Raw genomic sequence first — 57,671 nt, 5'->3', positions numbered from 1 at the left:
ATGAAAAACTTGGGGGACATGGGGGATGCTGCGCCCATCTGCTGCGGGAATGCAAGGGGCTGCATGAGATGTATCCCCAGTCCATCTTCTTCAGCTTTTTCCCGTGGCTTCTCACATCTATGCTTGAGGCCAAGAAGAAGTGCATGGCCAAGGGAAAGGGGGAAGCAGGAAAATACTATATGAGGCGGTTCCTGACAATCTTCAGCAACGCTGTCAAGATAGGGCAGGTTCAGCATCCTCCCATACAGCAGGAGGCGGAGACAAAAAGGGGACGCAAGGCCAGAGGAAAGGCGAATGCCTTCATAAAGCGCATGGAGCGGCTATATGAGGCAGTCTGCCTGTTCTTCTGTGACTTTAGTGTGCCGTTTGACAACAACCTGGCAGAGCGTGATTTGCGTCATGCAAAGGTCAAGCAGAAAGTAAGCGGCTGTTTCCGCACAGATGAAGGTGCCAAACTTTTCGCCAAGTTCAATTCCTATTTGAGCACGGCAAAGAAGAGAGGCTGTACTTCTCTGCGGGCATTGGAATTGCTGTTTCAGGGAACTCCTATGCTGGCCTTAGGAGGGGCGACTGAATAGTTACGAAAAGAATTATAATGTAGAGCATAGCCTTGGCAGGCCGTCGCGCAGCGACTTAGTTCTACTGGAAGTTATGATATGTGTGCTTGACACAAATACTCCTATATGGTAGTATAAAACTACGATATAGGAGTATTTAATTATGAAGACAAATGGTGGATTTCTTGTTACAAAAATAAAACAGCTGGGTGATCGTATATTTGAAAGGATACTGGCAGAAAAAAACATTGATGCATTTAACGGAGCTCAGGGAAGGATTCTTTATGTCTTATGGCAGGAAGATGGTGTTCCTATTAAAATTATTTCCGAGAAAAGCGGACTTGCAATTACTTCACTTACGACCATGCTTGAGCGGATGGAAAAAAACGGACTGATAAGCCGCAAAACGGATGAAGCTGATAAGAGAAAAACTCTTCTGTTCCTCACAGATAAAGCCAAAGAACTTAAAGAAGCTTATGACTCCGTATCCAATGAAATGGGGAATATTTATTATCGTGATTTTACGGATAAAGAGATTCTTCAGTTTGAAGAGTATCTTAACCGCATCAGGGTAAACCTTGAGGAATGGAGTGACAAATGAGTATCTGTATTAAAGATCAGATTCAGAACATGAATCTTGTTATAGGGTGCACTGTTGGATGTCCGTACTGCTATGCCAGAAACAATACGAGGCGTTATCACATCATAGATGATTTTGAAAAGCCACAGTTTTTTCAAGGAAAGCTTCGTATGATGGAAAAGAAAAAGCCGCAGAATTTTCTGCTGACCGGCATGAGCGATCTCTCGGGCTGGCATGAGGAATGGAGAGAGGAAGTCTTTAAAAAGATAGCAGAGAATCCTCAGCACCAGTTTCTTTTTCTTACCAAACGACCGGATCTTCTGTCTTTTGAAACAGATCTTGATAATGCATGGTTTGGCGTTACAGTTACGAGAAAGTCTGAGTTATGGCGTATTGATGCACTGCGGAGCAATGTGAAGGCAAAAAAATATCATGTTACCTTTGAGCCTTTGTTCGATGATCCGGGTAAGGTTGATCTTGCAGGCATTGACTGGATTGTGGTGGGAACCATGACAGGTGCAAAGAGCAGGACTGTTAAAACAGATCCCGGGTGGGCTTATTCATTGACAGAACAGGCTCATGAACTGAACATTCCTGTATTCTGGAAAGAAGATCTTGTTCCGATTATGGGAGAAGTAATGATACAGGAAATGCCGGATGCTTTTAACAAAGTGCTGGAGGAACAGAGGATATGGAACAACCAGAAATCAAAGTAAATCATATAGAAACAAAAAGTGTAATGACAAAATCGAATACTCCTATTGGAGGATATTCGGTGAATCCCTATGTGGGGTGTCCCCATGCCTGTAAATACTGCTACGCATCTTTTATGAAACGCTTTACAGGGCATACGGAGGAATGGGGAACTTTCATGGATGTGAAAGACTGGCCTGAAATAAAGAATCCAAAGAAGTATGCCGGCCAGAAGGTGATCATTGGAACAGTTACGGATGGTTATAATCCGCTAGAGAAAACATATAAAAATACAAGAAGACTTCTGGAAGAACTAAAAGACAGTGGTGCGGACATACTTATCTGCACAAAGTCAGACCTTGTACTAAGAGATCTGGATCTGCTAAAAGAGATCAATGAAAATAGCAGACTTACAGTATCATGGTCAATCAATACTCTCGATGAAGAGTTTAAAGATGATATGGATGCGGCAGTAAGCATAGAAAGAAGGCTTGCTGCAATGAAAGAGGTATATGCGGCAGGCATTCGTACAATTTGCTTCATTTCACCCGTGTTCCCGGGGATTACGGATATAGAAGCAATCATAGACAGGACAAAAGATCAGTGTGACCTTGTATGGCTTGAGAATCTGAATCTTCGCGGAGGTTTTAAGGCAGATATCATGAAATACATTTCCGATAAACATCCGGATCTGGTGCCGCTGTATGACGAAATTTATAACAAAAAGAACCGCAGCTATTTTGAAGCGCTGGAAAAGAAAGCAGAAGAGCTGGCTAAAAAGTATGATTGCAGGTTTGTTGATAATGAAACTCCGTATGAGAGAGTAGAGAAAGGACATCCAACAATCGTAGATTACTTTTACCACGAAGAAGTAAGAGGAACTGCCAATAGTGGAAAGAGAAATGTAATACATAATCCTTGATGGAAGAATAAACCGGAAGTTAATCGCACAACTTCAAGTTTGTGCATATAGAAACACTTTTGTAAAAAGGGAGAATAATAAAACCATTTTGCCATTTACTAGGCAGAATGGTTTTTATTATCAATCCCAAGCATCGCTTCCTATTTTTCCTCGTCCTCGTCCTGGTTGTCATGACAGTAATGCAAATTCTATGGCAGCAAATATAGATGAAACACAAATGAAACTCCCTATCGGAAAACTCCCTATCGGTGGTGGTCATAAAATTACTATAGCAGAAAATGTAGATTCTATGGCAGCAAACGCAAATTTTATGGCAGCAAAAGGTAAATAATAGCGATATAGGCTAAGACATAGCCAGAGGGCATATCATCAGATGTGCTCTCTTTTTGTTTTAGAAGGAAGAAGTGATTAATATTGACATAAAAAAAGAACAAGTAGCCGCCACTCGCCCACCAATAAGGGGCGGACGCACCTGCATACCTGTTCTTTATATATGCAGGAAATTCATGCAGCGCATCGTCAGCGCTTTGGCGTCACCGTCTTTATGGGTGACGAGGTATTTGAGCGTGCAGGCGTAGAAGAACGAAGTGATGGGGACGAAGCGATGGCCTTTGTGGAAGTTGCCCCAGGTCAGGAGTTTCTGGTAGATGCTGCGGATGTCCGCTTCGGTTACCTGGTGTTTCTTCATGATGCGGCGCAGCTTGTAGTCCTGCTGGCAGTAGGTGTAGATTTCGGTGATGAGCTTTGGATTCTGCAGGTCGTCGCGGTAGGCCTGGATCAGGCGATAGGATTCAGCGGAGCGCCGCAGTGAGTGGCGCATTTCGACTGCGAACAGCAGGCTGATGATGATAAGCAGGATAAGAATAACTGTGGACATAGATAGCACCTCGGTTTGTTGATAGTTTATAAAAAGAATAGGCGAAAAACTCAAGGAGTGCTGCTTAGCTCTTGACAGATCTGCTGATATTCAGCGGTATAGATGCTGTCCTTTTCCCAGATGAAGGTGAAGTCATGTTCCATGGAAAAGTTCTTGAGCGGGATTTCCCGCAGGCGGCCACTGGCTAATTCTGCCTGCACGGCGCGGCGGTAGAGAAAGGAAATGCCGCAGTCATGGGTGAGCAGGCCAATGATGGTGTGCATGTTTTCGACTTCCATGTTGTGGATGAAGTCTGTGGTCTTGAGGCCATGCAGGGCCAGATTGCGCTCGAGGATTTCCCGTGTGCCGGAGCCCTTCTCCCGCAGCAGCAGGCGCTCCCCGAGCAGATCGTGGAAGGTGGAGGGCTCGCCGGAGGGGAAAACGTGGCTGCTGGCACAGACGCCGATATAGGGCTCGGTGCTGTAAGGGCGGCAGAAGTAGTCCTGGGGCGGGAAGTAGCCCTCGACCAGGGCCATCTGGATGCGGCCGGCAGTCAGCTGGGCCAGAAGCTCCTGGGTGTTGCCGAAGCGCAGCCGGATGTTGATGCCAGGATGCGCCAGCTGATAGGCGGCCAGCGGCGATATGATGGCATACTCGCCAACGGTCATCGTGACGCCGAGGGACAGCGTGCGGATGCCGGACTGGCTGCTGAGGAGCTCCGCGGAGAGAGCGACCTCGTCGTTCTCCATGGTCTTGCAGCGCTCGTAGAGTATCCTGCCGGCGGCAGTGAGCTCAAGCTTCTTGTTGGCATAGCGGAAGGCCTTGATCTGATAATAGTCTTCCAAAAAGCGGATGTGCTGTGAGACGGCGGGCTGAGTGATATTTAGGAGCTTGGCGGCCTGTGTGTAGTTCATGGTCTGGCAGACGCAGAGGAATGTCTTGATGCGGAAATCGAGCAATGGCCTCCTCCTTTCTGTGGGGATGTGCAGGTATCGATAAGATTATGTTATAGGTACATCATAACATATAATTTTACATTTTTGAGAAATCTTTTTATAATACAGGACATCAGCTGAAATCAAAGGCCTGTTTTGAGGTGTATCATGACATTCTTGCAAAATAATTCACTCGGTATCATAATCTGTTTTCTCATTGCACTGCCAGCCTGGCTGCTGGGACAGCATTTCCCCGTGGTGGGCGGTGCTGTCCTTGCCATCCTGGCCGGCATGCTTATTGCTGCGGTCTGGAAGGACCATGGCCGCGCCCAAGGGGGCATCAGCTGGACGTCCAAGGTGGTGCTGCAGTCGGCTGTCGTGCTGCTGGGCTTTGGGATGAACCTTGGTGTCATCATCCAGACGGGGCTGTTTTCGCTGCCGATTATCGTAAGCACCATCACGGCTTCGTTGGTGGTGGCCTGGGTGCTCATGCGCCTGCTGCGGATTTCGCGCAACACGGCCGCGCTGATCGGTGTCGGCTCCTCCATTTGCGGCGGCTCGGCAATCGCTGCGGCGGCGCCTGTCGTCAAGGCGGACAGCAATGAGGTAGCGCAGTCGGTCGCCGTCATCTTTTTGTTCAATGCGCTGGCCGCGCTGCTGTTTCCAATCCTTGGCCATCTGTTGGGCTTTGACACGACGGCTGGCGAAGCCTTTGGCATCTTTGCGGGGACGGCCATCAACGATACTTCGTCTGTAACGGCTGCGGCGGCCACTTGGGACAGCATGTGGGGCCTGGGCACCCAGACTCTCGACGAGGCCGTGACCGTCAAGCTGACGCGGGCCCTGGCCATCATTCCCGTGACCATGCTGCTGGCATTCGTCGTTGCACGCAAAGAGGCGGCAAAGGCGCAGGGCGGCTCGCTGGCCACGTTCAGCTTCTGGCGGGTGCTTCCCAAGTTTATCCTGTATTTTTTGCTGGCGGCAGTATTTACGACAGCCTGCCTGCAGCTTGGGGTAAGCGGCGAAGTCTTTGCACCGCTCAAGGAGCTAGCGAAATTCCTCATCGTCATGGCGATGGCGGCCATCGGCCTCAACAGCGATATCGTCAAGCTCGTCCAATCGGGGGGCAGGCCCATCCTGCTCGGTGCCTGCTGCTGGGCAGCCATCACACTCGTGAGCCTCATCATGCAGCATTTTCTGGGCATCTGGTAAATCGCAAAACAAAGAATTTTTGACTGGTCAAATGACCAGTCAATTTTTTTGTCATGGAAGTGACAATGCAGCCGTATAAGACAGGATTTTTGCCAGCAGTCACGAATACTATACGGTAACAATGGGAAACCGGCATAGCAAAGAGAGGCTTATCATGAATTGGCTCGAAGATTGCAAAGAGGCGCTGACCGCAATGGCAGAGCTATATGTGTTCGTACAGATTATCGATTTCAAAGCGGATAAGATTTATTCCATAAAGGCGAATCGCGAGGTGGATGCCGTCCTGCAGGCGGACATGCCGCTGCAGGATAGGCTGGCGCGTTTGATGGCTAAGGCGACCGTGCGCGGGCAGCATCAGCCGGTGGAAAGTTTCATCGATTTGCAGACATTGCCGCAGCGCATGTGCGGCAACAAGCGGCTGTCACTGTCTTGCTATTGCGCGGAACACGGCTGGGGACGCGGGGATTTTATCCGCATGGGCGATGCAGATCCCCTCACGCGGGTGATTTTCGCGCTGGAGGACATCAACAGCCAAAAGGAGCATGAAGGGATGATGCAGCAGACCGTGGATCTTTTGGCGGAAAGCTACAGTGCCATCTACTATGCCAACCTTTTGGATCAGTCGGTGCAGCCTGTCCGCATGAACGAGGTCGCGCAGTGGGTGGTGAGCCGTCAGAAGGAGAAGCTGTCGCCGCGTTCCTTGATGAAGACGTATATCGATTCTTTTATCCATCCCGACGATGCCGCCGATATGATGCGGCTTATCAATCTTGACTATCTGCAGGAACGGCTCAAAACCGAACCGTGCATCTTCCACGTATATCGCACGCATACGCAGGGAGTAGATACGTATTACCGCATGAAAATCATGAAGCTGGCGGAGCGGCAGATACTTGTCTGTGCCTTTGAGAATATCGACCAGGAGGTCCGCGAGAAGATCAAAGCCGCCCAGGAGCAGGAACGGTACAATATGCTGATCAACGGCCTGTCGCGTGAGTACAGCTCGGTATGGTATATCGATGCGGCGCTCGATACCGTGTCGCTGGTGCGCAGCAATGCCAACTCCCAGACCACGAAGGCGGTCCTCGCAAGCGTCAAGGATGTCAGCTATGAAAAGGTCATCCGCGCATATATCGATACGTTTGTCGTGCCTGAAGACCGCGAGCGGTTGTACCAGCAGACCAGCATCGCGGAGCTTTTGCGGCAGATTCCTGACGATGATGTCTACCGCATCGATTATGCGCGACAGAACCTTGATGGGCAGCAGTGCCACTTCCAGGCCTGCTATGCGCGCGATATAAATGCCACGGGAAGCCAGTGCTTCATCGCCGGGTTCCGCGATGTGCAGTCGATGTTCATGGCCGAGCAGCGCAAGCAGAAGGAACTGGCCGAGGCGCGCCGCGTCGCTGAGGCCGCCAATGCTTCGAAGACGAACTTCCTGTTCAATATGAGCCATGATATCCGCACGCCGATGAATGCCATCATGGGCTTTCGCGACCTGCTCGAGAAATATCAGGACGATCCTGCGCGCCGCAAGCGCTATCTGGATAAAATCAAGGAGGCCAGCAAGGTACTGCTATCCATCATCAACAATGTGCTGGAGATGGCGCGCATCGAAAAGGGCAAGCTGGCCTTGGAGGAGGCGGCCTATAATGTCCATGAATTCGCGGCGAGCCTCTATGTGGTCCTTGAGGATATGATGCAGGCCCGGAAGATCACGGTCACGTATGAGCTTAAAGTCGAACATCCTTGTTTGTATGGCGATACGACGAAGTTGCGGGAGATATATCTAAATATCCTCTCCAATGCCTGCAAATATACGGAGCCGGGCGGCAGTGTTATGGTGGTCTGTGAAGAACTGCCGGCGGCAAAGCCCGGCTGGGGCCTATTCCGCTCGACGATTACCGATACGGGCATCGGTATGGCGGCGGATTTCCTGCCGCATGTGTTTGACGAGTTTTCGCGTGAGAACAACACGACGAGCACCAAGATCGAGGGCACAGGCCTTGGCATGTCCATCGTAAAGCGGCTCGTGGCCTTGATGGATGGCACCATCGAAATGCAGAGCGAGAAGGGCGTGGGCACGACCTGCATCGTCAGCATCCCGCATCGCTTTGCTGCGGCCGCCGAAATATCCGGCGAGCAGATACCGGCCGCGGCGGTCAGCTCACTTAAAGGCGTGCGCATCCTGCTGGCCGAGGATAATGAAATCAATGCGGAAATCACGATGACCATTCTGCAGGAAGCGGGAATCCTCATCGATCATGCTGCGGATGGCAGGATTTGCGTGGATATGCTGCGGGCGGCGCCGGACGCTTATTATGACTTGATACTCATGGATGTCCAGATGCCAAACCTCAACGGCTATGAGGCGGCGCGGCAAATCCGCGCGCTGCCCGATGGGGCCAAGGCCGGCATTCCCATCCTGGCCATGACGGCCAATGCCTTTGAAGAGGATCGGCAGGAGGCACTCAAAGCCGGCATGAATGGCCATCTGGCCAAGCCCATCGAGACGAAGTTCCTGCTGCAGACGCTGGCGGATCTCTTTCACGCGGAGTCTTCAATCGGCGGGGTCTGAGCTACTGTCCGATTTGACAGACGGCAAGGCTTGTGATAGCCTAAAAAAGATGGACGGTATTCCGCATAGGAAACTGTACTGCAAGCCTTGGATTTGCGCCTGGGAACGGCGCAGTGCATCACCGAAAGAGGTGATGAGTATGAAGATTGGTTTTATCGGAGCCGGCAAGGTCGGCTTTTCGTTAGGGAAGTATTTCCACGAGCAGGGATTTGCGCTCGCAGGCTATTACAGCCGGACGTTTCAGTCTGCCGCGGAGGCAGCAGCATTTACGGCATCAGACGCTTACGGGAATCGAAGCGAGCTGGTCAAAGCTAGTGATGTGCTGTTCCTGACTGTTCCCGATGGGGCCATAGCCGCAGCCTATGCGGCAGTGTGCCAGCAGCCAATCCAAGGAAAGATCATTTGTCATTGCAGCGGGGCGCTGACAGCTGCGTCAGCCTTTCCCGATATCGAGCAGCGCGGAGCCGCAGGTTTCGCCGTTCATCCGCTGGTTGCGGTCAGCAGTCGCAAGACTTCTTACCGTGAGCTGGCGGATGTTTTTTTTACGCTTGAGGGAACGGCGGCCAGATTTGCAGAGATGCAGGCATGGCTTACGCGTGCCGGCCTGCATGTGCAGCCAATCGCGGCGGAAGCCAAGGCTAAGTACCACTGTGCGGCCGCGATTGCGAGCAATCAGGTGGCAGCGCTCTTTGCGCAAAGCCAGCAGCTGCTCGAAGACTGCGGCTTTACGCCTGAGAATGCGCGGGCGGCACTTGGCCCGCTGTTTCTCGGCAATGCGCGCCATGTGGCTGAAGCTGGCCCGGTGGCGGCACTTACCGGCCCCGTGGAGCGCGCTGACCTGGGCACGGTGAAAAAGCATTTAAAAACGCTGCCGGATGATGATGACAGATTGCTGTACCTGCTGCTGTCGGCGCGCTTGCTGCGCATCGCCAGGCAGAAGCATCCTGCGCGTGATTACCAGTCCATCCAGACGTTTATCGATGCGGAGACCGCAAGGCTCCGACAGAAAGGATGATTCCAATGAAGAACACCGTAGCAACTTTTGCCAAGATGAAGGCGCAGGGCGAGAAAATCTCGATGCTGACCTGTTACGATTATTCGACGGCCAAGCTCGAGGAGGCAGCGGGCATCAATGCGGTGCTGGTCGGCGATTCGCTCGGCAATGTCATGCTCGGGCTTCCCGATACGCTCTCGGTCACGATGGAGGATATGATCACCTTTGGCCGTGCCGTTTCCCGCGGCTGCCATGATACGATGGTCGTCATCGATATGCCGTTCATGTCGTATCAGGTATCAATCGAGCAGGCCGTGATGAATGCGGGCCGCCTGATGAAGGAAGGCCGTGGCAATGCCGTAAAGCTTGAGGGCGGCGCCACAGTCTGCCCGCAGATCAAGGCTATCACGTCGGCGGGCATCCCGGTCATGGCCCATCTGGGCATGACGCCGCAGTCGGTCAATGCGTTTGGCGGCAACCGCGTGCAGGGCAAGAGCGAGGAGGCTGCCCGGCAGATGATCGAAGATGCATTGGCCGTACAGGCAGCTGGTGCCTTTGCCGTGGTGCTCGAATGCGTGCCGGCAAAGCTGGCGGCATTGATTACCGCAAAACTTGATATTCCGACGATCGGCATTGGCGCTGGCGAGGGCTGCGACGGGCAGATTCTCGTCTATCAGGATATGCTGGGCCTGTTCAGCGACTACACGCCGAAGTTTGTCAAGCATTTTGCCGAGCTCGGCGAGAAGATGCAGGCCGCGTTCAAGGCCTATGATGAAGAGGTCAAGGCGGGGACATTCCCCGATGCGTCCCACTCGTTCAAGATTGACGATGATGTCATGGAGCGCTTGTATTGACAGCAAGGCGCATGGTGTGAAGGTACCGCCCGCCAGGGGTTGCCCCTGGCGGGCTTTTGTTGTCCTATTGACTATTCGGCGGGGGCAGTGTTTAATATAGCAGGGGGGATTTATTTGGAAAAGAATCTTACGACCGGCAGTGTCCTGCGAAATATTTTCCTTTTTGCACTGCCGTTTTTCTTTTCATACTTCCTGCAGACGCTCTATGGCATGGCGGATCTGTTCATCATCGGCCAGTTCGAGGGAGCGGCCAGCATCACGGCCGTGGCCATCGGCAGTCAGGTCATGCATATGCTGACGGTCATGATCGTGGGGCTGGCGATGGGCACGACGGTCTGCATTGCGCAGGCTGTCGGTGCGCGCGACGGGGCGCGCCGTGCGGCAGTCATCGGCAATACGGCCGTCTTGTTCTTGTGCGTGTCGGTGCTGCTGGCGGCAGGCTGCCTGCTGCTGACCGGTCAGATCGCGGCGTGGATGAAGACGCCTGCGGCGGCCGTAGCCGATACGGAAGCATACCTGGGGGTGTGCTTCCTGGGCATACCGCTGATCACGGCCTACAATATCATCAGCGCGGTTTTTCGCGGGCTTGGGGATTCGCGCCGCCCGCTGTATTTCGTGGCCATAGCCTGCGGTGCCAATATCGTGCTCGACTATCTGTTCATGGGGCCGCTGCATCTGGGGCCTGTGGGCGCGGCCCTGGGCACGACGCTTTCCCAGGCCGTCAGCGTGGTGGTGGCCCTTATCTATATGCGCCGCACCCGGGCCGTGGAAATTGACCGGTCCGCCTGGCGGCCTGAATGGCAGGTCCTTGGCAGCATCCTGCGCATCGGCGTGCCCGTAGCCTTGCAGGATGGCTTTATCCAGATTTCGTTCCTCGTTATCACGGTCATCGCCAATATGCGCGGGCTCACCGATGCGGCGGCAGTCGGCATCGTCGAGAAGTTCATCAGCTTCGTGTTCCTCGTGCCCTCGGCGATGCTGGCGACGGTATCGGCTCTGGGCGCACAGAATATTGGGGCGGGGAAGAGCGCGCGGGCGCGGCAGACCCTCTGGTATGCCCTCGTCATCTGTGCGGTCTTTGGTGTGGCAGTATCTGCGGTCACACAGTTCACGGCCGCGGCGGTCGTCGGCTGGTTCACGCTGGATGCAGCGGTCATCACCGCTGGTGCGGCTTACCTGCAGGGCTATATCTTCGATTGCATTTTTGCCGGCCTGCATTTTGCGTTCAGCGGGTACTTCTGCGCTTGCGGCCGCTCGGAATTTTCGTTCCTGCATAATGTCATCGCCATTGTCACAGCGCGGATACCGTTGGCGTATCTTGCCTCGGTCTGGTATCCGGACACCCTGCTGCCGATGGGCCTGGCAACCTGCCTGGGCTCGGTGGTATCGGTGGTCATCTGCGTGGCCGTCTACCGCTGGCTGCAGGCCCGGAGCTTGCGCCTGCATACGGGGCTCTCATAGAAGGAAGGTATATATGGTAAAAGAAATCATACACGATGAATTTTTCTTGCAGCAGAAATCGGCCAAGGCCGTCAAAGAGGATATCGCGGTGGCGCAGGATTTGCTCGACACCCTGGCGGCTCATCGCGAGCACTGCGTGGGGCTGGCGGCCAATATGATCGGCGTAGCCAAATGCATCATCGCCGTGAATACGGGGGCAGGGAATCTTGCGCTGCTCAATCCCGAAATCGTCAAGCATTCGGCCAAAACCTATAAGACGAAGGAAGGCTGCCTGTCCCTTACGGGCGAGCGCGAGACGGAGCGCTATGAGACCATCGAGGTCAAATACCGCGATATGGCCTTTGCCAAACAGCGGCAGAAGTTCTCGGGCTTTACGGCGCAGATCATCCAGCATGAAATCGATCACTGTCAGGGCATCCTGATTTAAGCAGCACTAGAAAAAAGAGAGAAGGATATATTATGAAGGCAATGGTACTAAGCAGCGGCGGCGTGGATTCGACGACGGCATTGGGGCTGGCCATCAAGAAGCATGGCCGCGAAAATGTTATCGCCCTGTCGCTGTCCTATGGGCAGAAACACGAAAAGGAAATCGAGGCGGCCAAGAAGGTGGCCGCGCATTATGGCATTGAGCAGCTGTTTTTGGACCTCAGCAAGATTTTCCAGTACAGCAACTGCTCGCTCTTGAAGCAGTCGGACGAGGAAATCCCCGAGGAAAGCTATGCCGAGCAAATCAAGGAGACGAATGGCAAGACGCCGGTCAGCACCTATGTGCCGTTCCGCAATGGCCTGTTCCTGTCGACGGCAGCCAGCATCGCGCTGAGCAAAGGCTGCGGCATCATCTACTACGGCGCCCATGCTGACGATGCTGCCGGCTTTGCCTATCCCGATTGCTCGCCGGTATTCAACGAGGCGATGAACAAGGCCATCTGGGAAGGCTCGGGCCATCAGCTGAAAATCGAAGCACCGTTCGTGAACATCAACAAGGCCGAAGTCGTGAAGATCGGTCTGGAGCTTGGCGTTCCCTATGAGCTGACCTGGTCATGCTACGAAGGCGGCGACAAGCCCTGCGGCAAATGCGGCACCTGCATCGACCGCGCGGCCGCCTTCCGCAAAAACGGCGTTGCCGATCCGGCTATCGGCTAAAGAGATTTATGTTTAGCTAGGGAAATAATCCTGTGTCCACTTCATTGGAAAAAATCTGATGGGGTGGACTTTTTTTTATAAGTTGGCATGGTTTTTGTACTCTATTAGCTTGAAAACCAAAAAGGAGTTGATAGAAGTGTATGAAGTTTTGACGATGGGAGAACCGATGGGGTTATTGGCTGCTGAAGAGGAAAAACAGCTCAAGGATGTGTCGCGTTTTACGCGATATATCTGCGGAGCTGAGGTGAATTTTTGCATTGGCCTGGCTCGTCTTGGCCATATCCCCGCCTACGTATCGCGTATTGGCAAGGATCCTTTTGGCCAGCACATTCGCGAGTATCTGGGGGATAGTGGCATTGCCGAAGATTATCTTTGGACCGATGACACGTATCTGACGGGAATGCAGTTGAAGGCGAAGAATGCCAAAGGTGATCCCGAGGTTATCAACTATCGGCATGATACCGCATTTGCGCATTTTAAGCCGGAAGATTTAGCGAAAATCAATTGGGACGGGGTACGTCATGTGCATCTGACAGGAATTCCTGCAGCGCTATCGATGAATTGCCTTACGGCAACGGAGATGTTGATGGGGATGGCCCATGCAAGGAATGTGCGGATTTCGTTCGATCCGAATTTGCGGCCGGCATTATGGCCGGATAAAGCTGAGATGGTGACCATCATCAACTCGTTGGCACAAAATGCCGATATAGTCCTGCCAGGGATAAACGAAGGCGATATCCTTACGGGGTCGCGTCAGCCAGAAAAGATTGCCGATTTCTATCTTGAACGAGGCGTCAAGACTGTCGTAGTGAAACTAGGGGCAGAAGGCGCTTATGTGAAGACAGCCCATGAGAAAGGTTTTGTCGTACCTGGTTATCCTGTCAAGAAGGTCGTTGATACGGTCGGAGCAGGCGATGGCTTTGCCGTTGGCGTTGTGAGCGCACTGCTGGAGGATGAGCCGCTTTTTGATGCGGTGCAGCGTGGGGCCGCAATTGGAGCACTGGCGGTTATGTCAGCTGGAGATAACGAAGGCCTTCCTGATCGGGAAACTTTGACAGAGTATATGCGAAAACTACATTGAGAAAAGAGGCTGGATCATGGATAGATATGATAAAATTGAAACGATGCAGAAAATTAGCAATCAGGGAATAATAGCAGTTGTGCGCGGACAAACGCTCGAAGAAGGGCTTAAGATAGCTGATGCCTGTATTGCTGGAGGTGTAAAGGTGATTGAAATGACGTTTACGACTCCCTTGGCGCACGAGGCAATAGCTAAGCTTCAAAAAAAATATCAAAAAGATGAAGAGGTCATCATTGGTGCGGGAACCGTTCTTGAGGCAACCACGGCACGGCTGGCTATATTAGCAGGTGCAAGATTCATTGTGTCACCTGCGTTTGATGAAGAAACGATCCGTTTGTGCAATCTTTACCGGGTGGTATCTTGTCCGGGCGTAATGACACCTGGAGAGGCTGCGAAGGCATTAGCGGCAGGCGCTGATATTATAAAGATTTTTCCTGGCGATATCGTCGGGCCCAAAATCATCAAGGATATTCATGGCCCCTTGCCACAGGCAATGCTTATGCCTTCGGGTGGTGTAGCCGTCGATAATGTTGCCGATTGGTTGAGAGCTGGCTGTGTAGCTGTATCTGCTGGTGGAAGTCTTACTAAAACTGCTAAAAGCGGCGATTATGCTGGTGTTACAGCCATGGCCCAGAAATTTATCGAGGCTGTTCGTAGGGCGAAAAATGAGTTGCACAAACAATTTCATATTCGAACAGCATGAAATACAAACATGAAATATAAATGTCAGAGCTAAAGAAATAATATAAAAAGCGAGACAATACGCTGTAAAATCACGGGGAAATAAAAGAATTCAAAGTTGGCATGCTATATGCATTTAGTAATGGATGTAAGACGAAAAAAGTCGAGATGTCAATGGCAGAGGAGGGGTTGGATATTGCAGGAAATTATCGATACACATAATCATCTTTGGCAATACGAAGACAACGATTTTTTTTCCTGGATTCAGGAAGGCATGGATGTTTTACGGCAGGATTTCTCAATCAATCAGTTAGAACAAACCCTACAGGCAAATGGTGTGGCTGGGTCATTACTGGTGCATGCTGTAGCAAGGCTTGATGAGTCAAAGGTTTTGCTGGCTTTGGCCGAGAAACATAACATGGTTCGCGGTGTGGTAGGCTGGTGTGATATCGTTGCAGGTGCGGAAACGGTAAAGGCACAGATACAGGAACTCCGCGCTTGTGGCAACAAGCTCAAGGGAATCCGCTATCTTTCGCAAGGTCTTCCCCCAGAGCACTTGCTGAGCGATTCGTTTGTGGAAGGCGTGCGTGAGGTCGGACGGGCAGGGCTGGTTTATGAACTGCTTGTTACAACAGAGCAGCTTGACGCAGCGGCAGAGCTTGTAAAGCAAGCGGAAGAGACAAATTTCATCTTGGAGCATATTGCAAAACCTCCCATCAAAGCACGGGAAATACATCCTTGGGCCGAGAAAATAAACGGCTTAGCAGCTTCACCACGTGTGGCTTGCAAGATTTCCGGAATGGTTACCGAGGCCGATTGGCAGCAATGGAAACCTGCAGATTTTGTGCCATATCTGGATACCGTTTATGAAGCGTTTGGGCAGGAACGACTGATCTTTGGCTCGGATTGGCCGATGCTACTAGTGGCAACTGATTATGGTGGGGTCAAGGGAATTATCACAGCTTGGGTAGCAACACATAAAGAAATTGATTCAGATAAGATATTTGCTGGCAATGCCCGCCGGATTTATCATCTGGATTGACTGAATGAAATAGGAGGAATGTGTATTATGATTACGATGAACAAAATCAAGCGTGTAGATCTGAAGGTGCCTTCATTGATTTTGGGGTGCTCAGGTATGGCGAATATGTATCATCGGATGACGAATGCCGAGGCAATTGGGATTGCGGAAGGTGCCATTGAGCTTGGCTATCGCGGCTTCGATGTTGCTCCGCATTACGGGGCAAGTTTGGCGGAAATCCGTCTGGGACTGGCATTGCGTAACTTAGAGCGCGATGACTTCGTCCTTTCGACGAAGGTAGGACGGCTGCTATACCCACGGCAAGAAGAGGGCTTACAGAATGGCAATGAATTTTATGATGAGAATCCGATGAATCGTGTCTTCGATTATTCTTATGATGGTATCATGCGTTCGTATGAAGATTCGATTCGACGCTTGGGGACACGTCGCATTGATATTCTCTATGTTCACGATATTGGTACCTACGCACATGGCAAGACTCCGGAGGAGCGTCAGCATTTCAAGACGCTTTGTGATTCGGGATTCAAAGCACTCGAAGAGCTGCGGAAAAACGGGCAGATCAAGGCATTTGGCATTGGCGCAAATGAAGTGGATATTATGGTTGAAGCCATGGATTATGCGGATATGGATATCATGCTGGTCGCTCAGCGCTATAATCTTTTGGAGACACATCATGAAGAATTCTTCCAGAAATGTGAGCAGCGTAATGTATCGGTAGCAGTAGCGGCACCGTATGCATCGGGGGTCCTGGTGAAGAAAAGCATTACCGAGGGTCATTACGAATATGGCAGTGTGCCGAAGGAAATCTTCGATCGTGTCATGGAAATCCGCAAGGTTTGTGATGCTTATGATGTTCCCATTGGCGCGGCTGCTTTGCAATATCCGCTGCGCAATAAAAATGTAGTAGCGGTTGTCTGCGGAGCTACTTCGCAAAAACAAGCAGCGAGCAATTGGGAATGGGCGCAGACAGATATTCCTGAAGGGCTATGGAAAGCGCTTTCCGATATTGGTATCAACTGACAATGAGCTTTCATGCTTTGCTAGGATGACGAAAAGGAGAGATATGATATGTCAAAAAAATGGAATCAGCTTCCCAATGGTTATTTGACGAGTACTCCGTTCTTGCAGTTTGTCCTCATGACGATGCTTTTCCCTCTGTGGAGTGTCGCAAATGCTTTGAATGATGTTTTGATTACACAGTTTAAGTCTATTTTTGAATTGAGCAATTTTGCCAGTGCCTTTGTCCAAAGTGCATTCTTTGGTGGCTATTTTGTCATGGCTATTCCCGCCGCGCTCGTCATGAAGAAGAAATCCTATGTATCGGCTATCCTTTGTGGTTTGGCCTTCTACATTGTCGGTTGTCTGTTGTTCTTCCCGGCATCGCATATGGCAACCTATACGATGTTCCTCGTAGCGATCTTTGCTATTGCCCTTGGCTTGAGTTTTCTGGAAACTTCGGCTAACACTTATGCGACGATGATTGGACCGGAGAAGACATCGACTTTTCGTATCAATCTAAGTCAGACTTTTACACCGATTGGCAATATTTGCGGTATTCTTCTCGGTAAGTTCTTGATTTTCCAGGAAGGTGAAAGCCTTTCCAGCAAGATGGCTGCTATGTCGCCAGATCAGATTGCTGCCTTCCGTCTCGAAATGCTGCAGCATACGTTAGTTCCCTATAAATATATTGTCCTGATTCTTGTCGCATTGTTCCTCGCCTTTGTATTTATCAAATTCCCGTCCTGTAAACCGCAGGTCAAGGAAACGGCAGAAGTAGTCAAGAATAAAGTCAACCTGCTCTCGATGAAAACGGCAAAATTCATGATGGGGGTACAGCGTTTCCGTCGCAGCTTGCTCGCAATGTTCCTCTATAATGGTATGCAGGCAGCTGTTTGGTCGTTTACGATTCGTCTGGCACTTTCCTTAGATGGTTCAATGAATGAGCGCGTGGCAGCGAATTACATGATTGCCAGCTTTATCGTGTTCTTCCTGGGCCGTGTCGTGGCAAGTACGCTGCTGACGAAGATGTCGGCCAATAAACTTCTGTTCATCTATTCGGTATTGGGCTGCCTCTGTCTGGCTTATGTCGCTGGTGTCAACGACTTCTCGGTCATGTATCCAGTAATTCTGGTCAGTGCTTTCATGGGTCCGGTTTATCCGACAATTTACGATACGGGACTTAAGACTGTACCGGCAGAGTATCGTGAATCAGCAGCTGCTGCGATGGTCATGTCAATTGTCGGTGGTGCTATGATGCCGCCAATCCTTGGGCTGGTAGCCGATGCTACAGGTATCCTTCATGTGGGTTATGTCATTCCATTCCTTTGCTTTGTCGTGATTTCCTGGTTCTTCTACACAGAACTGCATATTGAAAATGAGAAACATGAAACGGAGCTGAAGGAAGTACATCAGCTGTAAGCAGAGAAGGAATAGGTGATTGGCTATGTTGCTTGGTATTCCCGCAATTTTGCCTCCAGATCTTTTGAAAGTTCTGTGCGAGATGGGGCATGGTGACCGCATTGTTATTGCAGATGGCAATTTTCCTGCGGCATCTGTCGGAAAAGATCATATCGTTATCCATTGTGACGGTCATGGCATTCCGGAAGTCTTGGAGGCAATCCTGAAACTCATGCCGTTGGATCAGTATGAAGAAAAACCTGTGAGTCTGATGGAGGTCGTTCCAGGCGATCCGGTAAAGACCCCAATATGGGATACGTATAAGGAAATCCTGGCGAAATACGATTCGCGTGGTGCTGAGGGGATTCGCACCGTAGAACGATTCGCCTACTATAAGGAAGCCGCGAAGGCATATGCGATCATCACTACAGGCGAACGCGCACAGTATGCTAATGTCATGTTGCAAAAGGGCTGTGTGTTGGAAGGTAAAAGATAGCAGGTGTTTATAATTCTGTGATTTTCTGGCAAAAGGCAGCACACTGATGAGGTGTCTGCCTTTTTGCTGTGTTTATGATGTGTTAGAATAAGAAATGGATCAATTTTTCCGATAGTATAAAGCAAAGGAGTTCTGGTACCATGTCTCTGATTTTGTTCGTTGCACCAACCTTAGCCATCGATAAGAAGGCAAAAAGTATTATCAAACAGCGGAATTTGGATATAGATGTCATTTATTCACAGGATGCCAAGGTAATCATGGATGTAGCGCCTTTTACAGAGACACAGATTATCATCGCCCGTGGTGGTATGGCCAAAACATTGGAGGCACAGGGCAAACATACTATTGTGCATATTGGGGCAGCGTTCCATGATGTCATGCAAGCCATTGAGGAACTGGTGCAAAAAGGCTGCCGTCGGATTGCGGTAGTTATGCGCAGCAATATCATTCACGATGTACGGAGGCATTTCCGGTTAGGTGATATTTATGTGGAAGTTATTCCCTGTGACAGCCGCGAGGAAATCAATGCAACGATTGAACGGCTGGCTGCTGAACAAAGTGTAGACGGAATTGCAGGCTGCAATATTGCAGCGGCCTATGCATCAGAATGTGGCTTTCGTCATACACTGATTGATTCAAGCCGTGAGGCAATAAGCAGTGCGATTGATGAGGCGCAGCTTATCCTGAAGAACAAAGAACAGCAGACGCTGCGCTTGCAACAAGTCGATGCAGTCATCCAGAATATAACCGAAGGTGTTGTTGTCCTGAGTGAGGAGGGCGAACCGGTTTTTTCCAATCGGTTGAGCCATAAAGTCTTTGGCGAGAATTTTGCGGCATGGAAAGATGAAGTACTGCCAAGACTCCAGGGAACGAATGGCGAACAGATTCTCGAAGTCGGCAAGACGAAAATACTCTGTCATAGGATTCCTTTGATGGTCAATCAAAGGACGCAGCGTCAAATCGTGATTTTCCAGGAAGTAGAACACATCGAAAAAAATGCGCGCACGGTACGGTCATCGCTATATCAAAAAGGCCTTTATGCGAAAATGCATTTTTCCGATATCATGACGTATGCGGATACGATGCAGCGGACTATTCAGCTGGCAGAGCGTTTTGCGCGTACCGATGCGAATGTCTTGATCCTGGGGGAGACAGGTACCGGTAAAGAGGGAATGGCGCAAAGTATCCATAATGCGAGCCGCCGGGCAGATAAGCCGTTTGTCTCTGTGAACTGTGCCTCGATTCCGCCGAATCTGATGGAAAGCGAGTTCTTTGGCTATGTGGATGGTGCTTTTACAGGCGCTCGTAAATCGGGGAAAAAGGGATTGTTTGAATTGGCTCACCAGGGTACGATCTTTCTGGATGAGATTGGTGAATTGCCGCTTGATATCCAGGGCAGATTATTGCGTGTCCTGCAGGAGCATGAAATACGCCGTATCGGTGATGATCGGATATTGCCGCTCGATATTCGCATTATCTGTGCAACAAATCGCGATTTGGTGAAGATGGTGCAGGAAGGGACGTTCCGCGAGGACTTGTATTATCGCATCAATGTATTGCGTTTGCCACTGCCACCGTTAAGAGAGCGTCATGGCGACGCAATACCGTTGCTTGACTACTATTATCGTGCCTTTACCGATGGCCGTTCCTGGGAGAAAGCAGTAACGCCAAAAGCCAGAGAGTTACTGAAACGCTATGATTGGCCAGGCAATATCCGTGAGTTACGGAATGTGGCTGAGGTTTTGTCCTGCTATGACGATATGCTCGTAGATGAATCACAGATGCAAGCTTTTTTGTCTGGCGCGTTAAGGCAGGAGGATACGGATAAGCCGGATCAAGAATCGATTGTCTTGCCATTGAAAACGACTTTACCCGAGGCGGAGCGTGAGATCATCCGGCAGTTGTTGTTACATTACTCACCAGAGGAGGTATGCGCACAGCTAGGAATCAGCCGTGTGACTTTGTGGCGGAAAGCCAAGCCAAAGGAATAAGACAAAAACTTAATCGTATGCATTTCAAAAATGAAACAAATATGTTCAGAACAAGCGTAAAAGGAAGAAACTCTTCTGTTTTACGCTTGTTTTTTCTTGGCACGAAAAATGCATATCTTTAGGGTAGTGATATTTAGAAAGGATGATCAGTGATGAAAGCAATTCGTATCAATGAGCCTGGTAACGTTGAATTATTTGATATGCCGATGCCTGTGCGCAAGCCAGGTGAAGCCCTGCTGAAAATCTTGTATGGTGGCATCTGCGGCAGCGATCTTGGCACCTATCGAGGGACCTTTGCCTATGCTGGCTACCCGCGTATTCCCGGTCATGAGTTTTCCGCACAGATTGTAGAAATCGATGCGAATGACCGTGGCTTGGAAAAAGGCATGATCGTTACCTGCAATCCCTATTTCAATTGTGGAACATGTTATTCTTGTGAGCGGGGGTTAGTGAATTGCTGTGAACATAATGAAACCATGGGAGCACAGCGTGATGGGGCTTTTCGGGAATACATCACGATGCCTGTAGAACGCATTTATGACGGCCAAGGATTATCTCCGCGGCAACTAGCACTGATTGAGCCTTTTTGCATCAGCTATCATGGTGTAAGCCGGGCAAATATCCAGCCGGGAGAAAAGGTCCTGATTGTCGGTGCAGGTACGATTGGCGTGCTGGCAGCGGCAGCAGCACGGGCCGCTGGAGCAGAGGTATATATTTCCGATATTGCTGATAAGAAACTTGACTATGCAGTAGAGAAGTTTGGACTGGCGGGAAAAATCCTCAATGATTCGCCGGAGCATTTTCATGAGGCTGTAGCGAAAATCACTAATGGTAATGGTTTTGATGTAACGATTGAGGCTGTGGGCTTGCCGGCAACATTTTTGCTCTGTATTGATGCAGCGGCTTTTGGCGCTCGTGTTGTCCAGATTGGTGTGGGCAAGAAGAATGCCGACTTTGATTTCACGTTGTTGCAGAAGAAAGAACTCAATGTGTATGGCTCACGCAATGCGTTGCAGAAGGATTTTCTCGCATTGATTGATTTGGTCAAAGCAGGTAAGGCCAATATAGAACGCGTTGTGACGAATGAATATGAATTTGCTGATGCCCCTAAAGCCTTCCAGGAGTTTTCGGAGCAGGCAGCATCGATGCTCAAAGTCGTTATTCATTTTGCTGACCCTGAATAAGAAGGAGGGGCTTTGGATGAAAAAGATACAGGAAGTCTATCAAAGACAGGCGTATCCTGTTCGTGTTCTGCAGATTGGTGAAGGAAATTTTTTGCGGGCATTTGTCGACTATGGCATTGATTTGGCTAACGAGAAACGTGGGTTTAATGGCAGTGTTGCCGTTGTCATGCCGCGGGCAAAGACCAATACACGGTTTGCTGCCCAGGACAATATTTACTCGGTTTGTGTCCGAGGAAAAAAAGCAGGTAAGACCTATAAGGAAAATCGCGTGATTTCTTGTCTGGATCGTGTAGTCAGTGCTTATTCGGATTATAAGGAATTCCTGCAGCTGGCGGAGCTGCCTTCCTTAGAGTTTGTTATCTCGAACACGACAGAAGCTGGCATTGTATATAATGATGATGATGCGTATGAAGATAAGCCGCCCCAAAGTTATCCGGCAAAATTGACAAAATTCTTATTTACGAGGTTTGAGCATTTTTCGGGGGCAAAAGAAAAAGGCTTGGTCATGCTGCCGGTAGAACTTATTGACCACAATGGGCAGATGCTAAAGAAGTGTGTAAAAGCGTATGCGAAGAAATGGATGCTTGGGGACGCTTTTGCAGCATGGCTTGATGAATCCTGCCTATTTGTCGATACGCTGGTTGACCGTATCGTTACTGGCTATCCGCGAAACGATGCTGCCAAGTATGAACAGGAGCTTGGTTATGAGGATGCCTTACTGGATCAATGTGAGCCGTTTGCCTTTTGGGCCATTGGTGAACCTTCATTGGAAAAACGGTTCGCAATTGCGACAGAGGATTTTCCTATCGTATTTACCAAGGACGTGGATGCCTATAAACGCCGTAAGGTACGTATCTTAAATGGCGCACACACTTCGATGGCGCTGGGGGCCTATCTGGCAGGCCTTGATTATGTAGGCGAATGTATGAAAGATGCCGATATACGCCGGCAGCTTGAGCAGCTGGTTTATCAGGAAATCGTACCAGCCTTTCACAAAGAAGATGATTCGTTGCGTGATTTTGCTGCATCTGTGTTTGAGCGGTTTGAAAATCCATTTGTGAATCATTCCTTGCTCGCGATTTCCTTGAATTCCATTGCCAAATGGCGGGCTCGTGTACTGCCAAGCCTGATGGATTATGAGCAAAACACCAAGGTGCTGCCCAAATGGTTGACCTTTTCCCTGGCGGCCCTGCTGGCCTTTTATCATACGGTGGAGAAAGGCGATGGTTGTCTGATTGGTTATCGGAACGGCAAGCCGTATGAGATACACGATGATGCCGAAAAACTTGATCGTGTGGCCAGTTGGGCAGCACTGCCCGATGAAGTATATGTCAGGAAATTTTTGCAGGCAGATGATTTTTGGGGCATAGACCTGCGGACAATTCCTGGTTTTTATGATGCGGTATTGCATCATTATGAGTTATTGCAGCTGATGGGCATAAAGTCGTATATCAAGAAATTGGGAGAGTATATGGCATGAAAAAGTATTTGCAGATTCATCCGCAGGATAATGTCGCTGTGGCCATCGAATCATTTCAACCGGGCGAAGCGATTGCAGCAGGTGCTAAAACCATCACGGTCAAAGAAAGTATCCCCGCTGGGCATAAAGTAGCGATTGCGCCAATAAGCAGGGGAAGTGATGTGGTAAAATACGGTTTTCCGATTGGCGCTGCGAAAGTAAATATTGAACCAGGTGAGTGGGTTCATACCGAACGGCTGCAAAGTAAGTTGGCCGGACTTGTCGATTATCGTTATGAACCCAAAAAAAACAGTGCATGGCAGCCGGATGGTTTTGCGCCTAAGGAGAAAAGTTTTTGGGGTTATGAGCGTCCGGACGGCCAAGTAGGGATACGTAATGAAGTCTGGATCATACCGACAGTTGGATGTGTCAATGCCATTGCCAGGGAAATAGAATCGCGGGCTCAAGCAATGCTGACGGGCGAAGAGCATATTGATGGCATCTTTGCCTTTAATCATCCGTATGGCTGCTCGCAAATCGATGAGGATTTGGAGAAAACGCAGCAGTTTTTGGCAAGTCTCGTCCATCATCCCAATGCTGGTGCGGTATTGGTGCTATCCTTAGGCTGTGAGAACAACACGCTTGCCAGTATGCAAAAAGCTATTGGCAGTTTTGCTGCGGGCAGGGTAAAGTTTTTGGTATGTCAGGATTGTGAAGATGAAATCGAGGCAGGAGTAGCGGCAATTCGTGAGTTGATTGACTATGCCGATAAATGCCAGCGTACTTTGCAGCCGGCAAGCAAGCTGGTCATTGGCCTAAAATGTGGCGGGTCGGATGGCTTTTCAGGCATTACGGCCAATGCCTTGGCAGGGCAGGTGTCCAACATCGTTGCTGCAGCTGGCGGAACAGCAATCTTGACCGAGGTGCCCGAAATGTTTGGGGCAGAAACCTTGCTGATGAATCGGGCCGTTAATGAAGAAATCTTTCAGAAGATTGTGCAACTTATCAATGGCTTCAAGGAATACTATATGCGCTATGGAAAACAAATCAATGAAAATCCATCGCCGGGCAATAAAGCTGGTGGCATAACCACGCTGGAAGAAAAATCCTTGGGTTGTGTGCAAAAAGGAGGCGTGGCGCTCGTTACGGATGTATTGGCTTATGGACAGAGAGTAAAAAACAAGACGCAAGGATTGCTGCTGCTTGAGAGTCCTGGCAACGATCTGGTGGCAGCAAATGCTTTGGCCGCAGCGGGTGCGCAGTTGATCTTGTTCACGACAGGGCGTGGTACTCCGTTTGCAGCGCCTGTGCCAACGGTGAAGATTGCCAGCAACTCGAAGTTGGCAACACGGAAAAAGAACTGGCTTGATTTCAATGCAGGGATGCTGCTGGAAGGTGCATCATTAGAAGAACTGGGAGAACGATTTTGGAATTATATGCTGGCAGTTGCTTCTGGACAGGAAAAAACAGTATCGGAGCATCTGGATAAGCATGAATTGGCAATCTTCAAAGACGGAGTTTGTTTATAGAAGAATTTTGACATGTCAAGTGAGTCTCTGGTTGATGGGCGAGCAATCTCTGCTTTTTTATGGGAGCGAAATTTTTTTTGCAAAAATCTATAACACTTTGGCTGCCTCAGGGATATAAAGAACAAATAGCAAAACAAACCAAACCGCACAGCGGGATATGCAAGGAGGAATTTATCATGAAAACGCGTATTATGACTTTGCTGGCTGTTCTGATGATGGGGCTTTCGAGTATCTGCATGGCACATGTTTCGGGAGGAAGCATCGATGGCATGATCAATACTTCAGTAGGGCCGAAGGTTGCGATCTATACCTGTGAAGGGTATTCGGTCGGCACCATCGTGGAGTACCCGGGCGATTATCCACTCGAAGACCATGATGTTATCGAGGCACTCAATGGCGGCTATCTGACGCAGGTCGGTTATGTAAGCGTCAAGGATCTGCGCACGGGTTCGAGCGGCAATGTATTCCGCATCGATGCAGTAGGCCTGAGCGAATATACGGCGAAGGCATGGCTGGCAAATGGCGGGTCCTTCTAAGCGCGAGATGGGCAGCAGCTGCAAAAGACTTGACAAGTCAAATGTCAATGGTTAAACTAAGCTTACAAGTCGATAATGCCGTGCAGGACTGACGGATTAGTGGAATCGACCACATGTACTGCAAGGTTTAACAAGCCGACCGTCTGGGCAGAGAGTTTTTGTCCAGACGGTTTTTTGTTTGGATGAAAGCTCTTTTTCTCGTTGCTGCGCAGGCAGCAGAAAGGATGGTTTTCATGCGGAATCGTTGGCTCATTGCGTTGGCTGCGGTGGGAATCCATATTTCCATCGGCAGCGTCTATGCCTGGAGTGTCCTGACGCGCCCCATCATGGCGGAACTGGGATTCACGCTGGCGGAGACGACGTGGACCTTTTCTCTGGCAATCCTGTTCCTTGGCATGTCGGCAGGTTTCTTGGGCCGGTTTGTGGAAAAACATGGGCCGAAGAAGAGCGGGCTGCTGGCCATGCTGTTTTTTGGCACGGGCATGTTCGGTACAGCGCTGGCGCTGCACTTGCACAGCTTGCTGCTCTTGTATCTTTTCTATGGTGTCATCGGCGGCATCGGCCTTGGTGTCGGCTATATCACGCCGGTATCGACGCTTGTCAAGTATTTCCCGCAGCACCGCGGCTTTGCGACGGGGCTTGCCATCATGGGCTTCGGCTTTGCCGCGCTGATTGCCGGCCCTGTCATGCAGGCGCTGACGGCAAAAGCCGGCCTTGTGGATACTTTCCTGCTGCTGGGCGCAGCCTACATGCTGCTGATGGGGGCGTCAGCGCTTTATCTGAAGCCGCCCGTGCAGCCAGCTGGCACGGCAAAGGTCACGCAGATCCAGCATGGCGCCACGGCTGCTGAGGCTGTGAGGACCTGGCCGTTTGGCATGCTCTGGTGGGTGTTCTTTGTCAATATCACTTGCGGCATCGGTCTGCTGGCAGTGGCTTCGCCGATGGCCCAGCAGGCCGCGGGCATGGATGCGGCCCAGGCGGCGTCGATGGTCGGCCTCATCGGGCTCGTAAATGGCGGCGGGCGCATTGTCTGGTCGACGCTTTCGGATTATTTGGGGCGCGGGCTTACCTATATGGCCTTTTTCGCGCTGGAGGCCGGTGCTTTTTACTTGTTGGCGGGCACAAGCGATGCGCTGGCGTTCCAGCTGCTCGTGTTTTTGATCATCAGCTGCTATGGTGGCGGCTTTTCGTGCATGCCGGCTTATCTTGCCGATATCTTCGGCACGCGGGAGCTAAGCGCGATCCACGGCCGCGTGCTGACGGCCTGGGGCATGGCTGGCGTGGCCGGTCCGACCATCGTCTCGTGGTTCTGGGAGCATACGCATAGTTATTCGGCGACGCTGCTGTTCTTTGCCGGCTGCTTCGTGCTGAACTTCCTGCTGGCCGCGGTGCTGAAACTGCATGGCAGTCGTGCAGCTGCCGCCGTCAAGACGGCAAATACCTAAGAAAATATCGTTGGGCCTCCCTTGGCAGGACTTTTCCTTGTCGGACGCGAATACAAGCGTAGACAAAGAAGATTTTGCAGAGCAAGGGAGGTTTTTTTATGGGAATCCTGGAATCTATGGGCAGGCGCCGCTCGTATTATCAAATCAATAAGGAGCTGCCGGTCACGGCCGAGAAGATCCGCGAGGTGGTGGAGCAGGCAACAGAGCTGACGCCTGATGCGTTCAATATGAGGTCGGCGCGTGTCGTGGTGGCGCTCGGCAGGAAGCAGGATGTGCTTTGGGACGTGATTTACGATGCCTTTGACGGCAAGGTAGCACGTGAGAAGATTGACGGCTTCAAGGCTGGCGCGGGTACGGTGCTCTATTTCTACGATGAGGATGTTGTAAGGAACTTGCAGGGGCAGTTTCCCATGTATGCGGAAAACTTCCCGCTATGGGCGCAGCAGGCTAACGGCATGCTGCAGTTTGCTGTCTGGACAGCCTTGCGTGACCTGGAGGTCGGGGCTAGTATCCAGCACTACAATCCGGTCATTGACGAGGCCGTGCATACCCTGTTTGCCCTGCCGGCTTCCTGGAAACTCATCGCCCAGATGCCGTTTGGCGGCATCGCTGCCGGGCCGGAGCCTAAGGAGAAGGAAGACATCGCGCAGCGGGTCAAAGTGCAGACGTGACTTATCGGGAGTAGTGGTGAAGGGCAGATGGGGGAGGATGTTTGATGTTACCATCGCGTACCGGCTCGGTCCCTTTGGTTTCCTGCATCTTTCCCATCTGCCGGATGGCAAAGATTACCCGGATGCGCAGAACTTAGGCCTGCTCGATCAGCTGATGGCTTTGAAGTGGGTGCATGAGAACATCGGCAGTTTTGGCGGCGATCCTCGTAATGTGACGATCTTTGGCGAATCCGCTGGTGCTGGCAGCTGTACCATGCTGCCGCTCCTCCGTATGTCGGAAAATCAGACGCTGGCTGGCGGCAAATCATATACGTACTATTTCACGCCGGAATCCTCGCTGCCGATCGTGAAAAGCGGGCATTCGATAGAGCTCGCCTCGGTGTTCAATCATCCCGAGATGACCGCCGACACTGGCAGGACATTGGATCAGACCTTTGCCAAGACCATGCGCAAAATGTGGGTCCAGTTCGCCAAGACGGGCAATCCGTCCCTTAGTGCAGATCTTTCGCCCGATGGCAGGGCAAAGGTTTGGCCGCTCTACGACCTGAAGCAGAAGCAAGTGATGGTCTTTGACGAGAACAATATCCATCCGGAACGCGAAGCCTCGCGGAAGATCGTGGATTGGGACAGAACCTATTTCCTTACCAAATACTATGTATTTTGACCGGTAAGACTCGGAAAGGAGAACTATCATGAGGCAAATGATGCGCATGCGTATCATGAAGCTTTTGGCAGGCATCGTGGTATTAAGCTTTATGCTCGGAGCTGGCGGGCTGGCCAGTGGCAGCGAAAAGACGAAGGCTGACCTCGTGGTTTATGGCAAGATATTCACTTCGGATAACAACAAGGTGGCAGAGGCTTTTGCCGTGAAGGATGGCAAATACATCTATGTAGGCGATAAGAAAGGCGCTGCCGCACTGGTCGAAGCAGGAAGGACCGATGTGGTGGACTATACGGACAAGGGGCTTGTGATGCCTGGCTGCGGCAACGGGCATGCCCATTATCCGATAGCTTATGCCATGATCGAAATCGGAGCGCAGGTTGGCGATAGTGATGATGCAAACAAGTTCTTGACAGAAATCCTTCCCGCGGCTGTCAAGAAGGCCAAGGCTGCAAACTTAAAGGCTGTTTTCGGTTTAGGGTGGAACCTCGATACTTTCAAGGGCAATATGCCTACCCGTCAACAGATCGATGCGGTCTGCAAGGATCTGCCGGTATTCTTTATCGATGAGGAAGGCCATAAGAGCCTGGTGAATACGCTTTCCCTGGTCCATGCAGGCATTATGAAGGAAGATGGCACTGTACTGAAAAAGGAAAATGACATAAGAGGCGGCGAGATTGTGATGGGAGCTGACGGCACGCCTACAGGCTATCTGAAGGAGCAGGCAGCCACTTATGTAAGGTCATTCCTGGACGGCGACAACCTCTTTACGGCTGACAGAGCCAGGACAACCTTGCGCAAGGTTCAGGATACCTTGTTGTCAGAAGGATATACGATGTATCTCGATGGGTATTCTTCGTATTTCCGCAACAATAACCTGTATAAGGCCGCCAGTGAGATGGACAAGGCCGGAACTATGCATTTTGTGCTGGGCACCGCCTATGAAATCGAAAGCTGGATGGATGTGGATGCAGAACTGGCCAAGGCGGTTGAAGCCCAAAAATATGCGTCCAAGCATGTAAAGACAAACTGGCTGAAATTTTACATGGACGGTACCGTGGAAAGCGGAACCGGCTTTATCGATCCGCCATATACGGATGGGCATCAAGGGCTGGTCAACTGGACGGAAGATGAATTTACCCGCATTACGCGCAAGGCGAATGAAAATGGTTTGACCATGCACGTGCATGCACTGGGCAATCAGGCAGTCCATCGTACCATAAACGCCTTCGTCAATGGGGGAAAGGATGAAATGCGCAATACGCTGGTGCATCTGCGCAACGTCAATCTGCCGGATTACGAGCGGATGGCAAGACATAACATACAGGTCACCGCTGGTTTGCTTTGGCACCACACGGCGGATGCGTCACTGCCTGATTTATTGCGCAGCCTTCCCGCAGGCATGGGGGACAAGGGGTATCCGATGAAATCTTATTTCGATTATGGGATAAACATGTCCTCACACTCGGATTTTCCGGCTCTCGCTGCTAGTCCCGATGATCCGTTTGGCATTATGGAGATTACAGTGACTGGTGCCTATTACCCTGAGAAGTCAAAACCCTGGTGGCCGGAAGAGCTGCTGACCCGTGAGCAGGCACTGACGGCTTTGACTATCAACTGCGCCAAGCAGATGTTTCTTGAGAAGGAAAGAGGCAGTATCACCAAGGGCAAATATGCAGATTTTCTCCTCGTCGACAAGGATGTGCTGACTTGCCCGGTGACAGATATCCATAAGGCCAGACCCGAGGCAACCTATTTCGAGGGCAAAAAAGTTTTTGCGAATCCAGCTGCGGCACCGGTCGATTATGCCGATAAGAACAACTGGATGAAGCAGCCAAAAATCACAAAGGACGTAGACACTATATATATCTATCCTACGGAATATGCTGACGATTCGGCAGGCGCGCCGGTCTTTGCTGACATCAATGAAAAAGCCATGCGGGAGCCTGCGCAGGAAACGTATCTGCTGCAGGGAACGGCTTATGCAGACGCTACCAATGTGTTTGTCCCGTATTACCGGCAGGTCAATATGGCGGCCGCCAGCGAAATGACGCCCGAAGCGTTGCGCGCGGCCTTCAACAACGTTCCCAAACAGGATGTCTTTGCCGCCCTTGACTACTACTTTGCCAATCTGAATGGCGGCAGGCCCTTTATTCTCGCAGGACACTCGCAGGGCTCGGCGATGCAGAGCCTTGTGCTGGCAGAATACATGAAGGCGCATCCAGAGTATCAGCAGCGCATGATCGCCGCGTATGTCATTGGTTTTTCGATTACTAAGGAGTATCTTCAGGCAAATCCGCACCTGCATTTTGCGGAAAGAGCCGATGATACCGGCGTTATCGTCTCGTGGAATACCGAGGGACCGGCCAATGCCGGCAAGAAAAACCTCGTGGTCCTGCCAGGCGCAATCAGCATCAATCCATTGAACTGGAAGCGGGATGAAACCTATGCGCCGGCAGCGGAAAACCTCGGCGGTTACATCTATAACGAAGCAACCGGAAAAATCGAGCAGGTTCCAAAAGCTGCCGATGCCCGGCTGGATTTGAAGCGGGGCGTTGTAATAACGAAGACCAATGCCATGAAGCCCATATATGAAATGTTCGGCATTACGGTTTTCGGCCCTGCCAGTTACCACAATGGCGACTATGCCCTTTATTACTACAACATCAAGGATAACGTCGCCAGGCGGATAGCGGCATATAAAAGCCATGCGGAACAGAGAAGGGGCTGAGCAGCTGCTCCGTCAAGCGGACGCCGTAGCCCTTAGTGACTTTCCTGGCGTAATATGGTATGATAAAAACATATAATCGTATAGATAAATGAGATAGTAGGGCGGGAAACCGCTACGGTAAGGACATCCATAATCCGGCAATTGCGGGTTATGGATGTCTTTTTGTTTTAGGGAGGAATTTTTTATGACCGATGAATTGTTTGCCAGGACACCGATACCGAAGGCGTATATGACGCTGGCCCTGCCCGTCGTCATGAGCATGGTGGTGCAGCTCGTCTACAGCATGGCCGATACGTTCTTTATCGCCTTGACGGGGGACACGGCCTTGATTGCGGGCATATCGGTCTGTACGCCGCTCTTTACGCTGCTGCTGGCCTTTGGCGACCTGTTTGGCCTTGGCGGCAGCTCGGTGATTGCGCGGCTCTTTGGCGCTGGGCGCAAGGCGGATGGCAAACGGCTAAGTATTTTCTGCTTTTATGGGTCAATCGGCTTTGGCATCGTGGCAGCAAGCGTACTGCTATCCCTGCGCGAACCGATGCTGGCGCTCCTGGGGGCGAAGGGAGAGGTCATACCGTATGCGGCGGCATATTATTCGTGGTTTATCGCTGGCGCACCGTTTGTGATTTTCTCACTGGTGCCGACGAATCTCTTACGTACGGCCGGCTGCCCGAAAATCTCGATGAATGCTTCCATCCTCGGTGCCGCTGTCAATATCGCGCTGGACCCTGTGCTGATTTTCGGGCTTGAGCTTGGCGCAGCTGGTGCGGCGCTGGCAACGGTACTGGGCTATATCTGTGCGGATATCTATGCCGTGTGCTATATCCGCCGTCATTGCGCAGAGCTTTCGCTTGATTTGCCAGCACTGCGCATCAGCTGGCACGAGGTGGCTGGTATATTTTCGATTGGCCTGGCAGCAGCTGTGACGAATTTTACGCAGACTTTTGGCATTGCCCTGACGAACCGCAGCCTGCTGCCCTATGGCAGTGAAGCGATTGCCGTCATGGGCATCGTCATGAAAATCATCATGATTGTGGCTCTGGTGATCGTGGGGCTGGCTTTCGGCGGGCAGCCGCTTATCGGTTATACCTATGGCGCTAAGGACAAAGCGCGCATGAAAAAGGTCATTGCCTTTGCTTTGCAGGCCGTAATCGGGACAAGCGTAGTGCTGGCTTTGGGACTCGCGTTTTTTGCCCGGCCGGTCGTGCATGTTTTCCTCGCGCAGCCGGCGCTTATCGAGCAGGGGGTTACGATGCTTTACTGGCAGCTGCCGGCCATTATCTTCATGGGCATCGGCCTGGTGCTCATCTGCACGTTCCAGGCCACAGGCAAGGGGCTGCCCGCGCTTATGCTGTCCCTTTGCCGGCAGGGTATCGTCTATGCTCTGGCACTAGCTGTCCTGCCCTTGTGGTTTGGCTATACGGGCGTCATTGCCGCTCAGCTGGCGGCCGATATCGTGACGGTTGTCATTGCGGCCGGTTTATACCGTATTTGTCTGGCAAAGTGACAGGCAGGAATCCGTAGTTTTTTAGGGAATTATAGTAGGCGAAGGGGGGAAAAACCTATGAATAAGTCAGGCATGATACTGCTGGTGCTATTGGCAGTGGCGGTCATCGGGGGAATCGGCACATATAATTCGGTCAAGAGTGCGCGTATCGCCATCGATGCCCAGTACGGGCAGGTGGAAAACCAGATACAGCGGCGCGCCGATTTGATTCCCAATCTCGTGGCAACAGTCAAAGGCTATATGCAGTATGAGGAAAAAGTATTGACCGAAGTGACGGCTGCCAGAGCGCAGGTGGCGGCAGCCACCTCGGGCGAGGAGATGGCAGCTGCCGATGCGCAGCTTACCGGGGCTTTGGGACGGCTGCTGGCAGTTGTGGAAAACTATCCGGCACTCAAAGCCGATGCGCATTTTACGGAGCTCATGCGTGAGATTTCCGGCTCAGAAAACCGCATTGCCGTGGCCCGCCGCGATTATAATGCGGCCCTCCGCGATTACAACGTTACCATCGGGACTTTTCCTGGCAATATCATGGCCGGGATGTTAGGCTATCAGCCCGTCGCGCCTTTCGCGGCTGATGAGGCGGCCCATGCAGTGCCGCAGGCAGCCTTTTGAAGCGGGGGCACGCCTGCCTTGGCGTTTGGTTGCTTATGCTGCTGCTGCTCGTGCCAAACCTTGCGGCAGCGGATATCCCTGCGCCGCCGGCAAAGGATATCTATCTGACAGATCAAGCGCAGATGGTGCAGGCTGAGGACAGGCAGAAAATCCTTTCAATCGGCGAAGATCTCAATCAGCGTTTTGGCGCGCAGCTTGTGGTCGTGACAGTGGATACGCTGTCTGGTGAGGATATCGAAGCGTATGCCAACCGCTTGTTCCGCGCCTGGGGCATTGGCGATGCGCAGAAGAACAATGGCGTGCTGCTGCTCATTGCCAAGGATGACCGCAAGTTCCGCATCGAAGTCGGCTATGGCCTGGAGGGAGCGATTACCGATGGTTTTGCCGGCGAAGTGCTCGATGGGATGACGCCGAAGTTCAAAGACGGCGAGTACTCGGCAGGGATAAGCCAGGCCTATCAGCGGCTGGCCCGGAAAATATACAAGGAGTACGAGGCAGTACCACCGGAAAGTTTGCAGTTGGCAGATGAGGAGGAAGAGTGGGATCTTATCGATTACGTCATTGCCACGGTCTTTGTGCTGGTGATAGCCGTCTTTGTGATTTTCTTTGGCCCCATCACCAGTTTCCTGGCTTCGCTGGCTCTCATGGTGCTGTTTTTCATCGGCAATGTGCTGCTCTATATCATATCGCTGGGACATTGGGGCAGCCTTTCCTTTGGCGGCGGTGGCCCAAGCTCTTCACGTGACAGCAGTGATTCTGACTACGACAGCTCCAGCAGTTCGGATTCCGATGATTCCGGCGGCTTTGGCGGTGGCAGCTCCGGGGGCGGCGGCGCCTCGGGGGGCTGGTGAATAAGGAAAAAGAGGAAGATGGATCGAGCTGCTTCATGCTTCCTTTTTTTTGACTGCTCGTGCTGCCGCGCTAGAGCCATGGGGGAGAGGTCCAGAGTCATTTTCTCACCAGCTGAGCCGGGGACAAAAAGGGGAAAAGCGTCAGCCCTTGCTGTCAGATGCGTTGCGCAAAAGTAAAATTGACGATACCAAACGAAGATGATAGAATTTATAAGTAGCAATATTAGTGATAATTGTTAGATATTTCGCAATCAAAGGGAAGAAGGTACATGGATCGAATCAATCAGCATACGGCTCCGGTTTATGAGGCACTGCTCGAACTGCGCAAGCGGCGGGTGGTTCCTTTTGATGTGCCCGGGCATAAGCGTGGGCGCGGCAATCCGGAGCTGCTCGATTTTTTGGGTGAGAAATGCGTAGGGGTCGATGTCAACTCGATGAAGATGCTCGACAATTTAAGCCACCCGATATCTGTCATCCGCGAGGCCGAGGAGCTTACCGCGGATGCTTTTGGTGCGCAGCATGCGTTCTTTATGGTCAACGGCACGACCTCGGCCGTGCAGGCGATGGTGCTGGCGACAGTGCGCGCTGGCGACGAGATACTGCTGCCGCGCAACGTGCACAAGAGCGTCATCAATGCGCTGGTGCTCTGCGGCGGCATCCCGGTCTATGTGCCTGTGCGCGTCAATCATCAGATCGGCATCGCGACGGGCATGGCCCTCAGTGACGTGGAAAAGGCCATCCGCGAGCATCCGCGGGCCAAGGCCATCTTTGTCAACAATCCGACCTATTACGGCATTGCCTCGGACCTCAAGGGCATCGTGCGTGCCGCCCATGCGGCAGGCATGAAGGTGCTGGTCGACGAGGCCCATGGCACCCATCTCTACTTCGGCAAGAACCTGCCGATTTCGGGCATGGCAGCTGGCGGCGACCTGGCTGCTGTGTCGATGCACAAGTCAGGCGGCAGCCTGACCCAGAGCTCCATCCTGCTCTGCGGTGAGGGCGTCGATGCCGAGTATGTGCAGCAGATCATCAACCTCACCCAGACGACCAGTGCTTCGTATCTCCTGATCTCGAGCCTTGACCTCTCACGCCGCAACCTTGCCCTGCATGGCTGCGAGGCCTTCGAGAAGGTCAGCTCCATGGCCGAGTATGCCCGGTCGGAAATCAACGAGATCGGCGGGTTCTATGCCTATGGCCGTGAGCTCATCGACGGCGACAGCGTCTATGACTTCGATGTGACGAAGCTGTCGGTTTTCACGCAGGGCATCGGTATGACGGGCATCGAGGTCTACGATATGCTGCGCGATGAGTATGACATCCAGATCGAGTTCGGCGATATCGGTAATATCCTGGCCTACATCTCGATTGGCGACCGCATCCGCGATATCGAGCGCCTTGTCGGCGCGCTCGAGGATATCGCGGGCCGCTTCGCCAAGGACAAGCGCGAGCTCTACTGCGGTGAGTTTATCGCCCCCGAGCTCGTCATGAGCCCCAAGGAGGCCTTCTACGCCAAGGGTGAGCGCCTGCCGCTGAAGGATACGGTGGGCCGCATCTCGGGGGAGATGCTCATGTGCTATCCGCCGGGCATCCCCATACTGACGCCGGGCGAGCGCATCACCGAAGAGATACTTACCTATATCGAATACGCGCGGGAAAAAGGCTGTTCCCTGCAGGGAACGCAGGACCCGGAGTGCCGGGAACTGCGCATTTTGACGGAAACTTGACAAGTCAGCCTGACATGTCAAGTTGACCGGTCACTTTGACTTGTCAACAGGGGAGGAACCGAAGCAATGGAAATATGGTTTTCACAGATGGATACGGAAAACGTCAAGACTTCCGTGCGCGTGGATAGACAGCTGTTCTCCAAGCAGAGCGAGTATCAGCGGATCGATGTCTTTGAGTCCAACGAATTCGGCCGCATGATTGTGCTGGACGGCGAAATCATCTTCTCGGAGGCCGACGAATTCATCTATAACGAAATGGTGGTGCACGTGCCCATGGCCGTCCATCCCGAGGTCAGGAATGTACTGATTATCGGCGGTGGCGATGGCGGTGTGGCCAAGGTGCTCACACAGTATCCCGAGATCGAGTCCATCGATGTGGTCGAGCCCGATGAGATGTTCATCGAGGTGTCCCGGGAATTTTTCCCTGAGACGGCCAAGGGCTTTGATGATGCACGCGTCAAGATCACGAATATGGACGGCCTGCGCTTCCTGCGCCGCTGCCGTGACAAATACGACCTCATCATCAACGATTCTACCGATCCCTTCGGCCATACCGAGGGGCTGTTCACGCGGGAGTTCTATGGCAACTGTTACCGGGCACTGCATGATGATGGCATCATGGTCTATCAGCACGGCAGTCCCTTCTACGATGAGGATGAGGCGGCGTTCCGCGCAATGCACCGCAAGGCCTATCAGAGCTTCCCGGTGAGCCGCGTCTATCAGGCCAGCATCCCGACCTGCCCGGCAGGTATCTGGATGTTCGGCTTTGCATCGAAGAAATACCATCCGCTCAAGGATTTCGATGCCAAGCGCTGGAACAAGCGCGAATTGAAGACTTGGTATTATACCACCCATTTGCATAAGGGCGCCTTCATGCTGCCCAAGTACGTAGAGGATATCCTGTCAGAGGAGGAGACGAGAAAATGAGCAAATTGATGATTATCGGCTGTGGCGGTGTGGCAAGTGTTGCCATCCATAAGGTGTGCCAGAACGATGGCGTTTTCGATGAACTGCTGATTGCCAGCCGCACGGTGTCCAAGTGCGATGCCCTGAAGGAGAAACTGCAGGGCCAGACGAAGACGAAGATCACGACGGCGCAGATCGATGCCGATGATGCCGAAGCCTTGACGAAACTCATCAAGGAGTACCAGCCCGATGCCGTCCTGAATGTGGCGCTGCCGTATCAGGACCTCACGATCATGGATGCCTGCCTGGCAGCTGGTGTCGACTACATCGATACGGCGAACTTCGAGCCCGAGGACACCGAAGACCCCGAGTGGCGCAAGATTTACGACAAGCGCTGCAAGGAGCTGGGCTTCTCGGCTTACTTTGACTATTCGTGGCAGTGGGCCTATGAGGACAAGTTCAAACAGGCCGGCCTTACGGCCCTTTTGGGCACGGGCTTTGACCCGGGCGTCACGTCGGTCTTTGCGGCCTATGCCAAGAAACATTACTTCGATACCATCGACACCATCGATATCCTCGACTGCAATGGCGGCGACCATGGCTATGCCTTTGCCACGAACTTCAATCCCGAGATCAACCTGCGTGAGGTCTCGGCACCGGGCTCCTATATGGAAAACGGCAAGTGGATCGAGATCCCCGCTATGAGCATCAAGCGGGAATACGACTTCGAGGGCGTGGGCAAGAAGGATATGTACCTGCTGCATCATGAGGAAATCGAAGCCCTGGGCCGCAACATGCCAGAGGTCAAGCGCATCCGCTTCTTCATGACCTTTGGCCAGAGCTATCTGGACCATATGCGCTGCCTCGAAAACGTCGGCATGCTTTCGACGACGCCGATAAACTACAACGGGCAGGAAATCGTGCCGATCCAGTTCTTGAAGGCACTGTTGCCGGATCCGGCGTCCCTGGGCCCGCGCACGAAGGGCAAGACGAATATCGGCTGCATCTTCACGGGCAAGAAGGATGGCAAGGAGCGCTCCATCTACATCTATAACGTCTGCGATCATCAGGAGTGCTTTAAGGAAGTTGGCTCCCAGGCCATCTCCTATACCACGGGCGTGCCGGCGATGATCGGTGCGATGCTCGTCGTGACCGGCCAGTGGAAGAAGCCGGGCGTATTTACCACCGATGAGTTCGATCCCGACCCGTATATGGAAGCCCTCAACAAATGGGGCCTGCCCTGGAAGGTCGTAGAGAATCCGGTGCTGGTTGACTGATAGGGAATGAAAGCATGTCCATAACAATCAAGCAGGTGCCGACGCCGGCCTATGTGGTCGACGAAGGGGCACTGGAAAAGAACTTACAGATATTGAAGGACGTCAAGGAGCAGGCTGGCTGCAAGATCCTTCTGGCCCAGAAATGCTTTTCGATGTTTGCCGAGTATCCGCTGATCGGCCGCTATCTCGATGGCGCCACGGCCAGCGGTCTCTACGAGGCAAGGCTCGGCCATGAGGAGATGGCAGGCGAGAACCATGTGTTTTCGCCTGCTTACCGGCCCGAGGAGATCGAGAAGATTGCGGCCATCTGCGACCATGTCATCTTCAACTCCTTCAACCAGCTGCGCCGCTTCGGGCCGCTGGTCAAGCGCATCCAGGAGATGCGCGGGGTGGAGCATGGCATCGGCCTGCGCATCAACCCCGAATGCTCGACCCAGGATCATGCCATCTATGATCCCTGTGCGCCGGGCTCGCGCCTCGGCGTCACGGCGGAGGCCTTTGCAGAGGCTGTGTCGGCCTCTCCTGAGCTTTTTGATTTGCTCGGCGGCCTGCACTTCCATACCCTCTGCGAGCAGGACAGTCCGGCGCTGGCGAAGACGCTGGCTGCAGTGCGTGAAAAGTTCGGCAGCTGGCTGAAGCGCGGGAATATCTGCTGGCTCAATATGGGCGGCGGCCATCATATCACCCGTGAGGATTACGACCGCGGGCTGCTCATCGAGCTGGTCCGGAAGGCCAGGGAGGAATATGACGTCGATGTCTATCTGGAGCCGGGCGAGGCCGTAGCACTCAATGCCGGCTATCTGGTGACCGAGGTGCTCGATATCGTCGAAAATCACGGCACGCAGATCCTAATACTCGATGCGTCAGCGGCCTGCCATATGCCCGACGTGCTGGAGATGCCGTACCGGCCGCCGCTCAAAGACGCCGACGAGGCGGGAGAGAAAGCCCATACCTACCGGCTGTCCTCGTGCACGTGCCTGGCGGGGGACATCATCGGCGATTACTCCTTTGACCGGTCCATCGCCAATGGCGACCGGCTCTATTTTGAAGATATGGCCATCTACTCGATGGTCAAGAACAATACCTTCAACGGCATGGCGCTGCCTGCAATTTGGCGCATGGATAAAGATGGCGCCTGTACGCTGGTGAAGAAGTTCGGCTATGAGGATTTCAAGGGAAGGCTGTCGTGATATGTTGATAAGAAATACTACGCCCACCGCGGATGGCTTTCATATGCCCGCGGAGTTTGCCCCGCACGCGGGCACGTTTCTGATCTGGCCGGTGCGCCCTGGCTCCTGGACCCATGGCGGCCGGGACGTACAGCCGGTGTTTGTGCGGCTCATCGAGGAAATCGCGGCCGTCGAGGAGCTCTATCTGCTCGTCGATGACGCGCATCGCGTCCAGGCGGAGGCGATGCTTTCCCATCTGCCCCAGCAGCATATCCATTATCTGCCGATACCCACGGACGATGCCTGGGCGCGGGATATGGGGCCGACCTATGTGGTGGACGGCCGGAAGCGCCGCGGCATCAATTGGCGTTTCAATGCCTGGGGCGGCGACGTCGACGGCCTGTATCCCGACTACGCCCGGGATGATGCGGCGGCACCGCTGATGGCAGCGGCGCTGGGGGATACCTGTTACGATGCCGGGGACTTCGTGCTCGAGGGTGGTTCCATCCATGTGGATGGCGAAGGCACAGCGGTGGTGACCGAGGCCTGCCTGTTGAGTGCGGGACGCAATCCTCAGCTTACCAAAGGGCAGATTGAGCAGAAGTTGAAGGACTATCTGGGCGTAACCAAAATCATTTGGCTGCCCCGTGGCATCTACAACGATGAGACCAACGAGCATGTCGATAATGTCTTTGCCTTTGTCCGGCCTGGCGAAGCCGTGCTGGCCTGGACCGATGACGAAAAGGACCCGCAGTATGCACTGAGCCAGGCTGACCTTGCCGTTCTCGAAGGGGAAACGGATGCCAAGGGACGCCGGCTGGTGGTACACAAGGTGCCCATTCCTGAGCAGCCTGTCTGCATCACGGCCGAAGAGGCAAACAGCTTTGCCTTTGCTGATGGCGAAGATATGCGCGAGCCTGGCGAGCGCCTTGCGGCCAGCTATGTCAATTTCTATATCTGCAACGGCAAGGTCATCGTGCCGCAGTTCGGCGATCGGATGGATGCGGAGGCTTTGCGCATCCTGGGCGATTGTTTCCCCGAGCGCAAGGTCGTGGGGCTGCCTGCCCGGGCTGTTATTGTCGGCGGGGGTAATTTCCATTGCCTGACCCAGCAGATACCAGCAGTATGATTTGATCAACGAGGTGATTCGATGCGAAATGTGACCGTAGCTGCCGTGCAGATGCAGATGACGGCTGACGTACAGGAAAATATCCAGAAGGCCGATGCACTGGTGCGGCAAGCGGCGAAGCAGGGGGCCAATGTCATCCTGCTGCCCGAGCTTTTCGAGCGGCCCTATTTCTGCCAGCAGCGGCAGTATGAATTCTATGACTTTGCCACAACGGCCGAGGAAAATCCGGCGGTGCAGCATTTTAAGCAGGTTGCCCGCGAGCTTGAGGTCGTACTGCCCATCAGTTTCTATGAAAAGGATGGCACGCGGCTCTTCAACAGCATTGCGATGCTGGACGCCGATGGCAAGGTCCTCGGCATCTACCGCAAGACCCATATTCCTGACGACCATTACTACCAGGAAAAGTTCTACTTCACGCCGGGCAATACAGGCTTCAAGGTCTGGACGACCCGCTATGGCAAGATCGGTGTCGGCATCTGCTGGGACCAGTGGTTCCCCGAGGCGGCCAGGGCCATGGCCCTCTTAGGCGCCGAGCTGCTGCTCTATCCGACGGCCATCGGCTCTGAGCCCATCCTGGGGGCGGACAGCATGCCCCATTGGCGCCGCTGCATGCAGGGCCATGCGGGCTGCAATCTCGTGCCGGTCATCGCGGCCAACCGCGTCGGCGTCGAAGAAGTCAAGCCCTGCGAAGAAAACGGCGGCCAGTCGTCAGCGCTGAGCTTCTACGGTTCATCGTTCATCGCTGATAACACCGGCGCACTGGTAGCCGAGGCCAACCGCAGTGACGAAACGATACTCACCGCAGTCTTTGACCTTGACCAATGCCAGCAGGACCGCCAAAGCTGGGGCGTCTTCCGCGACCGCCGGCCGGAACTCTATGGCGAGCTGGTCAAATAAATAGCCACAAAATATCAAACGGGCAGCCTGACAAGTCAATTTTTGACAAGTCAGGCTGCCCGTTTGGTGCATTTTGTTCGCGTAAGGTTAGAAGTTTGTTTTTTTATAGGCAAGACATAAAAGACAAGTTCATTCAACCAACATAGCTTTTAGGACAGCATTGGCAATGTATTGCATTCCTTTATCGCTGGGATGAGTAGCTGCGGCGGCAGATACTTTTATGGTGTTGCCATCTTTACCAAGGCATTCATTTCCTTCCTTTGATTGGTATTCTTTGTTATTGATTATCGCACTAATGTCAGCGAAGGGACAATTTGTATTTTGTGCAGCTGTTTGACGGATGGTGTTTCTCTCTTTATCCCAGAAGTCACCGATAATGATGATTTTTGCTTTGGGGGCTTTTGCGTGGACATACGCAATAAGGCTTTCCAAATCTTGTTCGAAGGTAGTTTTATCAGCGACATTTTCACCAAGCTGAATAGTAACAAGATTAAGCTTATCGCTCAAATATACATCAAGTAAATCGAGGCAGAAGTTTCTGTCGTTACTACGTTCCCAATCTGCATAGTTATAAGGATAGGCTACAACTTTTCCTTGTGTATTTTCTAGCTCTTTAACAATTAGATGGAAATAATCATTATCGGGACGAGTAGAGCAGATGCCTCGCCCCCAATTGCCATTTATAAGCGTTAGGCTGTTTCCTATAGCAAAGTAGTTGAAGGAGTCATCGGTGTAGTCGGTTGTATATTCGTAATAATTGTTGGCTTGTTGCTGTTTCTCTTTTAAATAGGAAACAGTGGCACCCATAGATTCGAGCCGAACTAAACGTTCGTTTTGGCTTTTTTCATGTTTAATAAATTTGCTGGCTAATAAACCGCCGATAGTAAGTAGTATGATTATGAGAAAAAAGATAAATGGTTTCTTTTTATCCATTACTAATGCGATCCTTTCGGTATTTTTTCGAATTGACATTCAGTGAATGTCAATTCGTTTAAAATTATAGCACATAATATGCAAAATGACAATCACTGAATGTCAGCGCATAGGAGTGGAAAAGGAATGTTTATTAATAAGGCTGCTGATGGAGCAAATAACATTTGCGGGCGAAATGTCAGCATATTTCGTAAAGAGTTAGGGTTGTCTCAACGAGAATTAGCTGATCGTTTGCAGGTAAACGGCTTAGATGTGGATAAAAATGCTATTCAGAGGATAGAGGCTGGAAAGCGGTTTGTAACAGATATTGAATTAAGTTTATTGGCAGCTGTATTTTCTAAGAGTGCAGATGAAATGCTAGCAGATTAAAAGTGATATCAAGGAATACAAGTATCTAGTTTAAGATATTTGGTATTGCATTTGTTTCACTTCTGCGTTACTCTTCTAGAGAAGGGGGGATTGTTATGCCTAAGACGGCAAATATTAATCTTCGTATTGAGCCGGAGATTAAAGCTCAGGCTGATGCCGTGTTTTCCAGTCTCGGTATTTCTGTTACAGATGCAATAAATGTCTTTCTTCATGTTTCCATCATGGAAGGTGGCTTTCCGTTCCAGCCTAAGCGGCCACGATATAATCGCGAAACGCTGATGGCCATGCAGGAAGCAAGAGATATCATGGAAGGAAAGGTTGAAGCAAAGCGATACAGCTCCTTTGATGAGCTTTTGAAAGATGTGGATGCGGAGGAAGTCCATGCTTGATATTGACCCCGACTGGCTGCTTGTTTACGTTGTAGACAAGGGGAAACTTATTCTTACAGCCTCGCGCACGGGAACACATTCTGATTTATTTTGACGGCTTATCATTAGCCGTCTTTTTTTGCGGATTTTCTCGTGACAACTGGTGCTAGATAAAAAGCGGTGGTATTGGTAATTTCCAAGAAAGCTCTAGACGAGCCGTGGGGTATAGCGGTATAATAGAAAACGGACTATGTAAAAATCGTGACGCAGGTCACGCTTAGATATTTTGAGGAGGTTTTTCCAAACCATGAAGAATACGAAACCTATTTACACGATTGGTCATCGCAATCCAGATACGGACTCCATCTGCTCGGCTATCGGCTATGCGCATCTGAAACAGGCTCTCGGGCAGAACGTTGTTCCGGCCCGTGCGGGCAAGGTCAATGCAGAGACGAAGTATGCACTTGAGCATTTCAAGGTCGAGCAGCCGCTGCTCTTGACGGATCTCTATCCGCGTGTCAAGGATATCACGATGGATTGCCAGATCGTCGTCAAGCAGCATGATACGCTGCGCCATCTCGGCGAGGTCATGCGTGAGCATGAGCTCAAGTCCGTTCCCGTTACGGACAGCAAGGGCCTGCTGGTTGGCATCGTTACGGTTTCGGATCTTGCCAAGCGTTATTTCCAGGAGCTTTCGATGCAGAACCTCTCGGAGATGCGCGTGCGCTATCGTGACCTCATCGCTGCTACGGACAGTGAGGTGCTCGTATCCGGCGACGAGGGCGAGTTCATCCAGGGCTGCGTCCGCATCGCAGCTGGCAGCATCGAGACCATCAAGAAGGTCATCGATAAGAAGGATATCGTGCTCGTCGGCGACCGCCATGATGAGACGATGCTCGATATCATCGCCCAGGGCGTTTCCTGCATGATCGTCACGGGTGGCGGCCGCCTGTCCGGTGAGGTCATCGAGGCTGCTGAGGCCAAGGGCATCTTCGTCCTTTCGACGCCGTATGATACGTATACGGTAGCCCGCCTGATCAACCAGTGCGTGCCGATCCGCCGCATCATGCACGAGAATCCGGTCTGCTTCAAGCCCCTTGACATGCTTTCGGATATCAAGGGTACGATGGAGGAGACGAACTACCGCAACTATCCGGTCATCGAGAACGGCCGTCTCGTCGGCATCATTTCCCGCGACAACATGGTCATGCCGGAGCGCGAGCAGGTCATCCTCGTCGACCACAACGAGCGCGGCCAGGCCGTTGAGGGCATCGAGGAGGCCAAGGTCGTCGAGATCATCGACCATCATCGCCTGGGCGGCATCCAGACCAGCGAGCCGATCTACACCCATGCGGAGCCGGTTGGCTGCACGGCAACGATCGTGGCCAACATGCACTGGCAGAACGACGTCGAGATCCCGGCTTCGATTGCCGGCCTGCTGCTCTCGGCTATCCTTTCCGATACGGTGCTGTTCAAGTCCCCGACCTGCACGGAGTACGACAAAAAGACGGCTGAGCGCCTGGCGGAGATCGCTGGTGTTGACATCAATGAGTACGGCATGGCCATGCTCAAGGCTGGTTCGGGCATCGGCGATATGACGCCGGCAGAGATTGCCAAGAACGACCTCAAGGAGTTCCAGATTGGCGACTACCGCATCATCGTCAGCCAGATTTCCGTCATGGATACGAAAGAGGTCATGGACCTTGAGCCGCAGCTTATCGAGGCTATGACGGGCATCTGCGAGAAAGAGGGCTTCGATATGAGCCTGGTCATGGTCACGGATATCCTCGAGGAGGCAACGTATCTCCTCTATGCTGGTTCGCCGAAGACGCTGATCGGCGAGGCATTCAAGAAGGATGCCAGCGGTACGCATGTCTACCTGACGGGTGTCATGAGCCGCAAGAAGCAGATTATCCCGCCACTTTCCGAGGCGGTAAAACGCATCGCCAAATAAGCGGTAAAGAATCGAATAGAACGCAGAGGCTGTCGCATTTATGCGGCAGCCTCGTTATTCCCAGATTAGAGAGATACAGGAGGACACATTGGATATTTTTGAAGGTTTGAATCCCGCCCAGAAGAAAGCCGTGGAGCATACGGACGGCCCGCTGCTCATAATGGCAGGTGCCGGCTCCGGAAAGACGAAGGTGCTGACCTGCAAGATTGCCAATCTTTTGGCGCAGGGGGTGGCACCGTGGAATATCCTTGCCATCACGTTTACGAACAAGGCGGCCACGGAGATGCGCGAGCGCGTGGACCGCATGATCGGTGAGGGCGCGAAGGATGTCTGGCTCAGTACGTTCCATTCGTTTTGTGCGCGGTTCCTGCGCCGCGAGATCGAGGCAACAGACCTTTACAAGAAAAACTTTGTCATCTATGATTCCAGCGACAGCCAGGTTGTCATCAAGGACTGTCTTAAGGAGCTCAACCTCGACCCGAAACAGTACGCGCCCAACTCGATCCAGAATGCCATATCGAATGCCAAGAACCAGCTCATGGGCCCCAAGGCCATGGAGCGCGATGCCGATAACTTCTTCCAGAAGAAGGTCGCTGAGGTCTACAAGCTCTATGCACAGAAGCTGCGCACGAACAATGCGCTGGACTTTGATGATCTGCTGATGGTTTCGGTCATCCTGCTCGAAGAGAACGAGGAAATCCGCACGAAGTATCAGCGCCGGTTCAAATACATCCTCGTGGATGAGTATCAGGATACCAATGGCGCCCAGTACCAGCTGACGAAGATCCTGGCGGCCCAGCACCACAATCTCTGCGTCGTCGGTGATGCCGACCAGTCCATTTACGGTTGGCGCGGTGCCGATATCCGCAACATCATGGATTTCGAGCAGGACTACCCCGAGGCCAAGACCATCAAGCTCGAGCAGAATTACCGCTCGACGAAGAACATTCTCGCGGCGGCCAATGCAGTCATCGAGCATAACGTCAACCGCAAGAAGAAGGACCTCTGGACGGAGAATGCGACAGGGGAGAAGCTCACGAGCTACGAGGCCCGTGACGAGCGCGACGAGGCGCAGTTCATCGCCACCACGATTTCCAAGCAGAAGACCATCTTCAATGCTTCCTATGGCGATATGGCCATCCTTTACCGCACGAATGCCCAGTCCCGCGTCATCGAGGAAACGTTCATGCGCGCAGGCATCCCGTATACGATGGTCGGCGGCCTCAAGTTCTACGACCGCAAGGAAATCAAGGACATCCTTGCCTACCTGCGCGTCATCTATAATCCGCTGGACACCGTGAGCCTCCTGCGCATCATCAATGTCCCCAAGCGCGGCCTCGGTGCCACTTCGCTGGCGAAGCTCACGGATTATGCCGATGAGAACGGCCTGTCGCTGTTCGATGTCATCTCGAATGCTGAGGTGCTCGACACGATCCCCGGCATCACGGCCCGCATCAAGAAGCCGCTGGAGCTCTTTTCGACCTTTGTCTTCCAGTTCATGGGCTATCAGAACAATATGCATCTGGATGACCTTATCGAGAAAGTACTGGATGAGTCGGGGTATCTGGCTGAGCTCAAGGCAGAGAACAAGCCCGAGAGCGAGTCGCGCATCGAAAACCTCAAGGAGTTCATCGGTGTGGCCAGGGACTTCGAGAAGACCGAGGAAAATGCCAATCTTGAAACCTTCCTGTCGCAGCTCTCGCTGGTTTCCGATATCGACAATGCCGATATCGAGGATGACCGCGTGACGCTGATGACTCTCCACTCGGCAAAAGGCCTGGAGTTCCCCGTGGTGTTCATGATTGGCATGGAGGAGGGGCTGTTCCCGCACTCCCGTACGCTGATGGATGACAACGAGATCGAGGAGGAGCGCCGTACCTGCTACGTCGGCATCACGCGTGCCCAGCGCAAGCTCTATCTGACGAATGCCCGCCAGCGCACGATCTACGGCAAGACGAATGCGTTCCCGCCGTCGCGCTTCCTGCAGGAGATCCCCGATGACTACGTCGAGCGCCTCGTGCCGCGGGCCAATGCCTATGGCTTTGCCAACGCGAACCATTATGGTGCCCAGCAGCAGAGCGGCTTCATGAGCTTCCGCCCCAGCGCGAGCCAGATGGGCAATGGCGTGCATTTCAGTGGCAAGCCCCAGTCCGCCCTTGAGGCCATGGCAGCCCTGCAGAAGAAGAACGTCAACGTCCAGCCCAGCGGCGGCGTCATCCGTCCGGACACGAGCATCCAGTGGAAGGTCGGCGACAAGGCGCGCCATGGCAAATGGGGCGTCGGCACCGTCGTATCGGTCAAAGGCAGCGGCGAAGAGGTCGAGCTCAAGATCGCCTTCCCTGGCCAGGGGGTCAAAGGTCTCATGCAGAAATATGCGCCGATCACCAAGGCATAAAATCATACAGGATTTCCAGAAGGTATCCGCTGCGGTCAGTATAGCTGCAGCGGGTATTTTTTTTGTGTGTTTTGGCGCCGGGATGCATAGCAGGCGCGGGGTTCCGCGGGGAAAAGACAAAAAAACAGAAAATTTTTTCATTTCGCATGTATTGTACAATTGACAGGAAAAAACTCGGCGTAGTATGCTTCAATTAAAGATTGATTAAAACGGACGTAAGTCCTTGCGAAGAGGGAAGAGACAAGGAGAAGAATATGGAGTATAAGATTGGACGCAGTCAGGCCGTGCCGGTGGATGATGCCATCGAGCGGGCGTGTCAGGGCATGACGCAGGCAAAATTCGTTTGGTTCACGACGACAGTGGATGCTTTTGCTGAGACCGCCAGCAAGATGCAGGCGCGGTTCCCGCAGAGCATCGTCATGGGGACGACTTCCATTGCCGCTTTTTCCCAGGCAGGTATCTTCCACGACACGCTGGAAGTCCTGGCGATTGCAAGCGGCATCGAATGCGTAGGCAATGTGCTGGAGGAGGCCGACCGCTGCCCGCTCAAATATGTGGGCCGCGTGCAGGAGGCAGTCCGGAGGCTCGGGACGCACCGCGCCGATGATACGATCTGCCTGACGGCCACCAATGGCCTGATTTCCTGCGAGGAGTCGGTGCTGGCAGTGCTGAACTCGGTGCTGCGCAAGGAGAACATCCCGGTCTTCGGCGGCACTGCTGGCGACCGAGGCCTGGCCGAAAAGACGCTGGTATCGCTGAACGGCAAGGTTTATGACAAGGCCAGCGTGTTCGTGTTGCTCCGCAACCTCGGCGGCAGCATCCATCTCTACCGCGAGAATATCTACAAGCCAATCTGCGAGCCGCTGACGGCCACTGCGGTGGATGCTTTCCATCGCAAGGTCATGGCCTATGATGGCTGCCCGGCATCGGAGATGGAAGCGAAGATGCATGGCCTGTCGGCCTCGCAGATGGACCGCAGCTTCCTCGACAGCAATCCGGTGGGCCGCATCATCGGCAAGGATATGTATATCATCGCCAACGATGACATGGATACAGACCGCCGGACGATGAAATATCATGCGCGCATCTATGAGAACGACCAGATCGTTATGCTGCAGCCGGACGACTATCGTCAGGTCAACCGGGAGACCATACAGAAGATCCAGCGCGAAGTGCCGCATCCGTCGCTGTCGATCATGGTCAACTGCCTGGCGCGCACGCTGCTCTTCGAGAGCGAGGGCTATGCGGATGAATTCTTCCGCAGCATGGGCACGGCACTGGGCAGCTATGTCGGCTGGGGCGGCTATGGTGAGCAGATCTATGAGCAGCATTTCAATCAGACGATGATTGCAGCGGTATTTGAGTAAGGAGCATATCATGGGATTCTTTAATTTCGGAAAAAGCAAAGAGCCGCTGTACAATCAGCGGGCTGCAGAAAAGAAACAGCAGCAGGTGGCAGCGCCGAAGGCCGTGAAGGCCGTGGCACGGACCGCTGCGGCAGCACCGGCAAGACCGGAGCGGGTGGATGAGCAGATCGCCTACGGCATCGATTACCTGGATGAGCGCATGAACGAGCTCACCCAGGCCGAAGCTGGCATTGCAGAATATGTCCACAAGATGAACGAAACCTATGCGGGCATCGGCCAGGTGAACGAGGACTTCGCCTCGCTCAACGACCACTTCAACAGGCTGGAGGACTATGCGCAGAATATCTCCACCATCATGGAGAAATCGCAGTCGGTAGTCAGCGATGCGGGCGACAGCGTGGGATCGCTGGCGGGCAAGATGCAGGAAATCGAGGGCAAGCTCGATGAGATCACGGCGGTCTTCCAGCAGCTCGAGGAGAAGTTCACCAACATCAAGAAGATGTCCGAGGGCATCGAGGGGATTGCTACCCGCACGAACCTCCTGTCGCTCAATGCCTCCATCGAGGCAGCCCGCGCAGGCGAGGCTGGCCGCGGCTTCAGTGTCGTAGCGGAGAATATCCGCGAGCTGGCAGCCTCGACCAAGGGCCTGGTCGAGGGCATCGATACGAATATCAATTCGCTGTATCAGTCCATTGCGGAGCTGAACCAGGCCATCGAGCAGACCCGCCAGAAGACGTCGGAGAATGCCTCCTTTGTCGGTAAGGTGCAGGCCAGCTTTGATGATGTGACCAAGAGCACGGAAAGCGTTGGCGACTACAGCCAGCGCATCGTGGCAGGCATCCACAAGACCAGCAGCATGATGGACTCGGTGGCCGACGGCGCCAGTTCGGTAGGCGGCCTGGTCAGCTCGATGCGCCAGAATATCCATGGGCTCAAGGAGCTGATGAGCGAGAAGAACGTGATTGCCTGCAGCATGATCGATTTCCTGCGGCAGGTCAAAGTCCTGATGAAGGAACGCCATTGATGACAAGACGATAACGATAGCAGGCAGCGCCCCCTTTTCCTAGGAAAAGGGGGCGCTGTGCGTGCTGTGTATACATTCTTTGGTTATATTGCGAAAATTAGCAAAATAACGTATAATAGGACTAGGGAACTAGGGGGGACAGCTGCCGTATCAGGCGGATCTGGGATCGATAAAGATTCTGCGAATGGAAGACCACTGGGAAAGTGAGGGGTAGTTGTGGAAAAGTTTTATCGATGGCTGTTGTCGACCTCTTGGACTGACCGTCTGCGGGCATATGCGTTCATCGAGAAGGATCTGCGCATGCGCGCCGAATGGGTCCTGGATGATGACAAGTGGGAAGAGATGAAGCTTCTGACTGGTCAGATCATCTCTATCCATTTCAAGCGGTACCCAGCGAAGAACATCATTGAATTCACCGAACGGCTCAAGGATCTCTATGTCATGCTGTTAGGGGCTATGTGGAAAGAGAAAAGTCCGGGGCATTGCGTCAGCATGAAGCTGCTCATGGACATCTACGATGACGACGATATTGCAGCCCGCCAGCAGATCCGCAACCTTTTCGGCCGCCGCGCCTACGATGAGGAGCGCACGGTGTTGGAAAATCTTTTCCATTGCTACGAGTCAATGATGGACGCTGTCCAGAGCCGCTATGTAAATCTGATGGCCTGAAAAGCAGGAGATTGGGCAAAAACAGCGAATACCATGTATTATCAAGTAAACTTGGAGGGATAATCATGGTAAAACGCATTTTAGCAGCAACAGCATTAGCAGTATCCGTGGCTTTTGCCGGCGGTGCATCAGGCACCGCCGGTAATTTTGATGGCATGGCTGTGGCCAGTGCCGCAACTGCCGATGAGCAGTTCACGGGCAATTGGTACGATGCAAAGGGCAACTTTGTCGTCAGCATCCAGCCGGGTGTCATCAACAGCTGCCGGATTGTCCGCACCTATGATGTCAAGGAGGGTACGCCGGGCTCTGGCCATTTTGTCATCCTGGAGGCCAATGGCGAGCATGACCTGTTCATCGAATGGGAGGGCGGCGACTGGCAGAACAACAACTATGTCGAGCCGCATATCACGATTGACCACGGCCAGAAGCTGACGCGCAAATGAGGATTGGGGACAGGCAGGCTAAGATTTTTTGACCTGTCAAGAAAAATCCCTTTACACAAGCGCTGCTACATGGTATACTAAACAAAGTTAATTTAAGTTATCTTACGTTAAAGAGTGGGTGCAAACCCACTCTTTAATTCTTATGTAGGAAGCAAAATATGGGAGGTGGATGTATGGCAGCAAAGAATATCGAGGCAGCAGTCGAGGAGATTGTCAGCGAACTGCTGGCAGGCCAGGACGTCATCGAACTCGTTGATGTCGAGTATGTCAAGGAGCACACGGATTGGTATTTGCGCGTCTACATCGATAAAGACGGTGGCATTGATATCGAGGATTGTCAGGAACTCAGCGAGAAGCTGGAGGTACAGCTGGATGAGCGGAATGTGATTCCTGACAGCTATATCCTGGAGGTATCATCCCCAGGCATCGACCGCGTGCTGCGCAAGCCGCGTGATTACGAGCGTGAGCAGGGCAAGAAGGTAGATGTTACCCTTTACGCTCCTATGGATGGCAAGAAGGAATGGACCGGCGTGCTCACTGGTTTTGACGGCAAGGCGGTCACGCTGGATGAGACGACGGTCATCGAGCTTTCCAAGGCGGCACAGATTCGCCTGCATATCGACTTTTAAGGCGGTTGCCTTTATATAAAATTGGGAGGATAAGATTTTGGCAAGAAGAACTACGAAAGCGAAAGCTAGAGACAATGGGCAGGAGTTCCTGGACACCCTGCGCGAGCTGGGCAAGGAGAAAGGCATCGACGAAGAGGTGCTGTTTGAGGCCATCGAGGCTGCGCTGATTTCCGCTTACAAACGCAACTTCAGCTCGGCCCAGAATGTCCGGGTGACGCTTTCACGTGAGACGGGACATTATCACGTATACGCAATCAAGACGGTTGTCGAGGATACCGAGGATGATATCACGGAGATCTCGCTGGCTCAGGCCCGCACGATCCGTCCGGAGTACGAAGTCGGCGATGTCATCGAGATCGAAGTGACGCCGGCCAACTTCGGCCGCATCGCAGCCCAGACGGCAAAACAGGTCGTCGTGCAGCGTATCCGCGAGGCTGAGCGCGGCATCATCTACGAGGAGTTCCAGAGCCGCGAGAGCGATATCCTGACGGGCCTTGTCCAGCGTGTCGAGAACCGCAATGTGTTCATCGACCTGGGCAAGACCGAGGCCGTGCTGACGCCGGCAGAGCAGATCCCGACGGAAGTCTATGAGCACGGCGACCGCATCAAGGCCTACATCGTCGAGGTCAAGAAGACGAACAAGGGCCCGCAGATCGTTGTTTCCCGCACCCATCCGGGCCTTTTGAAGCGCCTCTTCGAGCTTGAGGTGCCGGAGATCCAGGAAGGCATCGTCGAGATCAAGTCGGTGGCCCGTGAGCCGGGCAACCGCTCGAAGATTGCTGTCTGGTCGAAGGACGAGTCCGTCGATCCGGTTGGCTCTTGCGTGGGCCATCGCGGCATGCGCGTACAGGCTATCGTCGACGAGCTCGGCAGCGAGAAAATCGATATCGTCAAATGGAGCGAGGATCCGGCCAAGTTCATCGCCAATGCACTGAGCCCGGCCAAGGTCGTCTCGGTGGCCGTCAACGAAGAGGAGAAGGTTTCCCGCGTTGTCGTTCCGGACTACCAGTTGTCGCTGGCCATCGGCAAGGAAGGCCAGAATGCCCGTCTGGCAGCAAAGCTGACGAGCTGGAAGATCGACATCAAGAGCGAGTCGCAGGCCGCTGAAGAGCAGCTGGACGAGAACATGAACGAGGTCGAGGTCGAGAGCGACGAGTCTTTCACGGCAGAAGGTGAATGAGTTTGAAGACGAGGAAAATTCCCCAGCGGATGTGCCTGGGCTGCCAGGAAAGCCATCCGAAAAAGGAACTGATCCGTATCGTGCGCAGCCCGGAGGGCGAGTATTCGGTGGATACCACCGGCAAGAAAGCCGGCCGCGGCGCGTATATCTGTCCAAAACAGGAATGCTTTGAGGCGGCCCGCAAAAGCCGGGGCCTCGAGCGTTCCTTCAAGAATGCTATCGATCCTGCCGTTTACGAAGCGCTGGCGCAGCAGCTGCAAGCGCTGGCTGCGACGGCGAAGACAGAGGAATGACCATGGCATTTACCAAAGAACAGCGCATCACGAATCTTCTGAGCATGGCCCAGCGGGCTCGCCGGATCGTTTCCGGCGCCTTTGCTGTCGAGCAGGCGATGAAGAAAAAGCAGGCAGTATATCTGCTTGTCGCGGCGGATGCTGCTGATGAATCGAAAAAGACCTATAAAGGTTTAGCTGAGAAATATAAGGTTCCCTATGCAGAAGGGCTGGACCGGGAGATGCTCGGTACCTGCCTCGGCAAGGAATACCGCGCCGCAGCAGCGCTGACGGATGCGGGCTTTGCCAAGAAACTGCACCAGTTGATGGAGGAATCGCTATGATATAATCGGGGGTAGATCGATGTCCAAATACAGAGTTTTTGAATTGGCAAAAGAATTCCACACGGAGAGCAAGGTTGTCCTGGATATCCTGAAGAAGGGCAACTTCAAAGTGGCCAATCATCTGAGCAGCGTCGGCGACGAGGAACGCAGCGCTGTCAAGGCACATTTCGAGAAGAAGGCTGCTCCGGCGAAGAAAGAACAGCCAAAGGCACAGGAAAATCGCGTGGAAAAACAGAACAATTCCCATAACGACCACAATCATCATGGCAGCAATGGCAGCCAGCATCATAACAACAATGGCGGCAGCCGTACGGAAAGCAGCCAGAACCGGTCGGCAAATCACAACAACAACGGTGGCAGCAGCCACAACGACCATAACAACAACAATCGTGGCGGACGCAACAACGACCGTAACGAGCGCGGCGGCCGCAATGAGCGCAACGATCGCAACGGCCGTGGCAATGGTGGCCGCAACGACCGCAATAACCGCAACAACAACCGCAATGAACGCAATGACCGCAACAACCGCCGCGGCGGCCGCAACAACAAGCGTGGCGGCCAGCAGCCGCAGGCGCCGAAGGTCGAGATCGCTCGTCCGAAGCACATCAAGCTGCCGGAGAGCATCGCCGTAAAAGACCTGGCATCGAAGATGAGCTACACGGCGGCAGAAGTCGTCAAGAAGCTCTTCATGATGGGTGTCATGGCGACCATCAACCAGGAAATTGACTTCGACACGGCAGCTCTGGTTGCTTCGGAGTTCGGTGTCACCTGTGAGGAACTGCCGCCAGATGTAGACCCGACGGAAATCCCGGAGATCGAGGATGATCCGAAGTCCCTGAAACTCCGTCCGCCGGTCGTCACGGTCATGGGTCACGTTGACCATGGTAAGACGTCCCTTCTCGACTGCATCCGCAATACCCATGTGCAGACCCATGAGGCTGGCGGTATCACCCAGCACATCGGTGCTTATCAGGTCAACTGCTCGGGCAAGAAGATCGTCTTCCTCGATACGCCGGGTCATGAGGCCTTCACGGCTATGCGTGCCCGCGGTGCCCAGATCACGGATATCGCGATCCTCGTAGTCGCTGCTGACGACGGTGTCATGCCGCAGACCATCGAGGCGATCAACCATGCGAAATCCGCTGAGGTTCCTATCATCGTGGCTATCAACAAGATCGACAAGCCGGGCGCTAATCCGGACCACGTCAAGCAGGAGCTCATGGAGCATGGCCTCGTGCCGGAGGAATACGGCGGGGATACCATCATGGTTCCGGTTTCGGCCAAGAAGCAGATGGGTATCGATGACCTGCTGGAAAACGTCCTGCTGGTCGCTGAGGTCGAGGAGCTCAAAGCCAACCCGAACCGCGAGGCCCGCGGTGTCATCATCGAGGCCAAGCTCGACAAGGGCCGCGGCTCGGTGGCAACGGTCCTCGTCCAGAGCGGTACGCTGCGCATCGGCGATTCTATCGTCTGCGGCACGACCTATGGTAAAGTCCGTGCGATGGTCGATGACCGCGGCAACAACGTCAAGAAGGCTGGCCCGTCGGTACCGGTCGAGATCCTCGGTCTCAACGATGTACCGGCTGCCGGCGATATCCTGGCAGTCCTCGAGGAGAAACAGGCCCGTAGCATCGCCGAGGCCCGTGTCGAGCGCGAGCGCAACCAGCTCATGAAGAGCAAGAAGGTTTCCCTTGATGCGCTGTTCCAGCAGATTCAGGAAGGCGAGATCAAGGATCTCAACATCGTGGTCAAGGCTGATGTCCAGGGTTCTGTCGAGGCTCTCTGCGGCTCGCTCTTGAAGCTCAACAAGAACGACGAGGTCCGCGTCTCCATCGTCCACTCCGGTGTCGGTGCCGTCAACGAGTCCGATGTCATGCTGGCTTCGGCAGCCAACGCCATCATCATCGCCTTCAACGTCCGTCCGGATGCCAATGCCCGCAAGGTCGCTGATAACGAGGATGTCGACATCCGCACCTACCGCGTCATCTATGATGCCCTCAACGATGTCAAGGACGCTATGAGCGGCATGCTCAAGCCGAAGTACAAAGAGGTCATCCAGGGCCGCGTCGAGATCCGTCAGGTCATGAAGTTCTCGAAGGCACTCGTTGCTGGTTCCTATGTCCTCGAAGGCAAGATCTGCAACAATTCCAAGATCCGCATCATCCGCGACAACATCGAAGTGTTCGATGGCGAGATCGATTCGCTGCGCCGCTTCAAGGATGAGGTCAAGGAAGTCCGCGAGGGCTACGAGTGCGGTATCTCGATTGTCGATTTCCGCGACTTCAAGGAAGGCGACATCATCGAGGCCTACACGATGGAAGAGATCGCTACGTCGATCGCCGAGGCCAACAAGGCTGCTGCTGAGAAGCGCAAGGCTCAGGCAGAGGCCAAGGCTAAGGCTGAGCAGGAAGATTGATGATTTATCGTTTACATAAAGGAGGCGAATGCCGATGAGTCAGCTTCGGGTAGAAAAGGTCCAGGAGCTTATGAAGCAGGAAATCAGCCAGATCATCCTGCGTGAACTGAAGGATCCGCGCATCGGATTCGTGACGGTTACTTCGGTGGAATGCACGGGTGACCTCCGTGAGGCGAAGATTTACGTGAGCCTCATGGGCAGTGAGCAGCAGGTCAAGGATTGCTGGACGGGGCTTACAAGCAGCCTCGGCTTCATCCGCCGCGAGATCGGCAAACGCATCCGCCTGCGCTTCACGCCGGAGCTTTCCTTTGAGCTGGATAAGTCGCTGGATTACAGCGCCCATATCCAGGAGCTGCTGCTGAAGATCAAGGCAGAAGAGGAAGCTAACGGCAAGCATTCGGATGAGGAGCAATAACAACAGATGAAAATTTCATTGAGGGAAACTGCGGCAGTCCTGTCGGCGGCGCAGAAGGTTGTCATCACGGCCCACACGAATCCCGATGGCGATGCCATCGGCTCGTCGCTTGGCCTGATGCACTTCTTGAAGAGCTTGGGCAAGGACGTGCAGGTTCTCATCGATGATGATATCCCGGCAATATTTGATATGTTGCCGGGATATGAGCTTTTAGGGAAGCCGGAGGAAGGGCAGAACATCGCAGCCGACGTCTTGGTGGCGCTGGATGTGAGCCTTGACCGCATCGGCAGGGTGAAGGATGTCGTCGATGCTGAAGTCCTCAACATCGACCATCACATCACCAACGATGGCGCGGCGGATAAGCTCTATCTCGATGGAACCTGTGCGGCAACCGCAGAAATAATCTATCAACTGGTGAAGGAGATGAACGGTTCGTTCAGCCGCGACTGTGCCATGTGCCTCTATACGGGTCTGGCAACGGACTCGGGCTGGTTCCGCTACTCCAACACGACACCGGAGACCTTGCGCGCTGGTGCCGAACTTCTGGCAGCCGGTGCCGAGCCGAATCTCATTTCGGAGGGGCTCGAGCGCCGTCCGTATGAAAGCCTCAAAGGCCTGGCGGATGCCCTGCAGCATATGGAGCTATTCCATGAAGGCCGCGTGGTCGGCGTATTCCTTGACTTTGAGATGCTTGAACATATCGAATCGGCCGAAGGTCTTGTCGATATGATCCGCAAGGTCGAGGGAACGGAGCTGGCTATCGTGCTCAAGGAGAAAGAAAAGGACAGCTGCCGTGTCAGCATGCGCTCGAAGGGACTGGATGTCACGAAAATCGCCACGCAGTTTGGCGGTGGCGGCCATGTGCGCGCGGCGGGCTGCTCGATTGCCAGGCCGTTTGCCGAGGCCAAGGCAGCCCTGCTGGCGGCCATCGCTGACGCCTTGGAGCCGCAGGCATGACGGAGATGAAGCCGGCAGCGCCGGTCATCCCCGACATCGGTGGGTTTCTCAACGTCCTGAAGCCCCCTGGCATGACTTCGCATGATGTCATCGGTTTTGTGCGGCGGGTGCTGCATGTCAAGCGCGTCGGCCATGCGGGCACGCTCGACCCGGCAGCGGCAGGTGTCCTGCCGGTGGCTGTCGGAGCGTCTACCCGTTTGATCGAGTATCTCGAGCTTGCGGATAAGACGTATCGCGCCGAGGTAAAACTCGGCCTGGCAACGGACAGTGGCGACGATACAGGCGAGATCATCGAATCGCTGCCAGAGTTCACGCTGCCGGATGCGGAGACAATCGAAGCTGCACTGGCTGGATTCCGCGGCCATATCACGCAGGTGCCGCCGGCACATTCGGCCATCAAGATTGGCGGCCGCCGTGCCTGTGACCTGCTGCGTGAAGGCAAGAAGGTTGACATGCCATCGCGTGAGGTGACTATCCACCGGCTCGAACTTTTGGCGTGCCGTAAGGATACTTTGCTGATCGATACGGACTGTTCGAAGGGGACGTATATCCGCAGCCTGTGTGCCGATCTTGGCGCAGCTCTTGGCATTCCGGCGACGATGGCCTTTCTCGTGCGCCGCCGTGTCGGCGACTTTGCCTTAGAAGATGCGCTGACCCTCGAGGAGCTCAAGGAAAGGGGAGCCAGCGCCTTGCTGGCTCCGTCAGATTTCCTGAGCCATCTGGAGCGTTACGACCTGAATCCTCTGCGGGAAAAGGCCTTCTGCAATGGCCTTGCCACCGGGGAACGCCAGCATATACCCCAAAGCGATACGCTCAAGGTCTATGCAAGTGGCAGGTTTATCGGCATCGGCCGGTTTGACCGGTCAAATAAGGAAGTCGTGCCCGTCAAGGTACTCAAACCGTGAATGAAAGCCCCGCATCCTGGCAGGATGTGATATGCTCCCTATTAGGTAGACAGAAGAAATAATAAAACTGTCTGCTTGATAGGGAGCATTTTATGTACAAGAAGAGATTATCACCCGAAGAGAAAATCCACTTCATTGAAAAGTATAAACGTGGAGAGGGCAGTTATGCCTCCATAGCCGCGGATGCAGGTGTTGACAGAAGATCCTTCAGGCAATGGGTTTGTAACTATGATGCTTGTGGCCCGGATGTATTCTTCAAACGACATCATCAGC

55 protein-coding genes, 2 pseudogenes and 1 riboswitch are annotated in these 57,671 nt (G+C 53.0%); of the genes and pseudogenes, 54 read left to right on the top strand and 3 right to left on the bottom strand.

Annotated elements, in window-relative coordinates; all coding sequences use genetic code 11:
• Nucleotides 1–68 precede the first annotated feature (68 nt).
• From BM181_RS15790 to BM181_RS15165, 5 genes and pseudogenes are all read left to right on the top strand, one after another.
• Nucleotides 69–459 (top strand): annotated as a pseudogene (locus BM181_RS15790) (IS66 family transposase); the annotation flags it as partial.
• A 261-nt stretch (nt 460–720) separates the two neighbouring features.
• Complete coding sequence (locus tag BM181_RS11075; protein ID WP_013282512.1) at nt 721–1,158, top strand: radical SAM mobile pair system MarR family transcriptional regulator; 438 nt, start codon at nt 721–723, stop codon at nt 1,156–1,158.
• Nucleotides 1,155–1,853 (top strand): radical SAM mobile pair protein A, encoded by a 699-nt coding sequence (locus tag BM181_RS11070; RefSeq protein ID WP_074817233.1) that lies wholly within the window; start codon nt 1,155–1,157, stop codon nt 1,851–1,853. Before BM181_RS11075 ends, BM181_RS11070 begins: the two co-directional genes overlap by 4 nt.
• The gene (locus BM181_RS11065; RefSeq protein WP_029542749.1) at nt 1,829–2,752 is read left to right on the top strand and encodes a radical SAM mobile pair protein B; all 924 of its coding nucleotides are present in this window, start codon (nt 1,829–1,831) and stop codon (nt 2,750–2,752) included. Before BM181_RS11070 ends, BM181_RS11065 begins: the two co-directional genes overlap by 25 nt.
• Before the next feature lie 88 nt (nt 2,753–2,840).
• A complete protein-coding gene (locus BM181_RS15165) occupies nt 2,841–3,083 on the top strand; it encodes a hypothetical protein (protein ID WP_143092174.1) in 243 nt (80 codons plus the stop codon).
• Nucleotides 3,084–3,239: 156 nt separating this feature from the next.
• Here BM181_RS15165 and BM181_RS11060 read toward each other — a convergent pair whose 3' ends face one another.
• Both BM181_RS11060 and BM181_RS11055 read right to left on the bottom strand, forming a co-directional pair.
• Nucleotides 3,240–3,629 carry a hypothetical protein gene (locus BM181_RS11060; RefSeq protein WP_075444919.1) on the bottom strand — a complete coding sequence of 130 codons (390 nt, stop codon included), beginning with the start codon at nt 3,627–3,629 and terminating at the stop codon, nt 3,240–3,242.
• Nucleotides 3,630–3,679: 50 nt separating this feature from the next.
• Nucleotides 3,680–4,567: a LysR family transcriptional regulator gene (locus tag BM181_RS11055; RefSeq protein WP_075444917.1), complete on the bottom strand. Its 888-nt coding sequence runs from the start codon at nt 4,565–4,567 to the stop codon at nt 3,680–3,682.
• Between the two features lie 144 nt (nt 4,568–4,711).
• Here BM181_RS11055 and BM181_RS11050 point away from each other — a divergent pair, with 144 nt between their 5' ends.
• The 31 genes from BM181_RS11050 to aguB all read left to right on the top strand — a co-directional run bounded on the left by BM181_RS11050 (nt 4,712) and on the right by aguB (nt 40,758).
• On the top strand, nt 4,712–5,755 hold the full coding sequence (locus tag BM181_RS11050; protein ID WP_075444915.1) for a YeiH family protein: 1,044 nt from the start codon (nt 4,712–4,714) through the stop codon (nt 5,753–5,755).
• Between the two features lie 154 nt (nt 5,756–5,909).
• A complete protein-coding gene (locus tag BM181_RS11045; protein WP_256211362.1) occupies nt 5,910–8,333 on the top strand; it encodes a hybrid sensor histidine kinase/response regulator in 2,424 nt (807 codons plus the stop codon).
• Between the two features lie 139 nt (nt 8,334–8,472).
• Nucleotides 8,473–9,348: a Rossmann-like and DUF2520 domain-containing protein gene (locus tag BM181_RS11040; protein ID WP_075444912.1), complete on the top strand. Its 876-nt coding sequence runs from the start codon at nt 8,473–8,475 to the stop codon at nt 9,346–9,348.
• 5 nt (nt 9,349–9,353) lie between these two features.
• Entirely contained in the window at nt 9,354–10,181 is an 828-nt protein-coding gene (gene panB, locus BM181_RS11035; protein WP_075444910.1) for a 3-methyl-2-oxobutanoate hydroxymethyltransferase, read from the top strand.
• A gap of 114 nt (nt 10,182–10,295) precedes the next feature.
• On the top strand, nt 10,296–11,642 hold the full coding sequence (locus BM181_RS11030; RefSeq protein ID WP_075428129.1) for an MATE family efflux transporter: 1,347 nt from the start codon (nt 10,296–10,298) through the stop codon (nt 11,640–11,642).
• Nucleotides 11,643–11,655: 13 nt separating this feature from the next.
• The gene (locus BM181_RS11025) at nt 11,656–12,069 is read left to right on the top strand and encodes a peptide deformylase (protein WP_075444908.1); all 414 of its coding nucleotides are present in this window, start codon (nt 11,656–11,658) and stop codon (nt 12,067–12,069) included.
• 32 nt (nt 12,070–12,101) lie between these two features.
• Nucleotides 12,102–12,785 carry a 7-cyano-7-deazaguanine synthase QueC gene (gene queC, locus BM181_RS11020; RefSeq protein ID WP_075444906.1) on the top strand — a complete coding sequence of 228 codons (684 nt, stop codon included), beginning with the start codon at nt 12,102–12,104 and terminating at the stop codon, nt 12,783–12,785.
• A 136-nt stretch (nt 12,786–12,921) separates the two neighbouring features.
• Nucleotides 12,922–13,866, top strand: coding sequence for a sugar kinase (locus BM181_RS11015; protein WP_075444904.1), 945 nt, complete (start codon nt 12,922–12,924; stop codon nt 13,864–13,866).
• Between the two features lie 16 nt (nt 13,867–13,882).
• Complete coding sequence (locus tag BM181_RS11010) at nt 13,883–14,569, top strand: bifunctional 2-keto-4-hydroxyglutarate aldolase/2-keto-3-deoxy-6-phosphogluconate aldolase (RefSeq protein ID WP_075428125.1); 687 nt, start codon at nt 13,883–13,885, stop codon at nt 14,567–14,569.
• A gap of 174 nt (nt 14,570–14,743) precedes the next feature.
• The gene (locus tag BM181_RS11005; RefSeq protein ID WP_177207203.1) at nt 14,744–15,589 is read left to right on the top strand and encodes an amidohydrolase family protein; all 846 of its coding nucleotides are present in this window, start codon (nt 14,744–14,746) and stop codon (nt 15,587–15,589) included.
• A gap of 27 nt (nt 15,590–15,616) precedes the next feature.
• Nucleotides 15,617–16,609: an aldo/keto reductase gene (locus BM181_RS11000; RefSeq protein WP_075444902.1), complete on the top strand. Its 993-nt coding sequence runs from the start codon at nt 15,617–15,619 to the stop codon at nt 16,607–16,609.
• Between the two features lie 48 nt (nt 16,610–16,657).
• The gene (gene fucP, locus BM181_RS10995; RefSeq protein WP_075444900.1) at nt 16,658–18,007 is read left to right on the top strand and encodes an L-fucose:H+ symporter permease; all 1,350 of its coding nucleotides are present in this window, start codon (nt 16,658–16,660) and stop codon (nt 18,005–18,007) included.
• 25 nt (nt 18,008–18,032) lie between these two features.
• Complete coding sequence (locus BM181_RS10990; protein ID WP_075444931.1) at nt 18,033–18,482, top strand: RbsD/FucU family protein; 450 nt, start codon at nt 18,033–18,035, stop codon at nt 18,480–18,482.
• Nucleotides 18,483–18,622: 140 nt separating this feature from the next.
• A complete protein-coding gene (locus BM181_RS10985; RefSeq protein ID WP_075444898.1) occupies nt 18,623–20,473 on the top strand; it encodes a sigma 54-interacting transcriptional regulator in 1,851 nt (616 codons plus the stop codon).
• 152 nt (nt 20,474–20,625) lie between these two features.
• Nucleotides 20,626–21,657, top strand: coding sequence for a zinc-binding alcohol dehydrogenase family protein (locus tag BM181_RS10980; RefSeq protein ID WP_075444896.1), 1,032 nt, complete (start codon nt 20,626–20,628; stop codon nt 21,655–21,657).
• Nucleotides 21,658–21,673: 16 nt separating this feature from the next.
• Nucleotides 21,674–23,137, top strand: a complete 1,464-nt coding sequence (locus tag BM181_RS10975; RefSeq protein ID WP_075444894.1) for a tagaturonate reductase — start codon at nt 21,674–21,676, stop codon at nt 23,135–23,137.
• Entirely contained in the window at nt 23,134–24,645 is a 1,512-nt protein-coding gene (locus tag BM181_RS10970) for a UxaA family hydrolase (protein WP_075444892.1), read from the top strand. The genes BM181_RS10975 and BM181_RS10970 overlap by 4 nt, the downstream gene beginning before the upstream one ends.
• 176 nt (nt 24,646–24,821) lie before the next feature.
• Complete coding sequence (locus tag BM181_RS10965; protein ID WP_075428118.1) at nt 24,822–25,181, top strand: hypothetical protein; 360 nt, start codon at nt 24,822–24,824, stop codon at nt 25,179–25,181.
• Nucleotides 25,182–25,255: 74 nt separating this feature from the next.
• Nucleotides 25,256–25,337, top strand: a riboswitch (ZMP/ZTP riboswitch).
• 77 nt (nt 25,338–25,414) lie between these two features.
• A complete protein-coding gene (locus BM181_RS10960; protein WP_075444929.1) occupies nt 25,415–26,626 on the top strand; it encodes an L-lactate MFS transporter in 1,212 nt (403 codons plus the stop codon).
• A gap of 98 nt (nt 26,627–26,724) precedes the next feature.
• The gene (locus BM181_RS10955) at nt 26,725–27,297 is read left to right on the top strand and encodes a nitroreductase family protein (RefSeq protein ID WP_075444890.1); all 573 of its coding nucleotides are present in this window, start codon (nt 26,725–26,727) and stop codon (nt 27,295–27,297) included.
• Between the two features lie 37 nt (nt 27,298–27,334).
• Nucleotides 27,335–27,961: a carboxylesterase family protein gene (locus BM181_RS15675; RefSeq protein ID WP_075444888.1), complete on the top strand. Its 627-nt coding sequence runs from the start codon at nt 27,335–27,337 to the stop codon at nt 27,959–27,961.
• Nucleotides 27,962–27,989: 28 nt separating this feature from the next.
• Complete coding sequence (locus BM181_RS10945; protein WP_082336275.1) at nt 27,990–30,689, top strand: amidohydrolase family protein; 2,700 nt, start codon at nt 27,990–27,992, stop codon at nt 30,687–30,689.
• Between the two features lie 184 nt (nt 30,690–30,873).
• Complete coding sequence (locus BM181_RS10940; RefSeq protein WP_075444884.1) at nt 30,874–32,193, top strand: MATE family efflux transporter; 1,320 nt, start codon at nt 30,874–30,876, stop codon at nt 32,191–32,193.
• Between the two features lie 57 nt (nt 32,194–32,250).
• Nucleotides 32,251–32,805 carry a LemA family protein gene (locus BM181_RS10935; RefSeq protein WP_075444882.1) on the top strand — a complete coding sequence of 185 codons (555 nt, stop codon included), beginning with the start codon at nt 32,251–32,253 and terminating at the stop codon, nt 32,803–32,805.
• The gene (locus BM181_RS10930) at nt 32,802–33,656 is read left to right on the top strand and encodes a TPM domain-containing protein (protein ID WP_256211361.1); all 855 of its coding nucleotides are present in this window, start codon (nt 32,802–32,804) and stop codon (nt 33,654–33,656) included. The genes BM181_RS10935 and BM181_RS10930 overlap by 4 nt, the downstream gene beginning before the upstream one ends.
• Before the next feature lie 269 nt (nt 33,657–33,925).
• On the top strand, nt 33,926–35,380 hold the full coding sequence (locus BM181_RS10925; RefSeq protein WP_075444878.1) for an aminotransferase class I/II-fold pyridoxal phosphate-dependent enzyme: 1,455 nt from the start codon (nt 33,926–33,928) through the stop codon (nt 35,378–35,380).
• 66 nt (nt 35,381–35,446) lie between these two features.
• Nucleotides 35,447–36,307, top strand: coding sequence for a polyamine aminopropyltransferase (speE, locus tag BM181_RS10920; protein ID WP_075428110.1), 861 nt, complete (start codon nt 35,447–35,449; stop codon nt 36,305–36,307).
• Nucleotides 36,304–37,563, top strand: coding sequence for a saccharopine dehydrogenase family protein (locus BM181_RS10915; RefSeq protein ID WP_075444876.1), 1,260 nt, complete (start codon nt 36,304–36,306; stop codon nt 37,561–37,563). The genes speE and BM181_RS10915 overlap by 4 nt, the downstream gene beginning before the upstream one ends.
• A 14-nt stretch (nt 37,564–37,577) precedes the next feature.
• Complete coding sequence (gene nspC, locus BM181_RS10910; protein ID WP_218150118.1) at nt 37,578–38,753, top strand: carboxynorspermidine decarboxylase; 1,176 nt, start codon at nt 37,578–37,580, stop codon at nt 38,751–38,753.
• Between the two features lies 1 nt (nt 38,754).
• Nucleotides 38,755–39,861 carry an agmatine deiminase gene (gene aguA / locus BM181_RS10905; RefSeq protein WP_075444874.1) on the top strand — a complete coding sequence of 369 codons (1,107 nt, stop codon included), beginning with the start codon at nt 38,755–38,757 and terminating at the stop codon, nt 39,859–39,861.
• A gap of 21 nt (nt 39,862–39,882) precedes the next feature.
• On the top strand, nt 39,883–40,758 hold the full coding sequence (aguB, locus tag BM181_RS10900) for an N-carbamoylputrescine amidase (RefSeq protein ID WP_075444872.1): 876 nt from the start codon (nt 39,883–39,885) through the stop codon (nt 40,756–40,758).
• Nucleotides 40,759–40,887: 129 nt separating this feature from the next.
• On the opposite strand, the gene BM181_RS10895 is transcribed toward aguB, so the two are convergent.
• Nucleotides 40,888–41,691, bottom strand: coding sequence for an SGNH/GDSL hydrolase family protein (locus tag BM181_RS10895; protein WP_075444870.1), 804 nt, complete (start codon nt 41,689–41,691; stop codon nt 40,888–40,890).
• Nucleotides 41,692–41,817: 126 nt separating this feature from the next.
• Here BM181_RS10895 and BM181_RS10890 point away from each other — a divergent pair, with 126 nt between their 5' ends.
• The 18 genes and pseudogenes from BM181_RS10890 to BM181_RS10805 form a co-directional block, all read left to right on the top strand.
• On the top strand, nt 41,818–42,060 hold the full coding sequence (locus BM181_RS10890; protein ID WP_075444868.1) for a helix-turn-helix domain-containing protein: 243 nt from the start codon (nt 41,818–41,820) through the stop codon (nt 42,058–42,060).
• A 95-nt stretch (nt 42,061–42,155) separates the two neighbouring features.
• Nucleotides 42,156–42,449: a type II toxin-antitoxin system RelB/DinJ family antitoxin gene (locus BM181_RS10885; RefSeq protein ID WP_075444866.1), complete on the top strand. Its 294-nt coding sequence runs from the start codon at nt 42,156–42,158 to the stop codon at nt 42,447–42,449.
• A 1-nt stretch (nt 42,450) separates the two neighbouring features.
• Nucleotides 42,451–42,543: pseudogene (locus BM181_RS10880) on the top strand (type II toxin-antitoxin system mRNA interferase toxin, RelE/StbE family); the annotation flags it as partial.
• A gap of 192 nt (nt 42,544–42,735) precedes the next feature.
• Nucleotides 42,736–44,382, top strand: a complete 1,647-nt coding sequence (locus tag BM181_RS10875; RefSeq protein WP_075444864.1) for a putative manganese-dependent inorganic diphosphatase — start codon at nt 42,736–42,738, stop codon at nt 44,380–44,382.
• Between the two features lie 88 nt (nt 44,383–44,470).
• Nucleotides 44,471–46,777: a DNA helicase PcrA gene (gene pcrA, locus BM181_RS10870; RefSeq protein ID WP_075444862.1), complete on the top strand. Its 2,307-nt coding sequence runs from the start codon at nt 44,471–44,473 to the stop codon at nt 46,775–46,777.
• Between the two features lie 254 nt (nt 46,778–47,031).
• Complete coding sequence (locus BM181_RS10865; RefSeq protein ID WP_075444860.1) at nt 47,032–48,144, top strand: FIST signal transduction protein; 1,113 nt, start codon at nt 47,032–47,034, stop codon at nt 48,142–48,144.
• Nucleotides 48,145–48,154: 10 nt separating this feature from the next.
• The gene (locus BM181_RS10860) at nt 48,155–49,168 is read left to right on the top strand and encodes a methyl-accepting chemotaxis protein (RefSeq protein ID WP_075444858.1); all 1,014 of its coding nucleotides are present in this window, start codon (nt 48,155–48,157) and stop codon (nt 49,166–49,168) included.
• 216 nt (nt 49,169–49,384) lie between these two features.
• Nucleotides 49,385–49,837: a hypothetical protein gene (locus BM181_RS10855; RefSeq protein ID WP_143092172.1), complete on the top strand. Its 453-nt coding sequence runs from the start codon at nt 49,385–49,387 to the stop codon at nt 49,835–49,837.
• 65 nt (nt 49,838–49,902) lie between these two features.
• On the top strand, nt 49,903–50,280 hold the full coding sequence (locus BM181_RS10850) for a hypothetical protein (RefSeq protein WP_075444855.1): 378 nt from the start codon (nt 49,903–49,905) through the stop codon (nt 50,278–50,280).
• Between the two features lie 173 nt (nt 50,281–50,453).
• Nucleotides 50,454–50,909: a ribosome maturation factor RimP gene (rimP, locus tag BM181_RS10845; RefSeq protein WP_075444853.1), complete on the top strand. Its 456-nt coding sequence runs from the start codon at nt 50,454–50,456 to the stop codon at nt 50,907–50,909.
• 37 nt (nt 50,910–50,946) lie between these two features.
• A complete protein-coding gene (gene nusA / locus BM181_RS10840; protein ID WP_075444851.1) occupies nt 50,947–52,089 on the top strand; it encodes a transcription termination factor NusA in 1,143 nt (380 codons plus the stop codon).
• 2 nt (nt 52,090–52,091) lie between these two features.
• Complete coding sequence (gene rnpM / locus BM181_RS10835; protein ID WP_304621470.1) at nt 52,092–52,382, top strand: RNase P modulator RnpM; 291 nt, start codon at nt 52,092–52,094, stop codon at nt 52,380–52,382.
• A gap of 2 nt (nt 52,383–52,384) precedes the next feature.
• On the top strand, nt 52,385–52,705 hold the full coding sequence (locus BM181_RS10830) for a L7Ae/L30e/S12e/Gadd45 family ribosomal protein (RefSeq protein ID WP_075444847.1): 321 nt from the start codon (nt 52,385–52,387) through the stop codon (nt 52,703–52,705).
• Between the two features lie 19 nt (nt 52,706–52,724).
• Nucleotides 52,725–55,121: a translation initiation factor IF-2 gene (infB, locus tag BM181_RS10825; RefSeq protein ID WP_075444845.1), complete on the top strand. Its 2,397-nt coding sequence runs from the start codon at nt 52,725–52,727 to the stop codon at nt 55,119–55,121.
• A 34-nt stretch (nt 55,122–55,155) separates the two neighbouring features.
• Nucleotides 55,156–55,536, top strand: coding sequence for a 30S ribosome-binding factor RbfA (rbfA, locus tag BM181_RS10820; protein ID WP_075444843.1), 381 nt, complete (start codon nt 55,156–55,158; stop codon nt 55,534–55,536).
• A 6-nt stretch (nt 55,537–55,542) separates the two neighbouring features.
• A complete protein-coding gene (locus BM181_RS10815; protein WP_075444841.1) occupies nt 55,543–56,493 on the top strand; it encodes a DHH family phosphoesterase in 951 nt (316 codons plus the stop codon).
• 35 nt (nt 56,494–56,528) lie between these two features.
• Nucleotides 56,529–57,398, top strand: a complete 870-nt coding sequence (gene truB / locus BM181_RS10810) for a tRNA pseudouridine(55) synthase TruB (RefSeq protein ID WP_075444925.1) — start codon at nt 56,529–56,531, stop codon at nt 57,396–57,398.
• 92 nt (nt 57,399–57,490) lie between these two features.
• Nucleotides 57,491–57,671: helix-turn-helix domain-containing protein (locus tag BM181_RS10805; RefSeq protein ID WP_143092171.1), on the top strand; the 181-nt coding region annotated here is incomplete at its 3' end.

The sequence above is a fragment of the Pseudoselenomonas ruminantium genome (assembly GCF_900113715.1).
In the GTDB taxonomy this organism is placed as follows: Bacteria; Bacillota; Negativicutes; order Selenomonadales; family Selenomonadaceae; genus Selenomonas_A; species Selenomonas_A caprae.
Note: the sequence above shows the minus strand (reverse complement) of the source record. Positions and strands in the feature narration are given on the sequence as shown.

Excerpts from the sequence above, each read along its gene's own strand:
- BM181_RS10970 (WP_075444892.1), top strand. The coding sequence starts at position 23,134 with ATGAAAAAGTATTTGCAGATTCATCCGCAGGATAATGTCGCTGTGGCC.
- BM181_RS11060 (WP_075444919.1), bottom strand. The coding sequence starts at position 3,629 with ATGTCCACAGTTATTCTTATCCTGCTTATCATCATCAGCCTGCTGTTC.
- BM181_RS10960 (WP_075444929.1), top strand. The coding sequence starts at position 25,415 with ATGCGGAATCGTTGGCTCATTGCGTTGGCTGCGGTGGGAATCCATATT.
- BM181_RS10965 (WP_075428118.1), top strand. The coding sequence starts at position 24,822 with ATGAAAACGCGTATTATGACTTTGCTGGCTGTTCTGATGATGGGGCTT.
- BM181_RS11010 (WP_075428125.1), top strand. The coding sequence starts at position 13,883 with ATGGATAGATATGATAAAATTGAAACGATGCAGAAAATTAGCAATCAG.
- BM181_RS10865 (WP_075444860.1), top strand. The coding sequence starts at position 47,032 with ATGGAGTATAAGATTGGACGCAGTCAGGCCGTGCCGGTGGATGATGCC.
- aguA (WP_075444874.1), top strand. The coding sequence starts at position 38,755 with ATGTTGATAAGAAATACTACGCCCACCGCGGATGGCTTTCATATGCCC.
- BM181_RS10940 (WP_075444884.1), top strand. The coding sequence starts at position 30,874 with ATGACCGATGAATTGTTTGCCAGGACACCGATACCGAAGGCGTATATG.
- BM181_RS11040 (WP_075444912.1), top strand. The coding sequence starts at position 8,473 with ATGAAGATTGGTTTTATCGGAGCCGGCAAGGTCGGCTTTTCGTTAGGG.
- BM181_RS10925 (WP_075444878.1), top strand. The coding sequence starts at position 33,926 with ATGGATCGAATCAATCAGCATACGGCTCCGGTTTATGAGGCACTGCTC.
- infB (WP_075444845.1), top strand. The coding sequence starts at position 52,725 with ATGTCCAAATACAGAGTTTTTGAATTGGCAAAAGAATTCCACACGGAG.
- BM181_RS10975 (WP_075444894.1), top strand. The coding sequence starts at position 21,674 with ATGAAAAAGATACAGGAAGTCTATCAAAGACAGGCGTATCCTGTTCGT.
- BM181_RS10915 (WP_075444876.1), top strand. The coding sequence starts at position 36,304 with ATGAGCAAATTGATGATTATCGGCTGTGGCGGTGTGGCAAGTGTTGCC.
- BM181_RS11045 (WP_256211362.1), top strand. The coding sequence starts at position 5,910 with ATGAATTGGCTCGAAGATTGCAAAGAGGCGCTGACCGCAATGGCAGAG.
- BM181_RS11070 (WP_074817233.1), top strand. The coding sequence starts at position 1,155 with ATGAGTATCTGTATTAAAGATCAGATTCAGAACATGAATCTTGTTATA.
- BM181_RS10935 (WP_075444882.1), top strand. The coding sequence starts at position 32,251 with ATGAATAAGTCAGGCATGATACTGCTGGTGCTATTGGCAGTGGCGGTC.
- speE (WP_075428110.1), top strand. The coding sequence starts at position 35,447 with ATGGAAATATGGTTTTCACAGATGGATACGGAAAACGTCAAGACTTCC.
- rbfA (WP_075444843.1), top strand. The coding sequence starts at position 55,156 with ATGAGTCAGCTTCGGGTAGAAAAGGTCCAGGAGCTTATGAAGCAGGAA.
- nspC (WP_218150118.1), top strand. The coding sequence starts at position 37,578 with ATGTCCATAACAATCAAGCAGGTGCCGACGCCGGCCTATGTGGTCGAC.
- BM181_RS11065 (WP_029542749.1), top strand. The coding sequence starts at position 1,829 with ATGGAACAACCAGAAATCAAAGTAAATCATATAGAAACAAAAAGTGTA.
- BM181_RS11025 (WP_075444908.1), top strand. The coding sequence starts at position 11,656 with ATGGTAAAAGAAATCATACACGATGAATTTTTCTTGCAGCAGAAATCG.
- aguB (WP_075444872.1), top strand. The coding sequence starts at position 39,883 with ATGCGAAATGTGACCGTAGCTGCCGTGCAGATGCAGATGACGGCTGAC.
- BM181_RS10985 (WP_075444898.1), top strand. The coding sequence starts at position 18,623 with ATGTCTCTGATTTTGTTCGTTGCACCAACCTTAGCCATCGATAAGAAG.
- BM181_RS10980 (WP_075444896.1), top strand. The coding sequence starts at position 20,626 with ATGAAAGCAATTCGTATCAATGAGCCTGGTAACGTTGAATTATTTGAT.
- BM181_RS11075 (WP_013282512.1), top strand. The coding sequence starts at position 721 with ATGAAGACAAATGGTGGATTTCTTGTTACAAAAATAAAACAGCTGGGT.
- BM181_RS10945 (WP_082336275.1), top strand. The coding sequence starts at position 27,990 with ATGAGGCAAATGATGCGCATGCGTATCATGAAGCTTTTGGCAGGCATC.
- rimP (WP_075444853.1), top strand. The coding sequence starts at position 50,454 with ATGGCAGCAAAGAATATCGAGGCAGCAGTCGAGGAGATTGTCAGCGAA.
- BM181_RS10830 (WP_075444847.1), top strand. The coding sequence starts at position 52,385 with ATGGCATTTACCAAAGAACAGCGCATCACGAATCTTCTGAGCATGGCC.
- BM181_RS10875 (WP_075444864.1), top strand. The coding sequence starts at position 42,736 with ATGAAGAATACGAAACCTATTTACACGATTGGTCATCGCAATCCAGAT.
- panB (WP_075444910.1), top strand. The coding sequence starts at position 9,354 with ATGAAGAACACCGTAGCAACTTTTGCCAAGATGAAGGCGCAGGGCGAG.
- BM181_RS10815 (WP_075444841.1), top strand. The coding sequence starts at position 55,543 with ATGAAAATTTCATTGAGGGAAACTGCGGCAGTCCTGTCGGCGGCGCAG.
- fucP (WP_075444900.1), top strand. The coding sequence starts at position 16,658 with ATGTCAAAAAAATGGAATCAGCTTCCCAATGGTTATTTGACGAGTACT.
- BM181_RS10955 (WP_075444890.1), top strand. The coding sequence starts at position 26,725 with ATGGGAATCCTGGAATCTATGGGCAGGCGCCGCTCGTATTATCAAATC.
- BM181_RS11050 (WP_075444915.1), top strand. The coding sequence starts at position 4,712 with ATGACATTCTTGCAAAATAATTCACTCGGTATCATAATCTGTTTTCTC.
- BM181_RS11000 (WP_075444902.1), top strand. The coding sequence starts at position 15,617 with ATGATTACGATGAACAAAATCAAGCGTGTAGATCTGAAGGTGCCTTCA.
- BM181_RS10895 (WP_075444870.1), bottom strand. The coding sequence starts at position 41,691 with ATGGATAAAAAGAAACCATTTATCTTTTTTCTCATAATCATACTACTT.
- BM181_RS10885 (WP_075444866.1), top strand. The coding sequence starts at position 42,156 with ATGCCTAAGACGGCAAATATTAATCTTCGTATTGAGCCGGAGATTAAA.
- BM181_RS10890 (WP_075444868.1), top strand. The coding sequence starts at position 41,818 with ATGTTTATTAATAAGGCTGCTGATGGAGCAAATAACATTTGCGGGCGA.
- BM181_RS10860 (WP_075444858.1), top strand. The coding sequence starts at position 48,155 with ATGGGATTCTTTAATTTCGGAAAAAGCAAAGAGCCGCTGTACAATCAG.
- queC (WP_075444906.1), top strand. The coding sequence starts at position 12,102 with ATGAAGGCAATGGTACTAAGCAGCGGCGGCGTGGATTCGACGACGGCA.
- BM181_RS10990 (WP_075444931.1), top strand. The coding sequence starts at position 18,033 with ATGTTGCTTGGTATTCCCGCAATTTTGCCTCCAGATCTTTTGAAAGTT.
- BM181_RS15675 (WP_075444888.1), top strand. The coding sequence starts at position 27,335 with ATGTTTGATGTTACCATCGCGTACCGGCTCGGTCCCTTTGGTTTCCTG.
- BM181_RS10850 (WP_075444855.1), top strand. The coding sequence starts at position 49,903 with ATGGTAAAACGCATTTTAGCAGCAACAGCATTAGCAGTATCCGTGGCT.